Source organism: Amycolatopsis sp. NBC_00438, assembly GCF_036026695.1.
In the GTDB taxonomy this organism is placed as follows: domain Bacteria; phylum Actinomycetota; class Actinomycetes; order Mycobacteriales; family Pseudonocardiaceae; genus Amycolatopsis.
Map to the genome: position 1 here is coordinate 8489410 of NZ_CP107923.1, position 55087 is coordinate 8544496.

The window sequence follows — 55087 nt, forward strand, 5'->3', positions numbered from 1 at the left end:
GTTCCGCGCAGGTCGACGCCGAGCTGCGGGTCGGCGAGCTGGTCATCGACGAGGCGACCTACACCGCGCGTCTCAAGCGGCGCACGCTGGAGCTCACCTACAAGGAGTTCGAGCTGCTCAAGTACCTCGCGCAGCACGCCGGCCGGGTGTTCACCCGCGCCCAGCTGCTGCAGGAGGTCTGGGGCTACGACTTCTTCGGCGGCACCCGCACGGTCGACGTCCACGTCCGGCGGCTGCGCGCCAAGCTCGGCCCGGAGCACGAGCAGATGATCGGAACCGTGCGCAACGTCGGGTACAAGTTCGAGCGGCCTGCCAAGGGGGCGCCGCGGGGGAGCGTGCCGGCGCAGGCGCCCGCCGAAGCCCCGGCCGACACCCCCGAACTCGCGCACTAGGTCCCCCACGCTTTCCAGGACGTTCCGCACAACCGTCGCGTTGCTCCGGTCCCGGGTACGGTCACGGGGTGAGCGGAGACGGCGGGGAATGGCGTCAGGACCTGGACGAGCAGCAGCTCGGGCACGTGCGGCAGCTGCTGCTGGCCGTGCGCGAGGCGGACGGGCGGCCCGAGGTCGAACCCGCAGGCGCGCTGCCGGGCGAGTTCGACGGCGGTGAGCACTTGGTCGCCTGCGTCGAAGACGACGTCGTCGGCTACGCGCACCTCGACACCACGGGCGACTCCTTCGGCCACCAGGTCGCCGAACTGTTCGTGCACCCCGCCCACCGCAACCGCGGGTACGGCGCGAAGCTGCTTCAGGCGCTCGACGAGCGCGCCGCCGTCGGGTTCCGCGTCTGGGCCCACGGCGACCACCCCGCGGCTCGTCAGCTCGCCCTGAGGACCGGGCTGGAGCGCAAGCGCGAACTGCTGATCCTGCACACGGCCGTCGACGGCGCGGACTGGCCGGAGCCGGTGCTGCGCGAAGGCGTCTCGCTGCGCGCTTTTGTGCCGGGACAGGACGAGGACGCCGTCGTCCAGGTCAACGCGCGCGCCTTCGACTGGCACCCCGAGCAGGGCGCCCTGACCGCCGACGACATCCGTGCCGACGAACGGCGACCGTGGTTCGACGCCGCCGGCTTCTTCCTCGCCGAGGAAAACGGTGAGGTGATCGGCTTCCACTGGACGAAGGTGCACGAGGCCACGCCGGGCCGGTTCGGCGGCGAGCGCGTCGGCGAGGTGTACGTCGTCGGCGTCGACCCGGCCGCGCAGGGCGGCGGCCTCGGCCGGGCGCTGACGCTCGCCGGGCTGCGGTACCTCGCGGACCAGGGGCTGCGGCAGGTGATCCTGTACGTCGAGGGGGACAACGCCCCGGCGCTGGCGGTCTACACCAAGCTCGGGTTCACGCGTCACGAGACCGACGTCCAGTACGGTCGGTGACCACGGTGGACGCCGTGCGAGCAGCTCGTCACTGTGGGCATACGCCCAGGTCACGGCCAGGACACGGCATCCTTTCGGAGTAGTCGCACTGCTCACATCCGGGGCCTTGTTCACTTTGCGTTCATTTGTTCACGGCTGACCGTCCACCAGGGCTGCCTAATGTCCGGATCCGGCGCGGCGAAACACGCCGCTGCCGAACCCGTGATGCTCCTGATGGAGGAAATGCAGTGAAGATCATGCGGCCCCTGAGCGCGGTCGGCATCGTGGCGAGCGCCGCGCTCGTGCTCGCCGCCTGTGGTTCCGACCCCGCGGCGACGAACAGCAGCAGCTCGAACTCGGCTGCCGCCCCGGCCGCCACCGGCACGGCCGACGTGGCGTGCGGCGGCAAGAGCCCGCTCTCCGCCGAAGGCTCGTCGGCACAGAAGAACGCGATCGACATCTTCACGCAGCAGTACAGCAAGAAGTGCTCGGGCCAGCAGGTCAACTACAACCCCAGTGGCTCGGGTGCCGGCGTCAAGCAGTTCAACGCCAACCAGATCGACTTCGGCGGCTCGGACTCGCCGGCCACCGGCGCGGACCTCGAAGCGGCCACCAAGCGCTGCGCGAGCCCCGCCTGGAACATCCCGATGGTCGTCGGCCCGGTGGCCGTCGCCTACAAGCTCTCCGGTGTGGACAAGCTGACGCTGACCCCCTCGGTCATCGCCAAGATCTTCAGCGGTGGCATCACCAAGTGGAACGACCCGGCCATCAAGGCGGTCAAGGGCAACGAGAGCGCGAACCTGCCGGACAAGGCCATCCAGGTCGTCTCCCGCGCCGACGAGTCGGGCACCACCGACAACTTCCAGAAGTACCTGGGCGCGGCGGCGAAGGCCGACTGGACCAAGGGTGCGGGCAAGAAGTTCAACGGTGGCGTCGGCAACGGTGCGCAGGGCTCCAACGGTGTCGCGACCGCGGTGAAGGCCGGCGACGGCGCCATCACCTACGTCGAAGGCGCGTTCGCCAAGGACGGCCTGACCCCGGCCCTGATCGACAGCGGCTCCGGCGGCGTCGAGCTGACCTCGGAGAACGTGGCGAAGTCGCTCGACTCGGCCAAGTTCCTCAAGGACGGCACGAACGACCTCGCGCTCGACCTCAACGGCATCTACGCCAGCAACACCCCGGGTGCCTACCCGCTGCTGCTGACGACCTACGAGATCGTCTGCTCGAAGTACGCGAACGCCGACGTCTCGAAGGCCGTCAAGGCGTTCCTGACGGTGGCCGCCACCGACGGTCAGCAGCCGCTGTCCGCCAAGGGTTACGTCCCGATCCCGCAGTCGCTGCAGACCAAGGTCCTCGCCGCGGTCAAGGCGATCTCCTGACGCGGTCTTGCGACTGCTCCCCGAGTTGATACAGGCTGGTCAGAAGTAGCTGATGAGCGAGTCATCCTCGACGCGAACGCCCACCGGCGACCCCGGTGGGCGTTCGTCGTCCGCCACGACGCCCCCGGAGGATCCGATTTCGGAGCAACCCACCTCGACGGCGGTGCCCGAGCCGCCCGCGAGCGAGAAGCCGAAGAAGGTGCGGCCCGGTGACCGCATCTTCCAGAACCTGACCACCGGGGCCGGGATCTTCGTCGTCGCCTTGATCGGCCTGATCGGGGTCTTCCTGCTCATCCAGGCGATCCCGGCGCTGCAGGCCGACAAGGCCAACTTCCTGTTCAACCACGGCTGGTCGACCAACGACCCCGCCAACATGTCGTTCGGCATCCTCGACCTCCTCGAGGTCACGGTGGCGACGTCGCTGGTGGCGCTGATCATCGCGATGCCGGTGTCGCTGGGCATCGCCTTGTTCCTGACCCACTACGCGCCGAAGCGGCTGGCGCGGCCGTTCGCCTACGTCATCGACCTGCTCGCCGCGGTGCCGTCGATCATCTTCGGCCTCTGGGGCATCCTGGTCTTCGCCCCGGCGATCGAGCCGTTCTCGCAGTGGATCAACGACACCTTCTCGTGGTTCCCGCTGCTGGCGCCGGGCAACGTCGCGCCGAGCGTGCGCGGCACGATCTTCACCGCCGGCATCGTGCTGGCCGTGATGATCCTGCCGATCATCACCTCGCTCTCGCGCGAGGTGTTCGAGCGCACGCCGACCCCGCACCTCGAAGGCGCGCTGGCGCTCGGCGCCACGCGCTGGGAAGTCATCCGCACCACCGTGCTGCCGTTCGGCAAGGCCGGCTACATCGGCGCGTCGATGCTCGGCCTCGGCCGCGCGCTCGGCGAGACGATCGCGCTGGCCGTCATCCTGCTCATCCCGCAGGGCCGCAACTTCGACTGGAGCCTCTTCGACGGCGGTTCGACGTTCGCCTCGAAGATCGCCGCCAACTACAGCGAGTTCAACAACGAGATCTCGGCGGGCGCGTACATCGCGGCCGGCCTCGTGCTGTTCGTGCTCACCTTCCTCGTCAACTTCGCGGCGCGGTCCGTCATCGGCAAGAAGGGAGAGTGAGCATGACCAGCACGCTCGAAGCCCCTGCCACGACACCGGCGTTCCAGCAGGTCAGCCTGGCCCGCAAGGTCAAGAACGGCCTGGCGACCACGCTGGTCTGGCTGTCGTTCCTGATCGCCGTCGTCCCGCTGGTGTGGGTGCTGTACACGGTCGTCGCGAACGGCATCAAGCGCATCCCGTACACCAACTGGTGGTCGCAGGACCTGGGCAACTACCTGTCCGACGAGGTCGGCGGCGGCGTGCTGCACGCCATCATCGGCAGCCTGCTGCAAGGCCTCGTCTGCGCGATCATCGCGGTGCCGATCGGCATGCTCGTCGCGATCTACCTGGTCGAGTACGGCCGGGGCAAGCTCATGAAGGCCACCACCTTCATGGTCGACATCCTTTCCGGTGTCCCGTCGATTGTCGCCGCGCTGTTCATCTACGCGCTCTGGATCACCACGTTCGGCTTGCCGCGCAGCGGTTTCGCCGTGTCGCTGGCCCTGGTGCTGCTGATGATCCCGGTCGTCGTCCGCTCGTCGGAGGAGATGCTGCGGATCGTCCCGGACGACCTGCGCGAGGCGTCGTACGCGCTGGGCGTGCCGAAGTGGAAGACGATCGTGAAGATCGTGCTGCCGACGGCGTTGTCCGGCATCATCGGCGGCATCATGATGGCGCTCGCCCGGGTGATGGGCGAGACCGCGCCGCTGCTGGTCCTGGTCGGCTACTCCGCCTACACGAACTGGGACATCTTCAGTGGCGAGCAGGCGGCGCTCCCGCTGCTGATGAACAACGAGCGCGTCACCAACTCGATGGACCCCGGCTCGGTCGGTTTCGACCGGATCTGGGGCGCGGCGCTGACGCTGGTGCTCATCATCGCGATCATCAACCTCCTCGCCACCGTGTTCGCGCGCCTTGTCGCCCCGAAGAAGAAGTGAGCTGTAGCCATGGCAAAGCGAATCGACGTCAAGGACGTGGACATCTACTACGGCAAGTTCCACGCCGTCGACAATGTCTCCCTGTCCGTGCCGCCCCGTAACGTCACCGCGTTCATCGGCCCGTCGGGCTGTGGCAAGTCGACGGTGCTGCGCACGCTGAACCGCATGCACGAGGTCATCCCCGGCGCGCGCGTCGAGGGCGACGTCCTGCTGGACGGCGAGAACATCTACGCCTCCGCCGTCGACCCGGTCCAGGTGCGCCGCACGATCGGCATGGTCTTCCAGCGCCCCAACCCGTTCCCGACGATGTCCATCCGGGACAACGTCGTCGCCGGGCTGAAGCTGGGCGGCACCAAGAACCGCAAGACCCTCGACGAGATCGGCGAGCGCGCCCTGCGCGGCGCCAACCTCTGGAACGAGGTCAAGGACCGCCTCAACAAACCGGGCGGCGGCCTGTCCGGCGGTCAGCAGCAGCGTCTCTGCATCGCCCGCGCGATCGCGGTGCAGCCGGACGTCCTCCTGATGGACGAGCCGTGCTCGGCCCTGGACCCGATCTCCACACTGGCGATCGAGGACCTGATCGGGGAGCTGAAGAAGGACTACACGATCGTCATCGTCACGCACAACATGCAGCAGGCGGCGCGGGTTTCCGACCAGACGGCGTTCTTCAACCTCGCCGGCGTCGGGCAGCCGGGCCGGCTGGTCGAGCTCAACGACACGGAGAAGATCTTCTCCAACCCGGACGAGAAGGCCACGGAAGATTACATTTCCGGCCGCTTCGGCTGAGTAGTCGTTGTTGTCGAAGGCCTTTCTCGCCGGCGCTCGGGGCCGGCGAGAAAGGCCTTCTTCTTTTCTCGGCACAGTGTCCGAAGTGGATGTTCGAGACTCGTTGTCCGGTAATGGAAAAGGCCCCCGACCGGAGTCGGGGGCCTTTCTTCTCGCTCAGGCTCAGATGTCGTCGTCGGAACCGTAGCCCGGCATCTTGCCGGTGACCACGAAGATCATCCGCTTCGCGACCGACACCGCGTGGTCGGCGTAGCGCTCGTAGAAGCGGCCCAGCAGGGTGACGTCGACCGCCGCGGCCACACCGTGGGGCCACTCGCGGTCCATCAGGACCGTGAACAGGTGGCGGTGGATGTCGTCCACCTGGTCGTCGTCGGACTCGAGCGTCTTCGCCGCCTCGACGTCCTTCGTCTTGATGACCACTTCGGTCTGCCGGGCCAGCTTGACCGCGACCTCGCCCATCTCGGCGAAGTACGGCTTCACGGCCTCGGGCAGCACCGGTTCGGGGTGCCGCCGGCGCGCGGCCTTCGCCACGTGCAGGGCCAGGTCGCCCATCCGCTCCAGGCTTTCCGCGGCGTGGATCGCCGCGAGCACGGTCCGCAGGTCGGTCGCCACCGGCGCCTGCAGCGCGAGCAGGGCGTAGGCCTGCTCCTCGCACTCGGCGCGGGCGTCGTCGACCTTCGCGTCGTCGCTGATCACCTGCTCGGCGAGACTGAGGTCGACCTCCAGGAGCGACCGCGTCGCGCGCTCCATGGCGTCGGCGACCTGGAGCGACATGGCCGCCAGGTTGTCGGCGAGCTGTTCGAGTTCGACATGGTAAGCCTCACGCATGGCCCAACCCTACGGGCATCCGTGGCCCAATACCGCATCGCCGGGTGAACCGTACGTGAACCCGGACTAACGATCGTCGCGACTCAGCCGGTGGTGCTGGTCTTCTTGCTCGACGAGGTCTTGGAGGTCGTCTTCGACGAGGACGACGACTTCGACGAGGACGACGACTTCGACGAGCCGGTGGGCGGCGGCTGCTCGCTCTGCGGGATCGGCGCGTTCGGGTCGGGCAGCGCGGTGTTGTTGCGCAGCGCGTCGAACAGCGTCTTCGCCTTGCTGCGGACGAGGACCTCGTTGCCGCGGGTGTTGGGCAGACCGACCGTCGGCACCGTGAGGAACGAGATCTTCGACTGGTCGAGGCCCTTCATCGACTGCGCCAGCGTCATCATCTGCTTGACGCCGAGGTTGTCGCCGAAGGTGGCCTTCGCGAACGCCGTGATGAAGTCGCTGAGCTTGCCGGGGTCGAGGACGACGTCGGACGACATGACCTTCTTCAGCAGCGCGCCGATGAACGCCTGCTGCCGCTTGATCCGGCCGTAGTCGGACGTCGGGTCGCCCTTGACGTGCCGCGCGCGGACGAAGTTCAGCGCCTGGTCGCCGGAGATCGTCACGTCGCCGGTCTCCAGCAGCACCTTGCCGAGGATGGTGTCGTCGATCGGGATCTCGTTGTGGACGGTGACGCCGTGGACCGCGTCGACCATCTCCTTGAAGCCGTTGAAGTCGATCCCGACGAAGTGGTTGATCCGCAGCCCGGTGATCTGCTGGATCACCTTCGTGATGCAGGGCGGCCCGCCGACCGCGTACGCGGTGTTGAGCTTCGCGATCTTCTGGCCGGGGACCTTCTCGTCGGTGTCCTTGTTCTGCGCCGGGTCCCAGCGCTGGCAGTCGGGCCGGTCGATCTCGAGGTCACGCGGGAACGACGTGACGACGACCCGCTGCCGGTCGGCCGGGATGTGCGCCACCATCACGGTGTCCGAGCGCGCGCCCGGCGTGCTGTCCGCGGTGCCGACGCCTTCTTCGGCCCCCGCGCCGTCGCGGGTGTCCGACCCGACCATCAGGAAGTTCTCGTCGTTGGCCTGCGCCGCGGCGTCCTGGATGTCGGACGAGTTCTCGTCGAGCGCCGAGATCTGCGTGAACTTCGCGTCGAAGTAGGTCTGGGCACCCCACGCGCCGCCGACGCCGAGGAACACGAGCCCCGCGACGACCGCGGCGGCGATCCGCCCGAACCGGCTCGCCCGCTCGTTCTTGCGCAGCTTCTTCTCCTGCAGCCGGGTCTGCGCGGCCAGTTCGGCGGCGTCGACCTCGGGCTCGTCGGCCGCCACCGGGGTGACGACGCGCTGAAGCGCCGTACGCGTGCTTTCGATCAGGGAAGCCGGGGAGAGCCGCTCACGGCGTTCGCGCCGCTTCGCCTCTTCGGCGTTCCCCTCGTCGTGCGCGGCCGAGAACCGGGCGAGGGTGTGGTCGATCTTGCGGCGGTACTGCGTGGCCTCGTCGATCGCTTCCATCTCGTCGGTCATGGTCAGCGGGTCGAGCTCGGCGCGCGACGGCACCGCGCCCACGGCGGGCGCGTCGGCCTGCGGGTGCCGGAGAGCGGTGGTGTCGGACGCCGCGGCCGCGGGGCGCTGCGCCGGTGCGTCGGCCTGCGGGCGTCGCGGCGCGGTGGTGTCGCCGGTGGGCCGGGCGCGTCCCGGTGCCGAAGATTCCTTGGCCGCAGCGCGCTTGGCGGCCGGCGAGTCGGCCGGCGGGCGCCGCACGGGCGGGGTTTCCCCAGCGGGGCGGACACGTCCCGGCGCCGACGACTCGTTCGCGGCTGCGCGCTTGGCCGCCGGGCCGTCAGCGGGCTTCGGCGGGGCAGTTGGTGGCCGCTTCACCGGAAACGCGTCGGGCCCCGGGGGGCGCTGGAGTGCCGGCGCGTCCGGCCGCGGCGGCACGGCGCCGTCCGGAGCGGGCGCCGGGCGGCGGAGCCGGCGGGGCGGCTGTGGCGCGGCCGACGTCTGCTGCTGACCGGGGTTCGTGGCCGGTGGGCGGCGCTGGAGCGGGGCCTCGGGCTGCGGGGCGGCGGCGGTCGAGCGGCGGGGCTGCCGCGGCCGCGGGGGGCCCGGTTGCCGCGTGGCGTCCGCGGGTGCCGGGTTGTCCGAGGCGGGCTGCACCGGTCGCGGCGCACGCGCCCGGGGCGACTGCGCGGCCCGGGGCGGGGCGGCCGGCTCGGCTCCGTGCGCGCGGTGTCCTGGCTGGTCAGTGCGGTCCTGCTGGTCACGCTGCGGGACGGGCCGGACGCCGGTGGTCTTGGCGACGACGTCCGAAACGCTGATCCCGCCCTGGTCCTCCATGGACCGGCGTCTGCCGCTTCGGGGTCGCGCTGGACCATCGACGTGGCGACCGGTTCCCGGGCTGTCGTGCTCGTCCGGCACTCGGTCTCCTTTCGCGCGGTCGCAGGGCGGCTCTTCGACTAGGCCGTCTTCCCCCGCCAGAGGTGATCGTTCCCCCGGAGGTTTTCGTTATCGTACGGATACCCCCCGTTCGTGACGACACCCTCCCGGAATTTTCTTCACCTTGAGTCGACGAACGGCCGCCTGGCGTCGACAAACGGGTGAAGGCGGCATTACGCAATCCGGGGTAATCCGGAGTTTACGTTACTCTGAGTGGGTTATTAACCGAGTCGTTTGTTCGTCGTGATAGGCGACTTTGTTCCGCCCGGCACGTTTCGCGGCGTAAAGCAAGGTGTCCGCGCACCGAAGCTGACGCTCCGGGCTGGGCTCCGCGTCCGGTTCGGTCGCGCAGTCGTGGGCAAGCCCGGCACTGATCGTCACGCGCAGTCCCGGCTGAAGTTCTGACCAGGGGTGACGGGCGACGCGCACCCGGGCGGCGTCGACGATGCGAACGGCGGCCCCGACGTCGACGCCGGGCAGCCACAGCACGAACTCCTCGCCGCCGTACCGGGCGCAGAAGCCGTCTTCGGGCAGCTCCTCCTGGAGGAGGTCGGCCACCCGGCGGAGGACGCGGTCGCCGACGAGGTGACCGTACGTGTCGTTGACGCGTTTGAAGCGATCGAGATCGATCAACGCGATCCCCAGCGGCGGCCGCGGCCGGGCGGTCTGGCGGCCGGTGAGCGGTCCGTACAGGCGCTCGTCGAGGTACCGGCGGTTGTAGCTCGACGTCAGCGCGTCGCGCAGGCTGCCGTCGCGGGCGATGTCCAGCGCGGAGCGCAGGTGCTGGTAGGCGCGGCGCCAGTCGCCCTGGGTCGCGAGCAGGCTCGCGACGGTCTCGTGGAGGCGGAGCAGGTCCGGCGGTCGCGGCCCGCCGGCCCGGCGCAGCGCGCCTTCGTCCTCGGCGACCATGCCCACCTCCACCACGCATTGGTTGTCGTCGTAGAGGTGGCCGCGCTTGAGGTGTGGGTACGGACGAAAGTGAATTTCGCTCAAACGGGAGGCCGATGGTGACTCAACGGAGTCGGGTCGTCAGAGGTCCGAGAACGGCGCGATGCCCTTGAGCTGCGCGTACTGGTCTTTGGCCCAGTAACTCACATTAGCCGTCTTGTCGTTCAGCAACTCCGTGTAGTCGCGCCACGGGATCCAGCGCCACCCGCCGACCTCGGCCGGGTTCGGTTCGGGGTCGGTGTCGGCCCAGGCGGCGAACACCGGGCAGAACTCGTTTTCGACGATTCCCTCGAATGGCGGCGTCCGGTACCGGTACTTGGGCAGCACGCAGTGGAGGTCGGCCAGCGACGGCAGCCCGATCTCGTAGGCGGCGCGGCGGCGGACGGCGTCTTCGAGGGACTCGCCGGGCGCGGGGTGCCCGCAGACGCTGTTGGTCCAGACCCCCGGCCAGACCTTCTTGTCGTGGGCGCGCTGGGTGATCAGCAGGGCCTGGTCGCTGCGGCGCAGGACGTAGCAGGAGAACGCCAGGTGCAGCCGGGTGTGCTCGTGGTGGCTGGCCAGCTTGGGCCCGGTCTCGCCGGTGGGCACCCCGTCCTCGGTGACGAAGACGACGCGCTCGGTCTCGGTTTCGGTCGCGGTATCCACGCGTCCCAGTGAACACGACCGCCACCGGACGGCCGTACCGCAAGGCGGGTGGCTGCGACGCTCACGGCAGGGTGATCGGCTGTTACCGCGCGTTGAGGTGCTCGACGAGCAGCGTCGTCACGGCTTCGGGTGCCTCCTCGGGTGCCCAGTGCGTGACGTCCTCGAGCATCTCGAAGCGGTAGGGCCCGGTGACCCAGTTGCCGGTGTCGAGCGCGGCGGTCGAGCCGAACGAGACGTCCTCGGTGCTCCAGACGTACAGCGTCGGCAGGTCGATCTTCCCGATCTTCCCGCCGGGCCGGCCCGCGCGGTACCAGTTGAGCGCGGCGGTGAGCGCCCCCGGCTCGGACAGCCGCTGGATGTACTCGTCGACCTTGCCGGGCGAGATCCGCCGCTCGAACATGTCCCGCAGCGCCCGCCCGTTGTTCTCCAGCATCCGGCGCTCGGTGACGCGCGTCTGCCGCCACTCGGTCATGTACTGCGTCCGCAGGTACTGGTCCTCGTCGTTTTTCATCGCGGCGGAGAGAGCGGCGGGATGCGGCGTCGAGACGACGGCAAGACTGCGCAGCCGTTCGGGGTGCGCGTCGGCGGTCCACCAGGCGACGGCCCCACCCCAGTCGTGCCCGACGAGGTCGAACTGCCCCCACCCGAGCTTGTCGGCGATGGCGACGACGTCCCCGACAAGGTGATCGATCCGATAGTCGGCGGCCGGTTCGGGCCGCACCCCGGGCGAGTACCCCCGCTGATCCGGCGCGACGGCCCGGAAGCCGAGCACCCCGAGCGTGGCGACCTGGTGCTCCCACTCGACCGCGGCTTCGGGAAAACCGTGCAACAGCATCACGGGCCGCCCATCTTCGGGCCCGGCGGCAATGGCATCGAAAGAACCGGCTTCGGTGGTGACGCTGATGTGGTCGATCACAGGCCCGAATCTACTGGCCGCTGGGGAACGCCAGGTCAACGGTCTGACTGGTGGCGAACCGCAAGCCGACGGTTTGGATCTGTCACTCGTTCGACGGTGCTATCAGCGCCCAGCCGATCGGCGCCCACTAGTTGGACCAGGTTGCCCAGTCGAACGTGGAGCCCGGATCGTCCAGCGAGTGGACGCAAATCCAGCTCGCATCTACCGGTCACTGTCAGGACTTCAAGGTCTTTCAGCTCGGCGAGGGGCGTCATGTCTGGTGCAGCGCATAGTTCGCGCAACCGTAGATCCTTCAGCCGCCGCAGTCCGGAGAGGAGTGACAGATCGGACAGCGCGGTCGCTGTAAGTTCCAGGCGGCGGAGCTGGGTCAGGTCCGCGACCGGCGCCAAATCGACAGCCGGACACCCGGTTAGCCGAAGACGCTGAAGTCCACTTGCCCAACGGCTCAGCAGTGTCACATCCTCAAGGACTGTGCATCCTTTGAAACTCAGGGAATCCGGGGCGGTCAAGAACGCCAGAGGTGAGAGATCGGTGAGCTGGACGACGTTGTTCAGCGACAGTGAACGCAAACTGGTCAATGACGAGAGATTGGCCAGGTGGGCTGGATCTCCGATCTGGCTCAGCTGAAGATATTTCAGGCGGGGAAGGTCGGCTAGTGCTTCCCAGCCGTGAGTCGTAATTTTGGCGACGATCGATGTCAACCCAGGTACGCCTGCGAGTGGAGTGAGATCGACTGACTGGGGCATTGGCGGTCCGCACAGTGCCAGTCGGGTCAGTTCTGTGCCAGCTAGGGATGGCAGGTCGTAGCCGGCGGCGTCGGCGACCTCGAGCGTCTCGAATCCTTGCAGGTCACGGATGAAGTGCAGCTTCCCGTAGCCGTTGTCGAACTGGCATCGGAGAGAGGTGAGATGTCGCAGATACTTCAGGCTCACGAGCATCGCCGGGTCGTGCACGCTGATGAAACCGTCCAGCAGGGGGGACTCGGCGAGTACTCGTTCCGCGTATTCCGCGTAGTCGAACCTGGCCCACGCCCTGATCAGTTCTCCTGCGACGGCCAAATCCTGACTGGCGGCGTATCGCGCCAGCAGGTCGAGGGCCTCCGAGTTGCCGATCAGTGCGGCCGCACGAATCACGAAGGGCAGTCGTGAAGGTTCCGGTTTGCAGTCAGCCAGCAGGTCGAGACCGAATTCTCCGGCTGTGGCAAGCGCCTCGGCCTCTATATAGCTGGATGGCGGGATCAATGTGCTCGCCCGGCTTTCGATTTCACCCCGTAGTCGCTGGCTCAACTCGGGCGATGTCTCCAGACAGGCCAGTGCCACCAGATCGAGCTTCAGCCGCCGTGGTTGAGCTACCCTTCTCTGGAGAATGCCATCCAGCAGGCGCTCCCGTTGAGCTAGGTAGCCGTGACCGGCGGCCATCACTACTACTTCCCGCCATCCGTCCCGATGGGCATTGGCTGCGAGGACGCCGATATCGTCCGCCTCGACAGCAGCTTGCGCTGCTAAGTACTCCTGAAATGTCCGGTGTACGAAGTCGACCCGATCGGGCAGTGGTTCGCGCAGCACGCCACCGCGGACGAGGAGGTGGCGGAACACGCGGCGTGGACTCGCGTTGATCTGGCTCATCACGGACAACTTCGCCGCCAGTTGACTTTCGGCGTCCGCCACTGGAATGTCTGTGTGGCCGTTGCGGACCAACCAGTATGCGAGATGCCGCAGTAGCACTAGTTTCTCAGTCAGGGAAAGCCGCACGGGCGAGTCGATCCGCCGCTCAACGTCGCGGCTGTCGAGCAGCATACGCAGCGCGACTTCGTACAGTTCTATGCGGTTGTCGGGTAGTCGTCCGTTGCCCTCGTGGTGAAGGGCGCAGAGCAATGCGCACAGCAAGGGGTTCTCGGCGAGACGTCGCAACGTGCGGCGTGCGCCAATAGCCTCTATCAATGTGTCCCGTTGGCTGTCCAGGGCCTCCCCCGGAAACGCGGCGTGCCAGCGCGTGACGAACGTTCGGACGTCGAGTGGTGTCATGGGCTGGAGCGCCACTCCGATGAAGCCCTCGCCGCGCAGCCAGTCGGGAGCCACGGCGGCCGGGCGGGTGGTGATGACGTACCTTGCCCGTGGGAACGTCGCGACGAGTTCGCGGAGCCAGTCGCGTACTTCGCGACGTCGATCATCCGGTAGTTCATCGAGGCCGTCAACGAGCAGGACTGCTCGCCCTCGACGTAGACGCTGCTGAACCCAGCCGTCCGGCATCTCGTCAGCTATGTGCCTGCCGACTTCGCCGAGGAACTGTTCTGGCGTCGGTAGCTGAGATCGGCTGAACCGTCGGAGCCGCAGCAGGAACGGCTCAAGGTCCGCCCACCCCTCGACGTCTTGCAATCGCCGGCTCGCGCACTGGACAGCGAGCCATTGCAGAAGCGTTGTCTTCCCTGAACCTGCCTCACCGCGAAGTAGAATTCGGCGGGTTCGTGGCAGGACCTGCTCGATCCGGTCGGCCGCCATACCGTCGCGATCAGCAGTGACGTTCAGACTGAGGTACGCGACCGATAGTGGATACAGCCGGGTCGCATCGGCTAGGCCCGCGCCGAACAGCGCCATTCGGTCAAGCGCTGTCACCACTTGGCGGCGGAAGTCTGCGGCGAAGTCGTCCTGGCTTCTGCGTTCGGGTAGGGCGGCGAGTACTTTCCGAACAGTTTCGAGAATCTCCGTTTCTCGTTGGAGAATCTCGATGAGCGCGCCCTCCTGGAATCGAGGCAGTGTGCTCGTGACTTGTACCAGATACGCGCAGGACTCTCGGAGGACGTGCTCGTAGAGCTCGATAGCGTCGGACGACAAGGCGAACTCGTGCGGGACGCCCGGGACGGTTCGAAGGAGATATCGGTACAGGAACGCCGCGTCGAGGTCGGTCGCGAACAGGTCTTCGTCGGTCAGAGCTGCACGATCGAATGTTTCGCGGGCCGCCTCCACGGCCGCAGTCCGCTCGTTATCCGCCAGCGCGCGATACTCGATGTCGAGGAACGGCAGGAGGCGGTCAGCAACCCTCGACTCGAGATTGGTGAACAAAAGTCTGAGCTTGCGGCGGTCATTGAGGCCAGTGACCTGCTTCTCAAGCAGGTCGAAGACCTTCGCAGAGGCATCTGCGGCTATGGTCCGATCTCCAAGCCATACTTTCGCAGCCGCTTTGACGACAGCCGTGGTCAGCGCGATCGCCGACACTTCCAGTCCACTCACCGAGGTGAGCCTAGCCGACCACCTCCTCCGACGTGGCCACCTTCACCAGCGGGCCGTACAGGCGCAGGATGTCCAGCGTCTTCGCGTGGCTCTCGTCGTCCACTCCCGCGCACGCGTCCGAGACGACGGTGACCGCCACGCCCGCGTCCGCTGCCGCCAAGGCTGTCGACAGTACGCAGCAGTCTGTCGATACTCCGGCCAGCACCAGGCGTGCGCCGCCCACTCGGGTTGCCAGGCGTGGGGTCCACTTGCCGAATGTGGTCGCGTCCACTGTGGATGTCGGCTGGAACTCGGGGATTACTTGGTACAACGGCGACTCCGGTGGTTGCAATGCGAACGGCCACCGCGCGTAGTACTGATTCCACGCGCCTTCGGGGCGATCAGGCGCGATGAACCGGGTGAACACGACGTCATTGCCGAACGCCTTCACCAGGCGGTGGATCCGGGGTACCACCTCGGCGAAGCGCGGCGTGAACCACTCGCTTGCCGGGTCGGCGAAGATGTTCTGCAGGTCGATGACCGCCAGGATCGACCTCACGCTGCCTCCTGGGCGCGGATCCGGCGCTTTGTCGCCAGCGTGACGGCGAACCCGAGCACCAGCGCCACCAGGACGCCGAGGTTGGCGAACGCCCACGAGCCGTCGCGGCCGCCGAGGCCGAACGGTTCCAGCAGGTAACCCTGCCAGTTCAGCCAGCCCGCGGACGTGTTCGTCACCAAGCCCCAGCCGACTGCCGTCGCCACCAGGATCAGCGCGATCGGCCCGACCCGGACGTCGCCGTAGCGGCCCGCTCGGTCGAACAGGTCCTGCTCGGCGTAGTCGCGGCGGCGCAGCAGGACGTCCGCCAGCATCACCCCGCACCACGCGGCCACCGGGACGCCCAGCGTGACCAGGAAACCCTGGAACTGCCCCAGGAATCCGTCGCTGAAGAAGACGATGTAGATCGTGCCGAGCACCATCAGCACGCCGTCGATGAGCGCCGCGATCGGGCGGGGGATCCGCAGGCCCGCCGAGAGCAGTGCCAGCCCGGACGAGTAGATGTCCAGTACCGCGCCGCCGACCAGGCCCAGCACCGCGACGATCGCGAACGGCACCAGGAACCACAGCGGCAGCAACGTCGTCAGCGCGCCGATCGGGTCGAGGCCGATCGCTTTGCTGAGCTCGGGCGACGAGCCGGCCAGCAGCAACCCGAACACCAGCAGCACCAGCGGCGCCACCGACGCGCCGAACGTCGTCCAGCCGATCACGCCCCGCCCGGACGACGACCGTGGCAGGTAGCGCGAGTAGTCCGCGGCCGCGTTGACCCAGCCGAGGCCGAAGCCGGTCATCAGGAACACGAGCGCGCCGATCCACTGCTGCGCCGAGCCCGACGGCAGCGCGCTGACCGCCGCCCAGTGGACGTCACCCGCCACGAGGATCACGTAGACGATCGTGAGCACGCCGGTGATCCAGGTGATCCACGTCTGCAGTTTCATGATCGCGTCGAAGCCGAGCACGCCGGCGCCGACGATCAGTACCGCCACCACGATCAGCGCGATCACGCTCGCCGCCGTGCCGTCACCCCAGCCGAGCCGCTTGACGACGGTTCCCGTGGCCAGTGTCGCCAGTGCTGTCAGCACGGTTTCCCAGCCCACGGTGAGGATCCACGAAATCGCCGATGGCAGCCGGTTGCCGCGGACGCCGAAGGCCGCACGCGAAAGCAGCATCGTCGGCGCGGATCCGCGTTTGCCCGCGATCGCGACGAAACCGCACAGCAGGAACGAAAAGACGATCCCGACGACCCCGGCGACCAGCGCCTGCCAGAACGAGATGCCGAACGCGAGCGTGAACGAGCCGTAACTCAGCCCGAGCACCGAGACGTTCGCGCCGAACCACGGCCAGAACAGCCCGCGCGGGCTGCCGCGGCGCTCGGCGTCGTCGATCACGTCGAGGCCGTTGGTCTCCACTTTGAGCTTGCGTTCGGTCGTGGTCATGGCTTTTCCCTGGTCAGTAGGCGGTTGATCGCCGCGCGGTCCGGCGCGGTCGCCGGGCCCGGGCGGGTCACCGAAAGCGCGGCCGCCGCGTTGGCGCGCACGGCGGCGTCGAGGAGGGTACTGCCGCGCAGCAGTTCCGCGGCCAGTACGCCGCAATGCGTGTCACCGGCGCCGTTCGTGTCGACGGCGTCCACGGAGAAGCCCGGGATGTCGGTCGTCCGGCCGTTTTTGTGGACGCGGCAGCCCTTCGCGCCGTCGCGGACGACGGCGACCGGGGGCAGTTCGCCGAGCACCTCGGCTTCGCGCGCGGTGCAGCTGAGAATGTCTACTATGGACAGAAGTTCACGGAGGTCTCCAAGATCAACTTCGGCGATGAGTGGGCCGGGATCGAACAGAATCCTCGAGCCGGGCAGATGAGGCAGCCAAGCGAGGAGCGCGGTTCGATTGATCTCGTGCAACAGACTGTACCCGGTGACGTAGACGACGTCGTCACTCTTTGGGTGGACATGGTCGAGGAGTGCGGGACGCAGCCGTCCTTCCGCGCCGGTGCCGGTCGCGAAGGTGCGCTCGCCCGTCGCTTCGACCAGCACCACGACGACTCCGGTGTCCAGGTCCGGCGTCGGTTCGTGCGCCACTTCGATGCCTTCGCTGGACAAGGCGGACCGGGCGAGATCACCGAAGGCACCGGTGCCGTGGCTGCCGGCGTACAGCACGCGGGCGCCGGACCGGGCGGCCGCGGACATGACGTTGAAACCGCCGCCTGGCAACAGATCCGTGGACGAAGCCAGGACATCTCCGCCGCGAAGGGGCAGCGTCGGCACCGCCATGACCAGGTCGAGCACGACCTGTCCGGTGTGCACCAGCCGCCCGGTCACCGCGCGCGCCGTCTCAGGGTGAGCAGCTCGTCCACGAGCGGCCCGAAGTCGAGGTGGTTCACGGCGAGGACGGTCTCGGCGAGGTCCGCCGGGATGGCGCCGACACCGTGCGCGGCGCCGAGCATGGCGCCGCAGATCGCGGCGACGGTGTCCGTGTCGCCGCCGAGCCCCGCGGCCAGGCGCAGCGCCGCGGCCGGGTCGTCACCCATGGCCTCGGCCAGCGCGAACGCGGCCACGACGGACTCCTGCGACGCGACCGAAGTCCCGATCACCTGGCCGACCGCGTCGGCGACGGCGTCGTGCGTCATGCCCCGCACCCAGCCGCGTGCCCAGCGGATCCGGGCGGCGATCTCCCCGCCGGCCGCCCAGTGCCCGCGTTCCCCGCCGACGACGGCCGCGCGCTCGCCGGCGTCGAGCGCTTCGGGCAGGCTCGCGCCGTCGACCCCGGCGGAGACGGCGGCCGCGACCGCCGCGGCGGCGGCGATGCCGAGGCTGGTGTTGTGGGTGACGCGCGCAGTCGCGACGACCGCGTCGACCAGGGTGTGCAGGTTGCCCGACGGCGTGGCGATGCCGACCGGCGTGACGCGCATGGCGGCGCCGTTGGTGGTCCCGCCGCGACCGGCCTCTTCGGCCGGGACGCCGTCCTGGAGACGGGAAAGCGCGCGTTTCGTCGACGGGCCGAGCAGGTCCGCGGAGCCGCGGCGGACCATGTCCGCCTCCCAGATCAGCAGGGCGTCGGCGAAGACGTGCGGTTCGACGGTGCCGCGGCCGTCGATGAGCAGCCGGGCCAGCAGAATGGCCTGCTCGGTGTCGTCGGTGATCGAGCCGGCGGGCATCGACGGCGCGACCGGCTGCTCGGCGACGGCGGTGAGCAGCCCGGTGACCGGCCCGTAGGCGGCGGCGATGGCGGCGCGGGACATGGACTGCGTCGGCATCCCGAGCGCGTCGCCGACGGCGAGCCCGGTGAACGCGCCGAGCGCCCGGTCCCGCGCGTTCACCGGTGTCCGAAGGTGAGGTGGAACTGGAACCGATCGGGGTCCAGGAGGCTGACGACCCGTTCGACGAGCCGGCCCTCGACGTCGACCGAGGTGCGCTCGGCGCGGAGGAAGAGCTCGCCGATGGCGCGGCCGAGGAGGTCGGCCGCGCAGGCGTCGAGCCGCTCGGTGCTGATCCACTGGTCGCCGCCGGTGGAAATCCGCCCGGCGGCTTCGAGCGTCTTGGTCAGGGAGCCGTCCCGGAGGCCGGTTTCCGGGAGCTCGGCCAGCGGCCCGACCGCGGGCACCGTCGCCGTCTCGAGGGAGATCCCGCGGCTGTGTTCCCGGCGCAGGCGTCGTACCGCGATGTAGTTGTGTTCGCCGAATTCCTCGGCGAGGGCCCGGTCTTCGACGGCTTCGATGCCGAGCAGCTCGGTGGTGACGGGCGCCCCGGCGTCGGCGAGCGCGCGGGCCCAGCCGAGCCGCTGGTCGAGCTGGACCCCGTCGAAGGTGACGAACGAGCCGACGCCGGCCTGGGTGGAGATGAGCTCGAGCTGCTGCAGTTCGGAGAGCGCGCTGCGCACGGTGCCGCGGCTGACCTGGTACTGCAGCGCGAGCTGGTTCTCGCCGGGCAGCCGATCGCCATGGGCCAGCCGCCCGGACCGGATGAGGTCGGAGAGGTCGCCGACCAGCTGCTCCCGCTTGGTGTACATGTACACACCTGTACACCCGTGGTTTCCGCAGGTCAAGCGGCGACGAGCGCACGGTCGTCCGTCTTGGCCTCGTTCGCGACCATCTCGCCGGCCTCGGCGCTCATCGCCCCGGCCACGACCATGATCACGGCGAAGGAACCGATGAACAGGACGGTGCTCAGCCACACCATGGTCTCGACGGGCAGTGTGAAGGCGCCGACAACACGAGCCGCGCTCTCCAGCACGAAGCCGATACCCCAGACGAAGCTGGCGCGACGCAGGACGGTCTCGAACCGGCGGTTACCGGTGAGGCGCTCCCAGGCGCCCTCGTGGTCGGCCTTGCCGTGGGTGAGGAACGGGCGCAGTGCCTTGGTCATGATCGGCTGCGCGGTGAACGCGGAGATCAGGATGACGAGCCCGGTGATCCCGCTGCCGATCGAGTCCTTGGCGATCATCATCCGCGCGTCCCCGGCGACGAAGGTCAGCAGCATCCCGACGACGTTGGTCACGAGCACGACCAGCGCGAGGCCGTTGAGGGTCCGGTGCTTGGCGAACTGGAAGAGCGTCCGGGCCAGCGGGACGACCCCGCTCAGCGCGAGCGAGAGGAAGACGCTGAAGCCGAGCGAGTGGAGGCCGTAGTAGACCCCGGTCGGCACCGCGATCTCGACGGCGAGCGTCTGGAGGAGCGAGGCGGGAGCGCTGTTCTTCGTCATGGGAAGAGCTTGGCGCGGCAGGAAGACCGGTGAGGATGCCGTCCGCCACGACTTCGGGCTGACAGATGTCATGGGCGCGCCCGGACGAAGTTCGCGAGGTCGGTGCCGTGGGCTCAGAGCTGCGCACCGGCCGGAGAAGGATCTGGCGCAGCATGAAGAAGAGGCGGCGAACGTCGCCGCGGGGAGGCCGTCAGCCGCCGGAGTGCATGTCTTCGGTCTCGGGGACGCAGTCGTCGTCCGGATCGTCGAGCCAGCCGTGCGGCAGCGTGACCTTGCCCGGGGAACCCTGGCGCCCACGCGGGCCGTCGGCGTTGTCGGGGAACGGGGCGTCGTGGTCGAGGCGGCCGATGAGGTCGTCGAGTTCGGGGAGGCCGGACACCATCGCGAAGCCGCGGCGGAGTTCGGCGCCGACCGGGAAGTTCATGAAGTACCAGGCCATGTGCTTGCGCAGGTCGCGCAGGGCCTTGGTCTCGCCGTCGTGCTGGATGAGCAGCTCGGCGTGGCGGCGCAGCACGCCGGCGACCTCGCCCAGGTTCGGCGGCGTCGGCAGCGGGCGTCCGGCGAACGCGGCTTCGAGCTCGCCGAACAGCCACGGCCGGCCCAGGCAGCCGCGGCCGACGACCACGCCGTCGCAGCCGGTCTCGGCGACCATGCGCAGGGCGTCGGCGGCGGAGAAGATGTCGCCGTTGCCGAGCACCGGGATGCTCGTGACGGCTTCCTTGAGAGCGGCGATCTTCGTCCAGTCGGCCTGGCCGGAGTAGCGCTGCGCGGCGGTGCGCGCGTGCAGGCTGACGGCGGCCGCGCCCTCGGCCTCGGCGATGCGGCCGGCGTCGAGGTAGGTCAGGTGGTCGTCGTCGATGCCGACGCGGAACTTCACCGTGAACGGCACGTCCCCGGCGGCCTTCGCGGACTCGCGCACGATGTCGCCGAACAGCTTCCGCTTGAACGGCAGCGCCGCGCCGCCGCCCTTGCGCGTCACCTTCGCGACCGGGCAGCCGAAGTTGGAGTCGACGTGGTCGGCGAGCCCCTCGCCGACGATGATCCGGACGGCTTCGGCCATGGTCTTCGGGTCGACGCCGTAGAGCTGCATGGACCTGGGCTTTTCATCCGCCCCGAAGGTCATCATGTGCATGGTCCCGGGGTGCCGTTCGACGACGGCCCGCGCGGTGATCATCTCGCAGACATAGATGCCGGCGCCGTACTCGGCGCACAGCTGCCGGAAGGCGACGTTGGTGATCCCGGCCATGGGCGCGAGCACGACCGGCGGATCGACCTCGTACGGGCCGATCTTCAGCGCGGGCTTGCTCAGCAGGGCGGTCACGTCCTCCATTGTCACCTGTGCTGTCGATCACGTCGACCAGGGGCCGGAGTCGGATCCCCGTGAACGGTTCTCGTGGACGCCACGTGTTCGGGGGGTGGAGGCGAGACGCAGGGAGACGGCCGGTCCGAACGCGCCGGTCGGGGTGGATCCGAGCCGGGCCAGCGTCGCGCGGATGTACGACTTCGTGCTCGGCGGGAAGGACCATTACCAGGTCGACCGGGACGAGCTGGGGCGGCTGCAGCGGGTGCTGCCCGAGGTCGCGGACCTGGCCCTCGAGAACCGCCGGTACCTGATCCGCGTCTGCCGGTTCCTCGCCGAACGCGCCGGCGTCGACCAGTACCTCGACTGCGGGTCGGGCCTGCCGACGACGGAGAACGTGCACCAGGTCGTCCAGCGCGTCGAAAAGCTGTCCAAGGTCGTCTACGTCGACAACGACCCGGTCGTCGTCGCGCACGGGCGGGCGTTGCTCGAAGAGAACGACCGGACCCGGTTCATCAACGGCGACATCTTCGCGCCCCGGACGATCCTGGGTCACGATCTCGTGCGCGAGCACTTCGACTGGTCGCGGCCGCTCGCGCTGATGTTCGTGGCCGCGCTGCACCACCACAAGGGCGATCGGCACCGCCCCGCCGAGATCATGCGCGAGTACGTCGACGCGCTGCCCGCGGGTTCGTACGTCGCCATCTCGCACCTGTTCGACCCCGGCGAGGGCGACGACCACGACGCGGTGGCGGCCTTCCAGCAGGCCGTCGCCAGTGGCTCTCTCGGCGGCGCGACCGCGCGCACCGAGCGGGAGATCGAGGAGCTGGTGGCCGGCCTCGAGATCGTCGACCCGGGGATCGTGCTGCTCGCGAACTGGTGGCCGGACGGGCCGAGCCTCAAGCCGCTCAACTCCGCCCAGCGGCTCATCGCCGGCGTCGTCGCGCGCAAGCCCTGACGCGCTATTCCTCGGCGAGCACCTGCGCCGCGCGGAGGAACGCCGCCCGGTCGGCGGGCGGCAGCCGGGCCAGCAGCCGCTCTTCCTTCGCCTGGATCCGGTCCTGCGCGGCCCGCCGCCGTTCCCGGCCCGTGGGCGTGATCTCCAGCAGGCGGACGCGGCGGTCGGCGGGGTCCGGCTCGCGGCTGATCAGGCCGTCGTCCTGCAGCTCGTCGAGCGTGCCGATGATCCGCGTCTTGTCCGCGCCGATCGCCTGGGCGAGCGCGGCCTGGGTGCGCACCGGGGCGTCGTCGAGCGCGCTCAGCACGACGTAGCCCCACATGCTCAGCCCGTGCTCCTCGAGCACCGGCGTCTCCAGCGCGACCAGGCTGCGCACCAGCCCGCCGAGCATCGCCGCGAGATCCGGTCGCTTCGCCATGCGCCGACCTTAACGGCTTGACAGATAATAAGCGTGCGTAGACGATAGGCGTATGCGTATCAATGAACTCGACGCCGTCGCCACCCGGACCAGCCTCGATCTTGTCGCCCGCAGCACGCCGGCCGACTTCGCGAGGCCGACGCCGTGCGCGGCGTGGACCCTCTACGGCCTCGTGGCCCACATGACCACCCAGAACCTCGGCTTCGCCGCCGCCGCGGGCGGGGACGGCGACCTCGCCCATTGGAAGCTCGTCTCCCTCGGCGACGACCCGATCGCCACCTACCGCGACTCCGTCACGCAGGTCCTGGACGCCTTCACCGCCATCGACCGCGAGGAAATCCCGCTGCCCGAGTTCAGCACCGAGGTCACCTTCCGGCCGGAGCAGGCGCTCGGCTTCCACTTCGTCGACTACGTCGTGCACTCCTGGGACGTCGCGCGCACCCTCGGCCTGCCGGTCCACTTCGACCAGGACGTCCTCGACGAAGCCCTGCGGATCACCGAATCCGTCCCGGGTGGACAGTCGCGGCTCGTCCCCGGCGCACCCTTCGGGCCGGCGGCCGACGCCGGCGAGCTGTCCGGTTTGGACCGCGTCGTCGCGCTTCTCGGCCGTTCGCCGAACTGGCCGGAGGATCTAGAGTCGGCGGCATGACGACCACACCCCTGCGCTGGGGAATCATGGGCACCGGCGGGATCGCCGGCGCTTTCGCGGAAGACCTGAAGCTGACCGACTCGGGCGTCGCCGCCGCTGTCGGATCGCGCACCGCCGGGAGCGCGGACGCCTTCGCCGACCGGCTCGGCATCAAGACCCGGCACAGCAGCTACGAAGCCTTGGCCGACGATCCCGACATCGATGTCGTCTACGTCGCGACGCCGCACCCGATGCACCACGGCAACGCGCGGCTCGCGCTCGAAGCCGGCAAGCACGTGCTCGTCGAGAAGCCGTTCACGATGAACGCCGAGGAGGCGCGTGACCTCGTCGCGCTGGCCCGGGAGCGCGGCCTCTTCCTGATGGAGGCGATGTGGACGCGCTTCCTGCCGCACATCAAGCACGTCCGGGAACTCCTGCCCCGGCTCGGCGACGTCGTCACGGTCACCGCCGACCACGGGCAGTGGTTCGCCGAGGACCCGGCCTTCCGGCTGTTCGCGCCGGAACTGGGCGGCGGCGCCCTGCTCGACCTGGGGATCTACCCGGTTTCGTTCGCGTCGATGGTGCTCGGCACGCCCGACCGCGTGCTCAGCATGGCGGCACCCGCGTTCACCGGCGTCGACGCGCAGACGTCGATGCTGTTCGGCTACGCCGGCGGCGCGCAGGCGGTGCTGAGCTGCACGTTGCGCGCGGTCTCCCCGACCACGGCGACGATCGTCGGCACGGACGCGCGGATCGAGATCGAAGGCCCGTTCTACGCGCCCGCGTCGTTCACGCTCATCCCGCGCGAAGGTGACCGGAGCCGCTTCGAGTACGTCGACGAGGGCCGCGGCCTGCGGCACCAGGCCGACGAGGTGGCGCTGCGGCTGGCCGCCGGCGAGGTCGAGAGCCCGCACATGCCGCTCGACGAGACGGTCTCGATCATGACCACGATGGACCAGGTGGTGGCCGCGACCAGGACGTGACCGGGGTTTGAGTAGTGCTACGGATCCGCAGGTGGGGGCCGGTGCGTGACGCTGTGCGGTATGACCACCGACGCGAATGTGCTCCTCCGGCTCGCCGGCGAGATCGACGACCTGGGGCGTCGGCTCGCACTGGTGGGTTCCGAACTGCGGACCGCCCAGGGCGAGCCGGCGCCGCCGAAGCAAGCTGAAACGCCGAAGCAGGCTGAAACGCCGAAACCGGCCGACGCGCAGCCGCGACCGCGGGCGCCCCGGCCGGAGGAGACGATGCCGCCTCCGCAGCCCCAGCCCTACCCGATGCCCCCGCCTCCGCCGCCCTGGCCGCCGCAGTACCAGTGGCAGCCGCCCCAGCCCCCGCCGCAGCAGCGGTACTTCACGCCCCAGCCGCCGCACCGGCCCGTTCCGCGGCCGACGCTGGGCGAGAAGCTCGGCAAGGAAGGCGCGGGCAGCCGGGTCCTGGCGTGGGTCGGCGGTGGCGTGACGCTGCTCGGCGTCGTCCTGCTGCTGGTCCTGGCCGTGCAGCGGGGCTGGCTCGGGCCGCTGCCGCGGGTGCTCGTCGGCGCCGCGTTCGGGCTGGCGCTGACCGGCGCCGGCGTGTGGCTGCACCGCAAGCCCGCCGGCCGCACCGGCGCGTTCGCGCTGGCCGCCACCGGCATCGCGACGCTCTACCTGGACGCCGTCGCGGCGACGTCGCTCTACGAGTACCTGCCGGTGCTCGCCGGGCTCGCGATCGGGCTGGCGATCACCGTCGGCGGGCTGCTCGTGGCCGTGCGCTGGGCCTCGCCGCTGCTGGCGTCGGCCGTGGTCGTCGGGTGTGTCGTGTGCGCGCCGATGATCACCGGCGGGTTCACCGCGGAACTGGTCACCTTCCTGCTGATGGTCCAGCTCGCGACGACGCCCGTGCAGCTGCGCCGCGACTGGTCGTCGCTGGCGCTGGCCGCCGGGATCCCGCCGCTGCTCGCGTCCGTGATCGCCACCGTGGTCGAGGGCGCCGGCGGCAGCTGGGCCACCACGGCCGCGGCGGCCGGGACGTCGGCCGCCGGGATCGCGCTCGCGCTGATCGTGCTGCGGCGCCGGGAAAACGACCCGGCCGCCCTGTCGCTGCTGGCGACGGCGGTCGTGCCGACGCTCGTCGCCGCGCTGCTGCTGCCGAAGATCCAGGCCGTGCCGGTCGCGGCCGGCGCGGGTGTCGTGCTGCTCGCGGTGTGGGCCACGCGCAAGGTCTGGAGCGGCCTCGCCGGGCAGCTGGCCGGGCTCGCCGGGCTGCTGGCGATCCTGCAGGCGACGGTCACGCAGTTCGACGGCCCGGCCCGCGCCGGGGTGCTGCTGGGCGAGGCGCTGCTGCTCGTCGTGGCCGCGCTGGGCGGGCGCAACCGCCTCGCGCTCGGCGCCGCACTCGGCTTCGCGACCCTCGGCGGCCTGATCGGCGTCTTCTTCGACGTCACGCCGGCGCTGCTGATCCTCCCGCGGCCCCGCACGACCGCCGACCTGACCGGCGCGCTCGCGGTGTCGCTGCTGATCCTCGCCGTGTCCGTCGCGCTGCCGTGGGCGGCGGCAAGGCTGGAGATCTTCAAGGGCCCGTCCGACGACCTGCCCGTGTGGCTGCTGGCCGGCGTCGCGGCGCTGTACGGCGCCGGCGGGGTCGTGCTGAGCGGGTCCCTGCTGGCGCTGCCCGGCCGCACCGGGTTCCTGCTGGGCCACGCGCTGATCACGGTGTCCTGGACGGTCGCCGCGCTCGTCCTGCTGCTGCGCGGCATCGACCTCGTGGCGCTGCGGGTGATCGGGCTGGTCCTGGTCGGCGCCGCGGTGCTGAAGCTGGTGCTGTTCGACCTTTCCGCGCTGGACGGCCTGGCACGGGTCGGCGCGTTCCTCGGCGCCGGGCTGGTGCTGCTGGCGGCCGGCTCGCGGTACGCCCGGCGCGTCGCCTCGCGGTAGAGCGGGAAGAAAATGTCGGTGCCGCGTGGTTACCTGGATCACAAGTCCGACCGATCAGGGGAGCACGAAGCCATGGCAGCACCGAAACTCGCCGACCGCGCCGGGGAACCGATCGGCTGGCTGACCACCGTGACGCCGAAGGGGCGGCCGGCGCCGCGGCCGGTGTGGTTCGTGCTCGACGGTGACGACATTCTGGTGTTCAGCCGGCCCGACACCGCGAAGCTGCGGCACATCGAGGCGAACCCCGAGGTCACGCTGAACCTCAACAGCGACGACCACGGCGGTTCGATCCTGGTGGTGAACGGGACGGCGCGGATCGAGGAGGGCAAGGCCTCGGAAGCGCCCGGTTATCTCGACAAGTACGGCCCCCGTTACAGCGCCATCGGCTTCGAGACACCGGATGCGTTCGACGCGGCGTACTCCGTGCGCATCCGCGTGGTGCCGGACCGTTCCTGGGGCTTCTAGAAGGCGACGTCCAGGCAGGCGAGGCGGGCGCCGGCGGTGCCCGCGTGGCCGGGCTCGGTGTGCGTGTGGGTTTCGTGCAGCACCACGGAGCCCGCGCGCCGCGCGTCGAACTTCCAGTCCACAGTGGACCGGGCGAAGCCGGTGCCCAGCCGGTCGGTGGTGAAGTCGAGCCAGATCTCGTTGCGGGGGTTCGCGTACGCGGGGTCGACCGACGGCTTCACGGGGTCCGGCACGTGCTGGAAGTGCGGCCCGGCGGCGTCACCGGTGGCGCCGCACGGCCGCGCGTGCGCGTGGGCGCCGTAGGAGTGGCCCGGCGGCAGGCCGGTGACGACGAGGGAGGTCGTCGTGCCCGCGTGGGCGCCCGAGAGGCTGAACACGTGGGCCCGGGCGCCGGCCGGGACGAGGTCGGGGCGGTACGTCACCGCGTGCGCGCCGGGGGCGTACGCGGTGAACGTGCCGCCCGCGGTCGTGGTGTGCACGGATGACGCCGCGGCGACACCGGGAACCAGGACAGCGAGAGCGGCGGCCACGACGACGGAGGGGAGAAGGCGCATGGTGCTTCTCTAGCGGGCGCGCGCCGGGCCCCGCCATGATCGTCACGCCAACGAGTGACGCCCTTCTCAGAAGGTGGGCGCTCCCGGGTCCGCGTATCGTTTTGCCGTGCCCGAACACACCGGCGAAACCCGCAACCAGCAGCTGACGCGCAACGTCGGCGAGCTGCTCCAGGAGCTGCGGGTGGCGCAGGCCGGCGTGCAGATCCTCTTCGGCTTCCTGCTGTCGGTCGTGTTCACCGACCGGTTCCACAACGCCAGCGGTTTCGAGAAGTCGCTGCACCTGACCGCGGTGATGCTCTCGGTGGCGGCGACGGCGTTGCTGACCGCGCCCGCGGCGTGGCACCGGCTGCTGTTCCGCACCGGCAGCCGCGAGCGGATCCTGACCGTCGGCAACCGGTTCGTGCTGGTCGGGCTCGTCTGCCTGGCCCTGGCGATCACTTCGACCGTCGCGCTCATCGCGAAGGTGGTCTACGGCGTACCCGCGATGATCGTCGTCGCGGCGCTCACGCTGCTGATCTTCGGCGTGCTGTGGTTCGTCATCCCGTTCCGGCTGCGCCCGCTGACCGGCGACCCACTGGACGGTGACCCGCTGGAGGACGCTCAGCCGACGGGCCCGCCCAAGTAGAGCGTGTCCTCCTGGACGAAGCAGAGCGGGTTGCCGAACGGGTCGTCGGCGTAGAAGGAACGTTCGCCCCAGAACTGCGTCGCGATGGAGTCGTCGAGCCACCGCGGCCCGGCGGCCCGCACCCGCTCGAAGACCTCGTCGACGTCGTCGACCGCGAGGTAGACGATCCGCGGATCCTTGGTGGGCCGCGCTTCCCGGTGTTCGAGCGGCGCTTCGACGCAGGCGAGGACCACACCGCCGCAGGTGAAGTAGTGCCGGTTGAGTGCGATCCGCTCACCGGGGTCGCCGATGACCCGCGCGTAGAACGCGACCGCCGTTTCGATGTCGTCGACGGGCTGGATCATCCGGAACACCCGTGGACCGCTCATGCCCGGAGACAATACCGGTGATCACCGGCTGTCCGGCGGTCGGTGCGAAGCTCTTGACAGCGGGTGGACAATAAAAAATCGACGTGCTCTCCGAAATAAATAGGAGAACCCGCCGAATGTGTTGTCAGTCTAACCGCTGTGAGGGGAACTTGTCAAATCAGGGGTACGACGAGGAATTGCGGGCCGAACGCGCGTACACAGCCGGGCTGTACGCGCGTCTCGACCGCGAACGCGCGCAGGCCGCGGCCCGTTTCCGGGCCGCACTCGGGGAAACCGGGATCGCGCTGGTCGAGCGCGACGCCGACGTGCGCGTGCGGGGGCGCGAGACGGCACGGCTGAACGTCGTCGACAACGGGCTCTGCTTCGGCAGGCTGGACGCCGTTTCGGGAGAACGGAGTTACATCGGCCGGATCGGCCTCTTCGACGCCGAAAACGACTACGAACCGCTGTTGCTCGATTGGCGGGCGCCGGCGTCGCGCGCGTTCTACGTCGCCACCGCGGCGTCGCCGGAAGACCTGCGGCGACGCCGGCAGTTCCACACGATGGGCCGCCGGGTCGTCGACTTCACCGACGAGGTGTTCGGCCGTCCTGGTCACGGTCGGCCTGGGGGGTCGTCCCCCCGGGAGTACCACGACGAACGCGGCGACGCGGCCCTGCTGGCGGCCGTCAACGCGCCGCGCGGTGAGGGGATGCGCGACATCGTCGCGACCATCCAGGCCGAGCAGGACGAGATCATCCGGCTCGGCCACGCGGGCGTGCTGGTGGTCGAAGGCGGGCCGGGCACCGGCAAGACGGCGGTCGCGCTGCACCGGGTGGCCTACCTGCTCTACACCCAGCGTGAGCGGATGTCGCGTAGCGGTGTGCTGGTGGTCGGGCCGAGCCCGGTGTTCCTGGACCACATCGGCCGCGTGCTGCCCTCGCTCGGCGAGTCGGACGTCGTGTTCCTGACCACCGGCGGCCTCGTGCCGGGCCTGCGCGTCACCGCCGAGGACCGGCCGGATGTGGCGAAGCTCAAAGGCTCGCTGAAGATCCTCGACGTCCTCGCGGCGGCGGTCGCCGACCGGCAGAAGGTGCCCGACGAGCCGGTTCCGGTCGAGCTGGCCGACGTCACGGTCGAGCTCGACGAAGACGTCGCCGACGAGGCGAGGACCGAGGCGCGGCGGTCGGGGCTGCCGCACAACGAAGCCCGTGCGGTGTTCCGCGGGGCCGTCGCGCAGATCCTCACCGAGCGGGCGGTGGCGGTGATCGGCGAGGGCTGGCTGAGCCGGGAGGACCGCGGCGCGTGGGCGAACCTGTGCGCCGACGTCCGCGAAGAACTGGCGGAGCACGAGGAACTCGGCGCCGCGCTCGACGCGTTGTGGCCGTCGCTGACGCCGGAGACGCTGCTGGCGCCGCTGTACCTGTCCCCGCGCCGGCTGCGGGCCGCCGGGGCCGACCCTTCGCTGGCCCGCGCGGACGGCGCGGCCTGGACGGTTTCGGACGTGCCACTGCTCGACGAGCTGGCCGACCTGCTCGGCCGGGACGAAGCCGCCGAACGCGCCGCCGCGAAGCAGCGGGCGGAGGAGGACGCCGACTACGCCGCCGGCGTCATGGACCTCCTGAAGCTGGACCGTGAGGAGCTGGACGAGGACGTCCAGCTGGTCGCCACGGACCTGCTCTACGCCGAAGACCTCGCCGGCCGGTTCACTGAGCGCGACACCCGTGACGTCGCCGAACGCGCGGTCGAGGACCGCGACTGGACGTACGGGCACGTCGTCGTCGACGAGGCGCAGGAACTGTCCGAAATGGACTGGCGGGTGCTGATGCGGCGGTGCCCGAGCCGGTCGTTCACGATCGTCGGCGACCTCGCGCAGCGGCGGTCGGCGGCCGGGGCGACGGCGTGGGCGCCGGTGCTCGCGCCGTACGTCGCCGATCGCTGGCAGTACCGGGAACTGACGGTGAACTACCGGACGCCGGCGGAGATCATGACCGTCGCGGGCAAGCTGCTCGCGGAGTTCGCACCGGACGCCCGGCTGCCGGAATCCGTGCGCGCGAGCGGGGTCCGGCCGTGGTCCAGACAAGTTGCGGACGGCGACTTGCAAGCCGCCATCGACGAATTCGACAGCGTCGAAGGCGGCCGCGAAGGAACGAGTGTCGTGATCGGCCCGGCGGGGGTGCCGGGCACGGTCCCGCCGTCGGCGACCAAGGGCCTGGAGTTCGACGCCGTTCTCGTCGTCGAGCCCGGGCGGATCCTGGCCGAGGGGCCGCGTGGCGCGGCCGAGCTGTACGTCGCGCTCACCCGCGCCACGCAGCGCCTCGGTGTCCTGTACCGGGACGCCCTGCCGTCGTCGCTGGCCGGGCTCGCGGAAGCCGGGGTACCGGTTTCCGCCGGCTATCGGCGGTTCCTCTAGCGGGCCGGGGGTGGCGGGCGGGGTCTCGGCTCGTCATCCCCGGCTGCTACGCAGTGAGCCGGCCCCAGGCGTAGTTCTGCTTGGCCAGCTTCAAGTACACGAACAACTCGGTGCCGGAGACGCCCGGGATCTGCCGGATCTCCTCACCGAGCACTTCGAGCATGTGGTCGTCGTCCCGGCAGACCAGTTCCGCGAGCAGGTCGTAGCGCCCGGCGCACAGCACGACGTAGTGGACGTGCGGCAGTTCGGACAGCTTGTCCGCCACCGCACGGGGATCCGCGCCGTCGACGCTGATCCCGACCATCGCCTGCCGCGTCAGATCGACGTTGGCCGGGTCCGTCACCGCAACGATCTGCATCAGGTCGTCGCGCAGCAGCCGCTGCACCCGCTGGCGGACGGCACCCTCCGAAAGTCCGACCGCTTTGGCGAGCGCGGTGAACGAGGCCCGGCCGTCCTGCTGAAGCAGAGCGATCAGCGATCTGTCCGTATTGTCCAGTCCTCGCGCACGTGATTCTTCACCCATGCCGTCCCTCCCTGTGTTTCGGCATGTGATTTGTCAAGTGCGCAGCGTATCGAGACCTGACCAGAAAGCGAGAGTCCCAGGCCAGCTTCACGTGATCCGGCGTGCACGCCGCGATCAGCCGAGGAATCGGTGGCCTGCGGCGAGGAACACGAGTCAATCCGAGGCGCGTCCGGGCGCCCGCGCACGGCGCGGGGTGCCCGCGGGCCGCCGTCGGCCACTGTCCGGCCGCACGTCGTCACCGAACCGGAACTCCAGGAGGACCAACGCATGCCGCGCGGCGGCGGCGGCCTTACCCGAGATCCCGCCGGCTGAGGTCTTCCTCGGTCTCACGGCGCACCAGGAGCGTCGCGACGCCGTCCTTCACGCCGACCAGCGGCGGGCGGCCGACCTGGTTGTAGTTCGACGCCAGCGAGTGGTGGTAGGCGCCGGTGCACGGCACGGCCAGCAGGTCACCGGCGCGCAGGTCGCCGGGCAGCAGGATGCCGTCGGCGAGGACGTCCCCGGATTCGCAGTGCCGGCCGACGACCGTCATCGGCGTCCGCTTTTCCCGCGACCGCCGGCCGACCAGGCGCGTCGTGTAGCGCGCGCCGTAGAGGGACGGCCGCGCGTTGTCGCTCATCCCGCCGTCGACCGCGACGAACGTGCGGCTGCCGCGCTTGACCGCGCACACGCGGTACACCGTGATCCCGGCCGGCCCGACGATCGCCCGGCCCGGCTCGATCGTCAAGCGGGGCAACGGAAAGCCGTGCGCCGTGCATTCGTAGCCGAGCGCCACGCGCAGGCGTCGCGAGTAACCGCCGAGGTCGAACGCGGGATCGCCGCCGGCGTACGGGACCGCGTGCCCGCCGCCGAGGTCCAGTTCCCGCAGCGTGACGCCGTGGACGTCACGGATCCGGACGAGCACCTCGGCCATCCGCCGCGCGGCGGCCTCGTACCGGTCGACGCGGGAGACCTGCGAGCCGATGTGGCAGTGCAGGCCGACGAGCCGCAGCCCGGGCTGGGCGAGGACGGCTTTCACGGCCGCGTCGACGTTGTCCGGGACGCCGTCGAGCAGCGAGAAGCCGAACTTCTGGCCCTCGGTGCCGGTGCTGATCGCCGCGTGCGCGCCGGCCGCGACACCCGGCGTCACGCGGATCATCACCTGCTGCGCGCCGTGGGCGAGGGCGCCGAGCTGCTCGATCTCGTCGAGCGAGTCGACGACGATCCGGCGGACGCCGTACTCCAGCGCGGCCTTCAGGTCTTCGGGTGTCTTCGCGTTGCCGTGCAGCAACATGCGTTGTGCCGGGAAGCCGACAGAGCGCGCGACGGCGATCTCGCCCGCGGAGCACGTGTCGAGCGACAACCCCTCTTCGGCGACCCAGCGCAGCACGGACCGCGTACACAGCGCCTTGCTCGCGTACGCGACTTCGACGTCCGGCAAGGCGCGCCGGTATTCCCGCGCGGTGTCGCGGATCTGCTGCTCGTCGATGAGGTAGGACGGCGTCCCGAAGCGGGCGGCGAGGTGGCTGACCTTCGCACCGGCGAGGAGCAGCTCGCCGTCTTCGCCGAGTCGGGTGCTTCGCGGCCAGAGTCCTGGCTCGAGGTGATCGGCGGCTTCGCAGCCGAGGCTGGGAAGAAGCTCGCTGAGCGTCACGGTGTGCCTCCGGGCATCACGGCGGATCGGACTCCGTCAGGACACCTCTGCTTCGTGGTTCGCGGAGTACCTCCGAATGCCGCCCTGACGGGTTTCCGATGCCCGCTGACGTGTTTTTAACGCACGAGTAACTTCGGCCACACCCATGCTGACCTGCGAAGAGCTGACTTCCGGTGGCGGCGGGCGTCACATGGGGCATGGTGACTGTCGAGATGAACGAAACCGAGTTCGCGGACCTGACCGAGCTACACCGGAGTGAGCTTCGGGTGCACTGCTACCGGCTGCTGGGGTCGGTCGACGAGGCCGAAGACCTGGTCCAGGAGACGTTCTTGCGGGGGTGGCGCGCCCGTGACCAGTACGCGGGGCGGGCGAGCCTGCGCGCGTGGCTGTACAAGATCGCCACGAACGCGTGCCTCGACTTCCTCGGTCGCACGTCGCACGTTGTGCCCTTCGTCGATCTGCCGCCGGCTTCGAGTTCACATCTGGCGCCCCGGCCCGCGGCGGCGGTCCCGTGGCTCCAGCCCTGCCCGGATGACCTTCTCGACGCGGTTGTCGCGCGCGAGACGGTCGAGCTGGCGTTCCTCGCGGCCGTCCAGCACCTCTCGCCGCGGCAACGCGCGGTGCTGATCCTTCGCGACGTCGCCGGTTGGACGGCGAAGGAGACCGCGACGACGTTGGAGACAACCCCGGCTTCGGTGAACAGTTCGCTTCAGCGGGCGCGCGCCGAGCTGAAAGAGCAACTGCCTTCGCGGCGCACGGAGTGGCGCGTCGAGTCGAGCGGTGACGAACGCGCGGTCGTCTCGCGGTACATCGCGGCGATCACGGCCGGGGACGACCAGGCCATCGCGGCGGTCCTGCGTGACGACGTCCGCTGCAGCCACCAGCCGGGCGCCGGCGGCCACGTCGGCACCACACCGACGTGGTACGGCGGGCTCGCGACGGTCCTCGAAGGCTGGGCTCCGGTGCTGCGCGGGCCGGACTCGATGGAGCTGCGGATGCGGTTCGTGCGGGCCAACGGTGGCCCCGCCGTGGCGACGTACCTCCGCCACGACGGCGCGTTTCACGCGTTCGGCCTGAACACGCTCCTCATCGTGGACGGTGCGGTCGCCGAAGTGACCACGTTCGTCCCGAGCGTGTTCGAGGCGTTCGGCCTCCCGGCCGTGCTGCCGGACTGAGCGTCAGCGGACGGGCTCGGGCACCGTGTCGAGCTCGTGCACCATCCGCACGGCCAGCGCCAGTGCCTTGGTGTCGTTGAGCTTCGTGTCTTCCATGACGATGTTCTTGACGCGCTCGACGCGCAGGTCGTAGCGGCTGTGGTAGGAGGTCGACGCGGTCATCGTGATCCTTGTCCGGTGCTCTGTTTTTTCTGGTGGTCCTGTGCGGTACCGCAGACGCAGCCGCGGTCGACCCCCTGGCCGGCCTCGGTGGCCGCGCAGTAGCGGCGCGCGATGGCGTCGTGCGCGTCGAGGGAGTGCGGGCAGTTGGGGCACTGCGGACCTGTGGCGGACACTTCGAGAGCGTCCGGGGCGGGGGCTGTCACGCCATCACCTTCTTCGCTCGTAGCGGTTCGCCCGCCTCGTGGAGGTGCTGCAACACGTAGCCGTACGACCGGGCCCAGCCGCACTGCGCGTAGGAAATCCCGTGCCGGTCGCAGAACTCCCGGACGATGACCTGCGCGTGCTTGAGGTTCGGCCGGGGCATGCTCGGGAACAGGTGGTGCTCGATCTGGTAGTTCAGGCCGCCGAGAGCGAAGTCGACCACGGGGCCGCCGCGGACGTTGCGCGAAGTGAGCACCTGCTTGCGCAGGAAGTCCAGCTTGTGGCCGGCGCTCAGCATCTCCATGCCCTTGTGGTTGGGCGCGAACGAGCAGCCCATGTACAGCCCCCACAGGAACTGGTGCACCAGGATGAAGATGATCCCGGTGAGCGGCGAGAGCACGATGAACACGGCCGCGAGGTAGGCGATGAGGTGCGCGATCAGCAGTGCCGACTCCAGCTTGCGCTTGCGGATGTCCTTGCGCAGTACCGCTTTCACGCTGGAGACGTGCAGGTTGAGGCCTTCGAGCAGCAGCAGCGGGAAGAACAGGAACGCCTGGTACTTCGCCATCCAGCGCAGGAAACCGCGTTTGCGCGCGCTCTGCGCCTTGCTGAAGGCGAGCGCGGCGATGTCGACGTCCGGGTCCTCGTCCTCGTGGTTCGGGTTGGCGTGGTGGCGGGTGTGGGTGCCCATCCACCAGCCGTAGCTCAACCCGGTGAGTCCACCGTGGACGAATCCGGTCGCGTCATTCGCTTTGCGGGTACGGAAGATCTGCTTGTGGCCGGCGTCGTGCCCGATGAACGAAAGCTGCGCGAACATCATCGCGAAGAACGCGGCGAGGAACAGCTGCCACCAGGAGTCGCCGAGGTAGACGAACGCGACCCAGCCACCACCGAAGGCGGCGAGGTTGAGCCCGATCCGCATCGCGTAGTAGCGTCGGCGCCGCTCGAGGAGGCCGGCGGCCTTGACGAGCCGGGCGAGTTCGGCGAAGTCGCTGCCGGTGGTCACAGGGGTATCCGGAACTTGGGTGGCACTCATCGGCACAACCGCTCTGGGTAAGTCGTAAAGGCTTGACCAGCAACGGTTTCCGGCCCCGACAGGGTCCGGGCCGGTCCGGGAAAAGGGCACTGGGGCCTGGTCGCGGTGGTACCGCGTCCTTAGGTAAGCCTCTCACTCCGCCGCCGTATTGGCAATTCCCCGCAAGTTGCCGCCGAGGTGTACAGTCGGCCACATCGGGATGACGGTGATGTACCGCACACCCGGGATCTTCCGGTCGTGAAGTTCGTCGGCCGGGGACAGGAGCCGTGCCGGGCACGAGCCCACGTGTAACGCAACCATGCCAGCCGTTCGGCTGGCGAGCAGCCGCCCGCAGTCGCGTGGAGCGACGCCCGAGGCGCCCAGTTGGGTTGCTACAGCGAGGATCGCGTCCGGCAGACCCTGTCACAGGTGGTTCGCCGGCGAGTCGGAGTTCTGTGTCACCGCACTTCGAGCCCGTCGGCGTGCTGCCTGTGCTTCACGAAAGACCCCAGGACGAGAGCAGGCCGAAGAGCCGTTCCCGTTCGCCCGCCGTCAGCAGCCGGCTGGGCGGCCGCACGTCCGGCCGGCACAACCCGAGCTGAGCGAGCGCGTCCTTGACGACGCTGACGTTGTTGGCGTTCCCGTTGGCCGCACGGAGTTCTTCGAACGGCCGGATGCGTTCCCAGACGGCCATCGCCGCCGGATAGTCCCCTGTGGACAGTGCCTGGAACATGTCCAGGGAGATCGCCGGGTCGACGTTCACCAGTCCCGACGTGAACCCGGTGGCGCCCACCGCGAAGTAGCCGGGGGCGGAGAGCTCGGCCAGCCCGGCGATCCACACGAACCGTTCGAAGCCGGCGTCCCGGGCGACCGAGCCGAAGCGCACCGGGTCGGGCACCGCGTACTTCACGCCGATGACGTTCGGTGCCGCGACCCCCAGCGCGTGCAGCTGCTCACCGCTGATCGCGGGGTTGCGCACGTAGAGCACCACGCCGAGTTCGGGCACCGCGCCGGCGATCGAGGCGTGGTAGTCGACCCAGCCGTCACCGGAGACGTACGGGTGCACCGGCTGGTGGATCATGATCATGTCGGCGCCGGAGTCCCGCGCGTGCTTGGCGGCCCGCGTCGCCGACGAGACGTCGTGCCCGATCCCGGCGAGCACACTGGCCCGCCCGGCCACGGCCTCGACGGTGACCTCGAGGCAAAGCCGGGCCTCGTCCGCGTCGAGTGCGTAGAACTCACCGGTGTTCCCGTTGGGCGTCACGACCTCGATGCCGCCGGTGACCAGCCGGTCCACGAGCTTCGCGTAGGTCTGGCCGTCGACAGCGCCTTCGGCGTCGAACGGCGTGACCGGGATGGCCACCACTCCGGAAAGCCGTCGCCTCTGCTGCTCGAACGTCATCGGGCCCCTTCCGGATCACGGTCACCGCGGTCGTCCCGGACGGCCCGACAGGAAGCGAAAGTGCTCGCCAAGGACGTGTCCGATCTGATATATGATGCGACATACAACATTATCACGGGCAAGGAGCAGCCATGCAGGGTCGCAGCGGCTTCCGATTCCGACGAGTGCTGCTGGCGGCGAGCCTCGCCGCCGGCCTCACGGCGTGCGGCGCCCCGGGAGGCGACGGCGGCCAGGCGGCGGCTCCCCAGGCCGTGCCGGACAAGCCGAGCAAGCCGGTCGAGCTGAACATCCTCGACATCGCGGGCAACCTGCAGCTCACCAAGCAGATGATCGAGAACTTCAAGACCGCGCACCCCGAAGTGCTCGCCAAGGTCACCTACTCGACGGCCCCCGCCCCGAGCATGGCGGGCAAGCTCAAAGCCGAGCAGGACGGCGGCGTCTCCCAGACGCACCTGGTCCTCAGTGGCACCGACGGGCTGTCCGCGGGCATCGCGAACGGCACCCTCGCGAAGGTCCTCCCGGACTTCGCCGGCCGGTTCCCGAACCTGATGCAGAACTACCTCGAGCCCGCGGCCAAGATGCAGGACCTGGCCAACGGCTACGGCGTCGAGATCGTCTACTACCCATCGGGCCCGCTGCTGGAGTTCAACCCGGCCGCGGCCGCCACGCCACCGGCGTCACCGCAGGAGCTGCTCGACTGGGCGAAGGCGCACCCGGACAAGTTCCAGTACGCCCAGCCGTCGAACTCCGGCCCGGGCCGGACGTTCCTGATGGGCCTGCCGTACCTCCTCGGGGACAAGGATCCGAAGGATCCGGACAAGGGCTGGGACAAGACCTGGGCGTTCCTGCAGGAGCTGGGCAAGTACGTGAAGTACTACCCCTCCGGCACCACGGAGGCGATGAAGAACCTCGCCTCCGGCTCGGTCGACATGGTCATGTCGACCACCGGCTGGGACATCAACCCGCGCAAGCTCGGCACGGTGCCGAACACGGTCAAGACCGCGATCATGCAGCCGATGCACTGGGTCACCGACGCCCAGTACGCGCTCATTCCCAAGGGCCTCTCCGCCGACCAGGAGTCGGCGATCCTGCAGCTGATCGCGTGGATGCTCAAGCCCGACCAGCAGGCCATCGCCTACGACGACGGCTACTTCTACCCGGGCCCGGCCGTCAAGGACGTCACCCTCCAGATGGCGCCGCAGAAGAGCCAGGACACGATCAAGCAGTTCGGCCGCCCGGAGTACGAGCAGTGGATCGCCCAGTACCCCAAGGAGACGTCGCTGCCGGCCGAGCAGCAGGTCAAGGCGTTCGACAAGTGGAACCAGCTGGTCGGCGGCTCGAAGGTAGGCAAGAAGTGACGTTCGAGCAGCTGCGGCTGGACGGTGTCTCGCGCAGCTTCGGCACCGCGAACGCCCTGCAGGGCCTGGACCTCGCCATCACCCGTGGCGAGTTCGTGGCCCTGCTGGGCCCGTCCGGCTGCGGCAAGTCGACGGCCCTCAACTGCCTCGCCGGCCTCCTGCCGCTGACCGGGGGCAGCATCTGGCTCGACGACACCCGCATCGACGGCCGGCCGCCGGAGCAACGCGGGTTCGGGATGGTCTTCCAGAACTACGCGCTCTTCCCGCACCTGTCCGTCCGCGCCAACGTCGGCTTTGGCCTCAGGATGCGCAAGGTCGCCCGCGCCGAAGCCCGCCGGCGCGTCGACGAGGCACTCAGGCTCGTCCAGCTCACCGACCACGCGGCGAAGTTTCCCGCCCAGCTTTCCGGCGGGCAGCAGCAACGCGTCGCCATCGCCCGCGCGGTCGTGCTGGAACCGGCGGTCGTCCTGATGGACGAGCCGCTGTCCAACCTGGACGCCAAGCTCCGCCTCGAGATGCGGATGGAGATCCGCCGCCTCCACCAGACGCTCGGCCTCACCACGGTCTACGTCACCCACGACCAGGAAGAGGCGCTTTCGCTGGCCGACCGTCTGGTCGTGCTGCGCGAGGGCGCGGTCCAGCAGATCGGCACCCCCGAGGAGGTCTACGCCCAGCCGGTGAACAGCTACGTCGCCTCCTTCATGGGCTACCGCAACCTCCTGGACCTGACGATCACCAGCGCCACCGGCCTGGGCACCACCAACACCGACCCCGGCACCGCCGGCGACGTCACCGCCACCAACAGCGCCACCGCTGCGATCGCGACCGGCGCCGCCAACACCGCCAACGCCACCGCCACCGCTGCGACCGCCACCGCTGCGACCGCCACCGCTGCGACCGCCACCGCTGCGACCGCCACCGCTGCGACCGCGACCGGTTCGTCGCCGAGTGGCTCGTCGGCGACCGGCTCGTCGCCCGCCGGCGCATCGGGCACCCGCTCGTCGCTTGCCGGCTCGTCGGTCACCGTCGAGGGCGACGGCGTCCGCCTGACCGGCACCAACCGCGACGACCTGTCGGCCGGCCCGGTGAAGGTCGCGATCCGACCCGAAGACTTCGTCGTGGGCGAAGGCACGGAGAACGCCCTCGACGTCACGGTCGAAATCGTCGAGTACCACGGCCGCGAGCTGTCGATCTCGGCCCGCCTGGCGAGCGGGCTGCCGGTGTACTTCCGCACCGACAAGCGCCTCGCGCCCGGCGACCCGGTGAAGATCGGCGTCCCGGCCGAGCGGGTCCTGGTGTTCGCGCCGTGACCGCCGTGACCGCCGTGACGACCGCGGCGCCGGCTCGTCCGGCGCTGCGTCACCGCCTGGCCGAACGGGGCATCGACCGCGTGCTGCTGCTCCTGGTGCCCGGGTTGCTGGTCACCGCGTGCCTGTTCCTGTATCCGTTCCTCTACGGCCTCCAGTTGTCGTTCGCCCCGCGCCAGGGCGGGGTCTTCGCCAATTACGCCAGGTTCTTCGGCGATCCGTACCTACGCGACACGATCTGGACGACGCTGGGCATCGCGCTGCCCGCGACGTTCATCAACGTCCTCGCCAGCATCCCGATCGCCTACGTGCTGCGCGGCCGCGTGCGCGGCAAGCGCCTCCTGACGACGATCCTGGTCGTCCCGATCACGCTCGGCACGGTGCTCACCGCACAGGGCCTGATCATGTACGGCGGGCAGTCGGGCTGGCTGAACAAGGTGCTCACGGTCCTCGGGATCACCGACGAGCCGCTGCCGCTGATCCACAACTACACGGGCGTGCTCCTGTCGCTGGTCATCACCGGCTTCCCCTTCTCGTTCCTGCTGACGCTGTCCTATCTCTCGGGCATCGACCCCTCCTTGGAGAAGGCGGCCGCGACACTCGGTGCCAACTGGACCCAGCGCTTCCGGCGGATCACGCTGCCCTTGCTCGCACCCGGCCTGGCGATCACCTTCTGCCTCTCGTTCGTGATGGCGTTCTCGGTGTTCCCGTCGGCACAACTCGTCGGCGACCCGGCGAACGAGACCCGCGTCATCTCGATCGCGGCCTACCACGCCGCGTTCGAGGAGTACGACTACTCGATGGGCTCGGCCGTCGCGATGATCATGGCGGTGCTCATGCTGATCGTGATCGGCCTGGTCATGGCGTGGCGCGGCACGCTGTACCGCGGAGCGACCGGAGGCAAGGGATGACCGGTTGGGTCGCGCGTCCCGGACGTTGGGTCGTCTGGGCTGTCGTCGCGTTCTTCTTCGTGAACCTCGCCGGCGTGGTCCTTTCGGTGGTCGTCGATTCGTTCGGTGTGCAGTGGTTCGGCACCTGGCTCCCAGACGGCTTCACCACCCACTGGTACGCCGACGCCTGGCGCGAGTTCGGCCTCTCGGACGTCCTCCTCACGACGGCGATCGTCGCGCTGGTGGTGATCGCCGTGTCGGTGGCGGTCGGTGTCCCGGCCGCGTACGCGCTGGCCCGCCGGAAGTTCCCCGGCAAGCGCCTGGTGATGCTGCTGTTCGTGCTGCCGATCCTGATCCCGCCGATCACCTACGGCATCCCGCTGGCGACGGTGCTCTACAAGTTCCACCTGGCCGGCTCGATGACCGGGGTCATCCTGGCCAACCTCGTGCCGTCGGTGCCGTTCGTGGTGCTCACGATGACGCCGTTCATCGAGCAGATCGACCCGAAGATCGAAGCCGCCGCGCGCATGTCGGGCGCGCGGACGCTGTCGGTGTTCACCCGGATCCTCGGACCGCTGCTGCTGCCGGGCATCCTGGCCGCGTCGATCCTGGTGCTGGTGCGCACGGTCGGCATGTTCGAGCTGACGTTCCTGACGGCCGGCCCGGACTCGACGACCCTCGTGGTGGCCCTCTACAACTCCGTGTTCGCCGCGGGCATCCGCGCCAACCAGTCGGTCGACGCGATGGCGACGATCTACACCGGTTCCATGGTGTTGCTCCTTGTCGTGGCGTTGCGGTTCGTGAATCCGACTCAGCTGGTGACCCGGATCCGCGAAGAAACCTGACTTGTCCCCTGGCGGCTCGCGAGCAACCATGAACCGTGGGCAGGTCAGTGGTCTGGGAAGGTTTTTTCAACACCCGGGACCTGGGTGGGCTACCGGCCAGGTCCGGCGAGACCGCCTACGGCGCCTTCTTCCGGGCCGCGGACCTTCGCTTTGTCTCTGACGCGGGTTGGGCCCAAGCGCGCGATGCAGGCGTTCGTACCGTTGTCGACCTCCGCAATGAGGATGAGATCCGGCCCCGGACGGAACCGCGGACCGCACAGGCGGTTCGGCGCAGTTCGCCGTATCCGCCGCGGGCCCGGCGACACCGGCCGACATCGATCGGCTCGAAGTGCCGCTCGACGACATCGGTGACGTCGAGTTCTGGCGGCAGGTCAACCGCGAACACCTCAACGGCACCCCGCTTTACTACCCCCTTTTCCTCCAGCGGAAGGCCGGCCGCTGCGCTGCCGTCATCAAGGCGATCGCCCACGCCGCCCCTGGCGGTGTCCTGTTCCACTGCGGTGCCGGCCGAGACCGCACCGGCCTGATCGCGCTCCTGCTGCTCGCGCTGGCCGACGTCGAACCCCGGGCGATCGCCGCGGATTACGACATGTCGGCCGAGGCCCTCAAAGCGCTGTTCGCCGCAATGGGCACCGACGACCAAGGTCCGATCATCGAGGCCATTCTCGCTAATCGAGGCACCACGACCGGAGAAGCCGTCTTGGCGACCCTCGACGGTTTCGACGCCGAGCAGTATCTGGTTGATGCCGGTGTCACCTGCGGCGAGCTCCGCAGCATTCGCCGCCGGCTTTCGGGATCGCAATCCGACTGACGTACGCGGGCAAGCTGCCGCACATCGGATACTTCCGCGAAGCGATCCACGATGACGCTGGATCAGACCTCTCCGAATGCGGGAGAATCGGGCGTATGGCCGGCCGAACAGGCCGCCGCCCACGACGAGTGGAGGCGCACCTCATGCCCATCGACGAGCGAACCGAAATGGCCTGGCGCAAGAGCAGTTACAGCAATGCCAATGGCTGTCTGGAAGTCTCCCTGTCCGTCTCGTCGGTGGTGGTCCGCGATGCGAAAGCGCCCTCGTCAGGCAATCTCGCTCTCGGCTCGCAGGCTTGGCGGGCTTTTCTGATCACTGTCGCTTCCACGTGATCGACTTTACCGCCGATCGTCGAACATGTGATCGACACAATGGGGTGAAGTCGGGCTTGCGCCTCCTCTGGGGGGAGGTGCCACGCTGACCGGCATGCGGTACTCGATCGGCGACCTGGCCCGGCGGACGGGACTCACGGTCAAGGCCGTGCGCTTCTACTCCGACCGCGGTCTCGTGCCGCCGTCCGAGCGTAATTCCGCAGGTCACCGCCTCTACGACGACGCCGCACTCGCGCGGCTCGACCTGATCCGCACCCTGCGCGAGCTGGGGCTGGACCTCGCGACGATCCGGCGGATCGTCGACGGCGAAGTCGCCGTCGCCGATGTCGCGGCGACGCACGTCGGAGCCCTGGACGTCCAGATCCGGGTGCTGCGGTTGCGTCGCGCTGTCCTGGCCGCTGTCGCGGAGCGTGGTTCGTCACCCGAGGAGACAAGTCTCATGAACCAGTTGGCCCAGCTGTCGGACACCGAGCGTCGCCGGTTGGTCGACGACTTCCTCAGCGACGCTCTCGGCGACCGTCCCGAACTCGCGGGCATCGCGCGCACGTTGACGCCAGAGTTGCCCGGCAACCCGGCTTCCGCGCAGGTCGAGGCCTGGATCGAGCTGGCCGGGCTGGCGCAGGATCCGGAATTCCGCGCGATCCTGCGCCAGCTCGCCGACCAGCACGAAGGCGGCCTGCGCCGTGACTTTGCCGCTGAAGTGCGCGACGCCGTCACGCCGGCGCTCCAGGCCGGGGTGACGCCGGATTCGCCCGCGGCCGCCGCGATCGTCGGCGGTCTCGGGCGCGAACCCGGCCAGCTGCGGGAATGGCTCGACGTCGTCAGCGATCCACGCCGTGAGCGCTACCTGGAACTGCTCGCCGTCATCAACGGCTGGGCGAGTCCGGAAAGCCTGACGCCGGTGCTGGATTGGCTCGCCGAAGCGGTTTCCTGATCTCTTCGGCCAGCGAAGCCAGCGCGTCCGCCGCCGGTCGCGCCGCGACCTGGCTTCCGTCGCGCAGCCGCAAGGAAAGCGAGCCCGACAAAACCTCCCGAGGCCCGATCACGGCCTGGTAGGGCGCCAGCCGTCCCTCACGAATGCGCGCGCCCAGGCTGCCGCGGGACGCGTCGACGACCTCGATGCGCAGATCGTCGTGCTGAATCCCTTGTGCATAAGGCAGTTCCGCGTCGGACAGGGGCAGCAAGCGCAGCTGTACCGGCGCCAGCCAGGCCGGGAACGCGCCGCCGTGGACCTCGATCAGCTGCGCCATCGCCCGCTCGATGCTGCCGATGATGCTGCGGTGGACCATCACTGGACGGTGTTTCGCGCCGTCCGCGCCGACGTACTCCAGGCCGAACTGCTCCGGCTGGTGGAAGTCCACCTGGACGGTCGACAGGGTCGCTTCGCGGCCGGCGCTGTCGACGACCTGGACGTCGATTTTCGGGCCGTAGAAGGCCGCTTCGCCTTCGACAACGTCGTATGCGAGTCCACTGCGGCCGAGGACCGAACGGAGGATTTGTGCCGCCCGCGACCACATTTCGCCGTTGCCGACGTACTTCCCGGAGTTGTCGGCGAGCGAGAGCCGGTACCGCGCCGGGCTGATACCGAGGGCTTCGTAGGCCCGCCTGATCAGGGCCAACGCGGCCGCGGCTTCGTCCTCGACCTGGTCGAGGGTGCAGAAGACGTGCGCGTCGTTGAGCTGGATCGCGCGCACGCGGTTCAGCCCGCCGAGGACCCCGGACAGCTCGGCGCGGTACATCCCGCCGAGCTCGGCCAGGCGCAGCGGCAGCTCACGGTAACTGCGGCCGCGCGACCGGTAGATCAGCGCGTGGTGCGGGCAGAGGCTCGGCCGCAGCACGACCTGCTCACCGCCGAGATCCATCGGCGGGAACATGTCGTCGCGGTAGTGCGACCAGTGCCCGGAGAGCTCGTACAGCTCGCGTTTGCCGAGCACGGGCGAATGGACGTGCCGGTACCCCGCGCGGCGCTCGACGTCGCGGACGTACTCCTCCAAGCTGTGGCGGACGAGCGCGCCGTCGGGCAGCCAGTACGGCAGGCCGGCGCCGAGCAGCGGGTCGGAGCCGAACAGCTCCAGTTCGCGGCCGAGCTTGCGGTGATCGTGCATTGTGGACTCCTCGGGACGGCGAGGCGGCTGACCACAAGACGAAGCCCCGGGGCAACCGCCCCGGGGCTGGAAAACGTCGTTCAGCGCGCCGGGACACTCTCCGGCGTCGTCGTCATGGCGCGCTTCATGCGTCCACGGTAGCCAGCGGAGCCGCCCTCCGCGACGGAATTACTCCGTCGCCAGCCGGAACGTGTCGTGGCGCGGCTTCCCGGCCGGGCGCAGCACCAGCACGTTCGCGCCCGACGAGGTCCGGCGCGTCTCGACGTGCTCGAACGACTTCGGCGCCACGCCCGCCGGGAACAGCTTGCGGCCCTTACCCAGGACCACCGGGTAGAGCCACAGCCGGTATTCGTCCACGAGGTCGTGGGCGATGAGCGTCTGCAGCAGCTCGCCGCTGCCGTGGACCTGGATCTCGCCGCCCGGCCGCGCCTTCAGCTCGCGGACGAACTCGACGACGTCGCCGTCGACGACGGACACGCCGGACCAGTCCGAACCCGGCAAGGTCCGGGACACGACGTACTTCGGCAGGTTGTTCATCGCGACCGCGATCGGGTCGTCCGGGTCGGTCGCCTTCGGCCAGTACTGCACGAAGATGTCGTAGGTCCGGCGGCCGATCAGGAGCGAGCCGGCCTGGCCGAGCCACTCGGCGGCGTAGGCGGCCATGTCGTCCTCGTAGAACGGCGTCACCCAGCCGCCCAGGTCGAAGCCGCCGGACGTGTCCTCCTCGACGCCGCCGGGGCCCTGGTAGACGCCGTCCAGGGACAGGAACGTCGTGACGATCAGTTCGGCCATCGTGCCTCCTCGAATCGGGGATCTCGAAGACGCGTCGTCCGAGGCCGGCGCCGGATCGACAAACCCGTCCGGGGAACTTTCAGGAGGCCAGGAACAGCTCCAGCTGCTCGACGACGAACGCGTGGTCGTCGGCCTGGGGGAGGCCGGACACGCCGACCGTGCCGACCGGTCCGACGCCGCGGACCAGCACCGGGAAGACGCCGCCGTGGGCCGCGTAGACGTCCGGGTCGAGGCGGGAGTCCTTTTCGAACGTGCCGCCCTTCGCGCGGAACTGGGTGCCGATCAGGAACGAGCTGTGGCCGTAGCGGTCGACGACGCGGCTCTTGCGCTCGATCCAGGCGTCGTTGTCGGCTGACGTCCCGGGCAGCGCGGCGTGGAAGAGGCGCTGGCCGTTCCGGCGGACGGAGATCGTCACGGCCAGCCCGCGCTCCCGCGCGGCGGCCAGCAGCTGGGCGCCGAGGGCGAGCGCGGTCTCGTTGTCGAACTTCGTGAACTGGAGGCGTTCCTCCTGGTCAGCGAGCTGGGCGAGGCGTTCGGCTTCGGTCATCCCCCCATTAAATCAACAGTGTTGTTTAATGGCCAGTGAACTCGGTCAGAGAGAGCACGTTGCCGTCAGGATCGCGGAACCAGGCGATCCGGCCGCCGGGCGTGGTCCAGATTTTGTCGGTGTCCTGTGGCAAGTTGTCGAAGGTCAGGAACTCGACGCCCCGGGCGCGCAGTTCGGCGACGGACGTGTGGATGTCGGCCACCGCCCAGCCGAGCACGGTGAACGGGCGCGGCGTGAACTCCTGCACGGCGGTGACACGCAGCATGGTGCCACCGCTGCGGAACGCGCAGGCGAAGGGAGACTGCTCGATGAACTCGAGCCCGGCGACATCCGTGTAGAAGGCACGTGAGCGCTCCAGGTCGGTCGACGGTGCGAAGGCGACCAGATCCGCTGAGTCGAGCATGGCTCCACCTCTTTCTCGGCTCTCCCCGCGGTGAAGGTACTCCTTGTCCGCGCCGCTGACGTGCGGAAAGCTCGCGCCGAGGAGGTGGGCATGGGCCGGATCCGGCGGCGGACGGTGCTCGGCGGCGCGGCCGCGGTGACGGTGGCCGGCGCGCTGCCCGCGGCGTGCGCGGTGCCGGCGTCGCGCACGGGCACGATCGACGACGTCCGCCACGTCGTGGTGCTGATGCAGGAGAACCGGTCGTTCGACCACTACTACGGGTCGATGGCCGGGGTGCGCGGGTTCGGTGACCGCGCGGCCCTGCGTGACGTCTTCCGCCAGCGTGGTGCCGGCGATCCGGTGCTGCCGTTCCGGATCGACACGTCCGTGGTGGACGGCCAGGATCTCGGCGAGCTGCCGCACGACTGGAACAGCACGCACCGCGCGTGGAACGGCGGTGCGTACGACGGCTGGATCGCCGCGAAGAGCCCGATGACGATGGGGCACTTCGCGCGTGAAGACATCCCGTTCCAGCGGGCGCTGGCGAGCGCGTTCACCCTGTGCGACCACTACTTCTGCTCGATCCAAGGGCCGACACAGCCGAACCGGCTGTTCCACTGGACCGGCACGATCGACCCGGACGGGGTCGCGGGCGGTCCGGTCACCCACAACTTCCCGGACTACGAGCCGTCGTTCCGGTGGACGACGTACCCGGAGCGCCTGGAAGCCGCGGGGGTTTCGTGGCGGATCTACGCCAACGACGAGGAGCGCGGCGTCCCGGAGCACTTCGTCGGGGACTACGGCGACAACCCGTTGTGGCTGTTCCAGAACTACCACGACGCGTTGTACTCGATGGACCCCGTGAAGCAACGGCTTGCCGAGCGCGCGAACCTGCGCACGAAGCTCAAGCCGGACTCCGGCCGGGGCCAGGATCTCGACCACGTGCTGGCCGAGTTCCTCGCGGACTGCGCGGCCGGGACGCTGCCCGCGGTGTCGTGGGTCGTGGCGCCGTACGGCTACTGCGAGCACCCCGCGGCCCGGCCGGTCGACGGTGCCGCGTACGTCCAGCGGATGCTGAAAGCGTTGTGGGACAAGCCGGATCTGTGGGAATCCACCGTCGTGTTCATCAACTACGACGAAAACGACGGGTTCTTCGACCACGTCCTCCCGCCGACCCCGCCACCCGGGACACCGGGCGAGTTCCTGCCGGGGAACCGGCCGGCGAGAGGCGCGCCGTCCGGGCCGCCGGCGCCGATCGGGCTGGGGCCGCGGGTGCCGATGACCGTGATCTCACCGTGGAGCCGTGGTGGCTGGGTGAACTCGCAGGTCTTCGACCACACGTCGGTGCTGCGGTTCCTCGAGACGTGGACGGGGGTGAAGGAGCCGAACATCTCGGCGTGGCGCCGCGCGATCTGCGGCGACCTGACCAGCTGTTTCGACTTCCGGACGCACGACACGACGATCCCGCTGCTGCCGGACGTCGCCGCGCTGCGCGCCGAAGTGGACCGGACGCAGGCACGGCTGCCGAAGCCGGGGGTGCGGCCCGGCGCGTTGACGCAGGAGTCCGGCACGGCGAAGGCGCGTCCGCTGCCGTACCAGCCGGTCGCGTGGGCCACAGTGGAGCCGGGCGGGCTCAAGCTGCACCTGGCGAACCACGGCACCCAGGCGCTGCAGCTCTCCGCGCACGCCTACCACGCGGGCGGGTCGGTGCAGCGCTTCGACGTCGCGCCGAGCGGCGTCGTGACCGGCGACGTCGCGTACGGCGCGTCCTACGACGTCGCGATCCACGGCCCGAACGGCTTCCTGGTGGAAGCCTCGGGCAGTGGGCCGGGCCTCGACGCCGCCGTCGTTTTCGAGGCGACGCCGGCACTGCGCGTGACGGTGACCAACGCCGGAGTGGCACCCGTCGCGCTGAACGGCGTCACGCTCCCGCCGGGCGGCGAGCACGACTTCCCGGTGGTGACGGCGAACGGCTGGTACGACGTCACGTTCGAGGTGCCGGGGTGGCGCCGGCGCTTCGCCGGGCACCTGGAGGACGGCCGCCCGTCGCGCACCGGGCCCTAGCGAAGGGCGTCCAGGGCGAAGGCCGCCAGCATCGCGACCCCATTCGGCATCGCGTCTTCGTCGAAGATCACGCGGTTCGAGTGGTTCGCGGCGGCCTCCGCCGGATCGACGCCGGGCGGGCACGCGCCGAGGAACGCGTACGCGCCCTGAACGCGTTGCAGGACGTAGGAAAAGTCCTCGGCGCCCATCAGCGGGTCGGCCATCAGCTCGACGTTGTCCGGGCCCAGCACGGCTTCACCGATGGTCAGGACTTCGGCGGCGACGCGGTCGTCGTTGACGGTCACCGGGTAGCCCGGCTCGACGTCGGCGACGACGCGGCAGCCGTAGGCCGCGCCGACCTGCTCGCACACCTTCGGCAGCTCGGTGCGGACCAGCGAGCGCGTGTGCTCGGACAGGGTGCGGATCGTGCCCTCGAGCTCGGCGGTCTCTGGGATGATGTTCGACGTCGTGCCGGCCTGGATCCGCGTGACCGAAAGCACGGCCGGGTCGAACACGCTCACCCGGCGCGTGATCATCGTGTGCAGTGCGCCGACCATCGCCGCGGCCGCGGGCACCGGGTCGATCGTGTGCTGCGGCGCCGAACCGTGGCCACCCTTGCCGGTGACGCGCACGTGGAACGAGTCCGCCGACGCCATCTGCGGGCCCGGGCGGACCGACAGCAGGCCGCTGCGCAGGTTGGCGAGGATGTGGACGCCGAACGCGCGCTCGACCCGCGTCCCGGCGGCGTCGAGCACGCCCTCGTGGATCATGAACCGGGCGCCGTGGTGACCCTCTTCGCCCGGCTGGAACATGAACACGACCGAGCCGGCCAGCCGGTCCTTCCGCTCGGCGAGCAGCCGGGCCGCGGAAGCGAGCATCGCGACGTGGGTGTCGTGCCCGCACGCGTGCATCGACTCCTCGTCCTCGGACGCGAAGTCCAAACCGGTCTCCTCGGTCAGCGGCAGCGCGTCCATGTCGCCGCGCAGCAGCACCGCCGGGCCGGGCCGCGAGCCGCGCAGGACGGCCGTGAGCGACGTCGTGGCCTTGCCCTCGGTGATCTCCAACGGCAGGTCAGCGAGTGCTTCCCGGATGGCCGCCTGGGTGATCGGGAGGTGGAGGCCCTGTTCCGGCCGGCGGTGCACGGCCCGCCGCAGCGCGACGGTGCGGCCCTGCAGCGCCCGCGCGTCGTCGAGGAGGCCGGCGAACGGGGTGCCGGGCAGGGTGGGCAGGTCAGTGGGTCCGGTCATGCTCCCGATAGTGGCCCATGAGGCGCTTCGGGCGCACCGTGCGTGCGCTCGGTCGAGCGGCGGAATACGGTGTGCGCATGGCGGTGGATGAGCCGGTCACGGGCTTCGCGGTAGCCGTGGTCCGGGAGGACGGTCGGTGGCGGTGCAGTGCGCTCGACCCGGGGGCGTTGACAGAGCTGGATGCGGCGATCACTGAACTGGGCAAACTACGTTCCACCGGCGCGGCCTTCGGGCTACTGGCGGTCGACGACGAGTTCTTCGTCCTCGTCCGGCCGAGCCCGAGGGGACCGGCGTTGCTGCTTTCGGACGCGGCGGCGGCACTCGACTACGACATCGCGGCGGACGTCCTCGACGTCCTGCGCGTCGATCCACCGGACGAGGACGACGACTCGGTCTGGCCCGAAGGTGATCTCGAGATCCTCGCGGACCTCGGGCTGCCGGCGCCGGAGCTGGAGGTGATCGTCGGCGAGGTCGACCTGTACCCGGACGAGCAGCTGCAGATGATCGCGCAGCGCGTCGGGTTCGGTGCCGAGTTCGCCAAGCTCCTGGACGAGCTCTGAGACGCCCGTCCGACACCGAGGCCGTGGAGGCGGCGCTGGAGGCCGCGCGCGCCCCCGGCGCGGACGTCCCGATCGGCGCGGTCGTGTTCGGCCCCGACGGCCGCCCCCTGGCCGCGGCGCGCAACGCGCGCACCGAGCTGGGCGACCCGACGGCACACGCGGAGGTCCTGGCGCTGCGCGCGGCCGCCCAGGTGGTGGGCGACGGCTGGCGTCTCGAGGGCTGCACGCTGGCGGTGACGCTGGAGCCGTGCACGATGTGCGCGGGCGCGCTGGTGCTGGCGCGCATCTCCCGGCTGGTGTTCGGCGCGTGGGAGCCCAAGACGGGCGCGGTGGGGTCCCTGTGGGACGTCGTGCGCGACCGCCGGCTGAACCACCGCCCGGAAGTCCACGGCGGAGTGCTCGTGGCGGAATGCGCGTCCCTGCTGGAGACGTACTTCGCGACGCGTCGCTGAGTCCTCCGGTGGGTACCCCCTTGGTGAGGTCCCCGTCGAAGGAGGAACGTCGTGACGATGAAGGACAAGGTCCAGCAGGCAGTCGGCGGCGCTCGCGAGAAGCTCGGAGACGTGACCGGCAACGATCGTCTCAGGGCATCGGGCCGAGCCCAGCGAAGGACGGCCCAGGTCCGCGAAGTGGCCCACGACCTGCGGGACAAAGCACGAGGCGTGATCCGCGACGTCCAGACGCGACGTCGTCCCGGCCGCCCTGCTGACCCCATGTGAGGCCGGGAAAGGCCCTCCGGTATATTTCTCGGCGGTGGCGTGTCCGAGCGGCCGAAGGAGCACGACTCGAAATCGTGTGACGGCTAATCCCCGTCCGTGGGTTCAAATCCCACCGCCACCGCTCTCAACAGGCGAAACGCCCGGCGACCCTCATGGGGTTGCCGGGCGTTTCGCTGTCCCGTCTCAGTTTCCGTCTCAGATGCCCCCTGATCAGGCGGGCACGAGTGCTCCCTCCGGGCCGTCGTCCTCCTCGTCTTCGTCGTCCGGATCGGCCCACATGTGGGCGCCCACCTGCTCCGCCACCGACGTCACGAGCTCGGTGTTGACGTGCATGTACCGCTTGGCCACGGCCGCGTTGGACCAGCCCATCAGCTCCATCACCGCGGGCAACGGCACCTTGAGCTCAAGCAGCACCGTGGCGGCCGTGTGCCGCGCGTCGTGGAGCCGCGCGTTGCGCACGCCTGCCAGGCGCAGCAACGCCTTCCACGCCCGGTTGTCCGGCGTCGGGTGCGTCGGCCGGCCGATCGGCGTGGCGAACACCCACTCCCCTTCCTCCCAGAGATCCGCCGCCGCTTCGCGCTCGTCTGCCTGCTGGACGCGGTGCGCCTCCAGGGCCTCGATCACGGGCCGGGGAAGGCCGATGACGCGGCGCCCGGCCCGCGACTTCACCTCACCGACGACCAGGCCGCCGCCGAACCGCTCCGGGCAGTAGGCGCCGTGCTCGTGCCCACACGGCTTGTCGGGCGTGCATCCGTGCTGCCAGTTCAGTTGCTGGATCGAGCGGCGGACGGTGAGCGTGCCGGAGCCGCGTCGCGTCGGGCACTCGACGGCGGTGAGCTTGCGGCGGCAGGCTTCGCCGCGCGCGCACCCGTGCTTCCACGTGATCGTGACGTCGGACCACTTCAGCCCGAGCGCTTCGCCGCGCCGGAGCCCGAGCGACAGCGCCAGGATGAACCGCGCGCCGTTCCGGATCTCCCCGGCGGCGGTGATCAAGCGTCGCGCTTCCTCGCGCGAGAATGGCACGATCTCCTCCTCTTCCACGCGCGGCGGCTTCGCGATGCGCGCGGGATTTTCGGTGATGTGCCGCCGCCGGACAGCTTCGTTGAGCGAGGCTCGGACGGTCCGGTGCGCGAGGTGAGCAGTCGACGGCTTGAGTCCTTTTCGGAGGATCTTCCGGTAAGCCAGCTCCAGGTGCTCAGGCTGCAATTTGTCGAGCCGGTGCGCGCCGATGCTCGGAATGAGGTGCTTGTACACCGACGCGCGGTATCCGACCATTGTCGTGAGGCGAACCGTTGGTGCCGCGATGTTCTCGACCCAGTGGGTAAGCCACTGCTCGACGGTCAGGCTCCGGCCCGCTTTCCGGACGCGGCCGGAGTCGCGCTGGCGTTCAAGCTCGCGGACAGCTTCGATGACTTCTGCTTCGGTCTTCCGCTCCACGTGCCGCCGGTCCGGCTTACCGTCCTCCCGGATTCCCATCGTGACGCGGCCGTGCCATTTCTCGTCCTTCCCAAGGTAGATCGAGCTTGCACCGTTTGGCGCGCGGGTGCCTTCAGGGCGCTTCTTGCGTGGCATGGGGTTCCTCTCAGGCGGCCGCCGCGGTGGCGGTGAGTCGGTCGACGTAGGCGGCGAGCGCTCCGGCGGGTACTCGCCGGAGGTGGCCGATTCGCACAGTCGCGATCTCGCCGGCCTTGATCAGGGCGTACATGGTGGTGCGGCCGATGCTCAGCTGTTCCGCGGCGGCCTCGACGGTCAGGAGAGTGCGCGAAGTGTCCAAAGTGGCGGTGTCCAAGGCGTGCTCCATGTGACTTGGCGGAAAAGGCGGCGAGCTTCGAACACGGGCGTTCTCCTGTCGTTCAGTCAGCGGACTATTGAGGTGTCACAGGTGCTGTCACATCTGTTGTGCTGGTCAGGGTGGGTTGAGTGACGGGGTGACAGGTGTGACACCGGTGGGGTGGTCGCTGGTGTCACACCTGCCGGGGACGTGACAACGGGCGGGTCAGGTGGCTACGGGAGTCCGCGGCGCTTCTGCTCGCCCCGGATTTCGTCGTAGGTCCGCGACGGGATCAGCGGGTCCCGCAGGGCTTGGGCGAGGTCGTCGGCGGTGGCGTTCCTGAGGCCGGCGGCCTGGACGCGGTCCTTGGCGCTGGTGTCGCGTGGGCGCTCGATCCGTACGAAGTGCTGGGCGTCGCCGCCAATCTCGATCGCCGCGGCGTGGTCTGTGTCGGTGAGGGCCTTGCGGTTGTCCTCTGGCACGAAGTGGACGTTGGGGTTGTTGCGGTTCATGTCGCGCAGGACCCGGGTCAGCTCGTCGTGGTCGACGTCTCCGAGAGCCTTGCGGAGCTCCACGAGACCGACCCATTCGCCTTCCTCCCGGGCCATCTTGGCCACGGCGTCGCGGACGCGATCCTCAGTCGGCGCGTTGCTCGGTTCCTGCTTGCTGGGCTTGGATTCCTCGGGCTTCGGCATGGACTTCTCCGGTGGGGTGGGCAGCTGGCCGGCGAACGTGCCGGCGTCGGGCGGCGGGGTGCCAGTGGCGGCGGTGTATCTGGCTTCGGCGGCGGTGACCGCGGCCGGGTCGCCGGCGGCGTGGGCGGCTTCCAGTCCGCGGCGGGCGCGGCAGCGGGCCTGGCGGGCGCGGGCGTCGGCGGCTCCGCAGCTACGGCCGTTGCACCGGCGGCCACCTTCGGCGGCTGAGCGGCACATCCGGGTCTCCTCTCGGTGCGGTGAGCTGGGCTGTGTCACGTCCCCGCCGGGTTCAGGCGGCGGCCGCGGCGGTGGCGGCGAGGTGGGCAAGGAGCTGGGTGCCGATGTGGCGGGCGTAGACCGGGGGGATGCATTCGCGGATGCCGTCGCGGTTCATCCACGGCACGCCCATGTCGGCGCGGACGTAGGGGACGCCGGAGAAGTTGCCGACCGCGTGGTACCAGTCCCCGGGCTGAAGCGGGCGGCCCATCTTGACCATCGGGTCGCCGTGCTCGGGATGGTCGGGGACGGTGAGCGGCCAGTTGGTCTCGAACAGCCGGTGCCGGTAGGTGTGCAGCCCGAACCCGGCCATGGCCCCGCACAGCAGGACCGCGTCGCGGAGTTCGGCGCGGGCTTCTTCGACGTTCTCGATCACGTAGGGCTTGCCGAGCCTGGCTACGACTTCGCGGAACTGGGCGATCAGGCGGGGGTGGTCGTTGCCGTGGATGCGGTGGGTCAGTGAGTAGCCCTGGCACGGCGGGCCGCCGGCGACGGCGGCGTATTCGTGGCCGTGCTCGCGGGCGTAGGCGATGGCGTCGCCCTGCACGAAGGTGAATGGGAACCGGAGCTGGGGGTTGATGTCGACGCCGGTGATGTCGAACCCGGCCTGCCAGTAGCCCATCGCTTCGCCGCCCTGGCAGCAGAACCCGATCAGGATGCGGGGCCGCGGGCCGGGGCCGGGCCACGGGAGCCGGGCCGGGAGGGTGAACGTGTCCATTGTGGTCCTTCCTCGGGGCGCTGAGCTGGGCGTTGTCACGTCCCCATGCGGTGGGGCGGAGCTGTGGTGACGGCGGGTGGGACAGGCGGTCGGCGGTGTCCCACCTGCTGTCACACCCGTTTGTCCTGGTCAGGTGCCGTCGAGGGACAGCGGGGACAGGCGTGACACTTCGGGGGTGTCCCCGTTGTCGCTGGTACCGGGGGCGCTGTAGGTGCCGTCCGGGGTCTTGTGCAGCTGTCCCGCGTCGGCCATGCGCGCGCAGGTCTTGCGGACGGTGTTCGGGACGGTGTCGAGCGCTTCAGCGATCCGGGCGGGCTTGAGCGGACCGTGCTCGCGCAACAGGCGCAGGATGTCGGCGCGGGTGTCGGCGACCAGGTGATCGGCGGCGGGGCCGTCGAGCTTGGTCCAGGCACCGGCGGTGGCGTCGAAGGTCATCGCGTAGTCGGTCTCTTCGACGTCGCGGCCGGTCACGTGCAGCACGCCATCGGCTTGCCCGCGGGCGCGTTCGAGCACGAGGGTGGCGTCCATCGCGCCGGTGAGCCCGGCGGTGCCGGACACCATGTTCTGCCAGTCGTCAGCTTCCTGCTTGCGGACGTGGTGGATCAGCAGGAACGGCACGCCGTAGTGGTCGGCGATCTCCTTGAACCGGGCGCCCGCGGCGTAGTCGGAGGCGTAGGCGGACGCGCCGGGCAGGACCGGGCCCCGGATCTTCTGCAGCGTGTCGATGATGACCAGCCGCGCCGTCGGGTTCTCCTCCAGCCACTCCCGGAGCACCTCGTCCCCACCGGCGTTCATGGTGGGGCACGAGGTCTCCAGGGTCAGCAGCGGCGAGGGGCGCCCGCCGGCGGCGATCTGCTGCCGCCGCCGGCGCTGCAACCGGCGGCCGGTGTCCTCCAGCGCGCAGTAGAGCACCGGGCCGCGTTCCACTTCGATCGAGCCGAGCGCGGGTTCCCCGTTCGCGATGGACGCGGCGAGCCCGAGGGACATCCATGACTTCCCCAGCTTCGGCGCGCCGGCCAGCAGGTTGACCCCTTCGGCGAACAGGCCGGGGACGGCCCACTTGACCGGCGGGAACTCCTCTCGCATCAGCTCGGCATCCGTCCACCGGGTGCGGCGGGCGGGCGGTGTCGGCACGGCGGCCAGCGGCCGGGGCGTGGTCATGGTTCGGACCTCCAGGGACGTGACAACGTGC

The 55087-nt window shown here is 69.7% G+C and carries 57 protein-coding genes, 1 tRNA gene and 1 pseudogene (1 of these 59 cut by a window edge); 27 read left to right on the plus strand and 32 right to left on the minus strand.

The genetic code is table 11. The features are described from left to right. The 6 genes from OG494_RS38845 to pstB form a co-directional block, all read left to right on the plus strand. Window positions 1-392, plus strand: partial view of a winged helix-turn-helix transcriptional regulator gene (locus tag OG494_RS38845; protein WP_328447334.1) — the 3' portion only. Its footprint begins 361 nt before the window's first position; only the last 392 of its 753 coding nucleotides appear in the window; its start codon lies off the left edge, out of view; it ends in the stop codon at window positions 390-392. A 68-nt stretch (window positions 393-460) separates the two neighbouring features. Continuing rightward, window positions 461-1369 (plus strand): mycothiol synthase, encoded by a 909-nt coding sequence (gene mshD / locus OG494_RS38850; protein ID WP_328447336.1) that lies wholly within the window; start codon window positions 461-463, stop codon window positions 1367-1369. A 227-nt stretch (window positions 1370-1596) separates the two neighbouring features. Continuing rightward, window positions 1597-2727 (plus strand): phosphate ABC transporter substrate-binding protein PstS, encoded by a 1131-nt coding sequence (pstS, locus tag OG494_RS38855; protein WP_328447338.1) that lies wholly within the window; start codon window positions 1597-1599, stop codon window positions 2725-2727. Between the two features lie 199 nt (window positions 2728-2926). Continuing rightward, complete coding sequence (gene pstC / locus OG494_RS38860) at window positions 2927-3847, plus strand: phosphate ABC transporter permease subunit PstC (protein WP_328459158.1); 921 nt, start codon at window positions 2927-2929, stop codon at window positions 3845-3847. A gap of 2 nt (window positions 3848-3849) precedes the next feature. Then, the gene (gene pstA / locus OG494_RS38865) at window positions 3850-4764 is read left to right on the plus strand and encodes a phosphate ABC transporter permease PstA (RefSeq protein WP_328447340.1); all 915 of its coding nucleotides are present in this window, start codon (window positions 3850-3852) and stop codon (window positions 4762-4764) included. A gap of 9 nt (window positions 4765-4773) precedes the next feature. Beyond that, window positions 4774-5550, plus strand: a complete 777-nt coding sequence (pstB, locus tag OG494_RS38870) for a phosphate ABC transporter ATP-binding protein PstB (protein ID WP_328447342.1) — start codon at window positions 4774-4776, stop codon at window positions 5548-5550. Between the two features lie 162 nt (window positions 5551-5712). On the opposite strand, the gene phoU is transcribed toward pstB, so the two are convergent. The 13 genes from phoU to dusB form a co-directional block, all read right to left on the minus strand. Further along, window positions 5713-6378, minus strand: a complete 666-nt coding sequence (gene phoU / locus OG494_RS38875; protein ID WP_328447344.1) for a phosphate signaling complex protein PhoU — start codon at window positions 6376-6378, stop codon at window positions 5713-5715. 83 nt (window positions 6379-6461) lie between these two features. Continuing rightward, on the minus strand, window positions 6462-7925 hold the full coding sequence (locus tag OG494_RS38880; protein WP_328459159.1) for an LCP family protein: 1464 nt from the start codon (window positions 7923-7925) through the stop codon (window positions 6462-6464). Window positions 7926-9008: 1083 nt separating this feature from the next. Continuing rightward, window positions 9009-9713, minus strand: a complete 705-nt coding sequence (locus tag OG494_RS38885) for a GGDEF domain-containing protein (protein ID WP_328447346.1) — start codon at window positions 9711-9713, stop codon at window positions 9009-9011. 120 nt (window positions 9714-9833) lie between these two features. Further along, window positions 9834-10397: an isopentenyl-diphosphate Delta-isomerase gene (gene idi, locus OG494_RS38890; protein WP_328447348.1), complete on the minus strand. Its 564-nt coding sequence runs from the start codon at window positions 10395-10397 to the stop codon at window positions 9834-9836. An 82-nt stretch (window positions 10398-10479) separates the two neighbouring features. Then, a complete protein-coding gene (locus OG494_RS38895) occupies window positions 10480-11313 on the minus strand; it encodes an alpha/beta fold hydrolase (RefSeq protein ID WP_328447350.1) in 834 nt (277 codons plus the stop codon). Between the two features lie 35 nt (window positions 11314-11348). Further along, on the minus strand, window positions 11349-14540 hold the full coding sequence (locus OG494_RS38900) for an NACHT domain-containing protein (protein WP_328447352.1): 3192 nt from the start codon (window positions 14538-14540) through the stop codon (window positions 11349-11351). A 10-nt stretch (window positions 14541-14550) separates the two neighbouring features. Further along, complete coding sequence (locus tag OG494_RS38905) at window positions 14551-15078, minus strand: cysteine hydrolase family protein (RefSeq protein WP_328447354.1); 528 nt, start codon at window positions 15076-15078, stop codon at window positions 14551-14553. Next, window positions 15075-16511, minus strand: coding sequence for a purine-cytosine permease family protein (locus OG494_RS38910; protein WP_328447356.1), 1437 nt, complete (start codon window positions 16509-16511; stop codon window positions 15075-15077). The genes OG494_RS38905 and OG494_RS38910 overlap by 4 nt, the downstream gene beginning before the upstream one ends. Then, a complete protein-coding gene (locus tag OG494_RS38915; RefSeq protein ID WP_328447357.1) occupies window positions 16508-17386 on the minus strand; it encodes a PfkB family carbohydrate kinase in 879 nt (292 codons plus the stop codon). The genes OG494_RS38910 and OG494_RS38915 overlap by 4 nt, the downstream gene beginning before the upstream one ends. After that, the gene (locus OG494_RS38920; RefSeq protein ID WP_328447358.1) at window positions 17383-18384 is read right to left on the minus strand and encodes an ADP-ribosylglycohydrolase family protein; all 1002 of its coding nucleotides are present in this window, start codon (window positions 18382-18384) and stop codon (window positions 17383-17385) included. The genes OG494_RS38915 and OG494_RS38920 overlap by 4 nt, the downstream gene beginning before the upstream one ends. Beyond that, window positions 18381-19073, minus strand: a complete 693-nt coding sequence (locus tag OG494_RS38925) for a GntR family transcriptional regulator (protein WP_328447360.1) — start codon at window positions 19071-19073, stop codon at window positions 18381-18383. Before OG494_RS38925 ends, OG494_RS38920 begins: the two co-directional genes overlap by 4 nt. Window positions 19074-19105: 32 nt before the next feature. Further along, the gene (locus OG494_RS38930) at window positions 19106-19765 is read right to left on the minus strand and encodes a VC0807 family protein (RefSeq protein WP_328447362.1); all 660 of its coding nucleotides are present in this window, start codon (window positions 19763-19765) and stop codon (window positions 19106-19108) included. 190 nt (window positions 19766-19955) lie between these two features. Continuing rightward, window positions 19956-21095 carry a tRNA dihydrouridine synthase DusB gene (gene dusB / locus OG494_RS38935; protein ID WP_328447364.1) on the minus strand — a complete coding sequence of 380 codons (1140 nt, stop codon included), beginning with the start codon at window positions 21093-21095 and terminating at the stop codon, window positions 19956-19958. Between the two features lie 85 nt (window positions 21096-21180). Between dusB and OG494_RS38940 the strand changes: the two genes are divergently transcribed. Then, window positions 21181-22023 (plus strand): SAM-dependent methyltransferase, encoded by an 843-nt coding sequence (locus OG494_RS38940; protein WP_328447366.1) that lies wholly within the window; start codon window positions 21181-21183, stop codon window positions 22021-22023. Between the two features lie 4 nt (window positions 22024-22027). Here the strand turns inward: OG494_RS38940 and OG494_RS38945 are convergent, their stop codons facing one another. After that, entirely contained in the window at window positions 22028-22441 is a 414-nt protein-coding gene (locus tag OG494_RS38945) for a MarR family winged helix-turn-helix transcriptional regulator (protein WP_328447367.1), read from the minus strand. A gap of 52 nt (window positions 22442-22493) precedes the next feature. Between OG494_RS38945 and OG494_RS38950 the strand changes: the two genes are divergently transcribed. The 4 genes from OG494_RS38950 to OG494_RS38965 all read left to right on the plus strand — a co-directional run bounded on the left by OG494_RS38950 (window position 22494) and on the right by OG494_RS38965 (window position 26449). Next, window positions 22494-23090 carry a TIGR03086 family metal-binding protein gene (locus tag OG494_RS38950; RefSeq protein ID WP_328447369.1) on the plus strand — a complete coding sequence of 199 codons (597 nt, stop codon included), beginning with the start codon at window positions 22494-22496 and terminating at the stop codon, window positions 23088-23090. Further along, window positions 23087-24052: a Gfo/Idh/MocA family protein gene (locus OG494_RS38955; protein WP_328447371.1), complete on the plus strand. Its 966-nt coding sequence runs from the start codon at window positions 23087-23089 to the stop codon at window positions 24050-24052. The genes OG494_RS38950 and OG494_RS38955 overlap by 4 nt, the downstream gene beginning before the upstream one ends. A 60-nt stretch (window positions 24053-24112) precedes the next feature. Beyond that, window positions 24113-25984 carry a DUF2339 domain-containing protein gene (locus OG494_RS38960; RefSeq protein WP_328447373.1) on the plus strand — a complete coding sequence of 624 codons (1872 nt, stop codon included), beginning with the start codon at window positions 24113-24115 and terminating at the stop codon, window positions 25982-25984. Between the two features lie 72 nt (window positions 25985-26056). Then, entirely contained in the window at window positions 26057-26449 is a 393-nt protein-coding gene (locus tag OG494_RS38965) for a TIGR03667 family PPOX class F420-dependent oxidoreductase (protein WP_328447375.1), read from the plus strand. On the opposite strand, the gene OG494_RS38970 is transcribed toward OG494_RS38965, so the two are convergent. Beyond that, window positions 26446-27003, minus strand: coding sequence for a superoxide dismutase (locus OG494_RS38970; RefSeq protein WP_328447377.1), 558 nt, complete (start codon window positions 27001-27003; stop codon window positions 26446-26448). The genes OG494_RS38965 and OG494_RS38970 overlap by 4 nt on opposite strands. Window positions 27004-27109: 106 nt before the next feature. On the opposite strand from OG494_RS38970, the gene OG494_RS38975 reads away from it, so the two are divergent. Then, the gene (locus OG494_RS38975) at window positions 27110-27628 is read left to right on the plus strand and encodes a DUF6328 family protein (RefSeq protein WP_328447379.1); all 519 of its coding nucleotides are present in this window, start codon (window positions 27110-27112) and stop codon (window positions 27626-27628) included. Here the strand turns inward: OG494_RS38975 and OG494_RS38980 are convergent. Continuing rightward, window positions 27604-27996 carry a VOC family protein gene (locus OG494_RS38980; protein ID WP_328447380.1) on the minus strand — a complete coding sequence of 131 codons (393 nt, stop codon included), beginning with the start codon at window positions 27994-27996 and terminating at the stop codon, window positions 27604-27606. The genes OG494_RS38975 and OG494_RS38980 overlap by 25 nt on opposite strands. 149 nt (window positions 27997-28145) lie before the next feature. Between OG494_RS38980 and helR the strand changes: the two genes are divergently transcribed. After that, window positions 28146-30386: an RNA polymerase recycling motor ATPase HelR gene (gene helR / locus OG494_RS38985; protein ID WP_328447382.1), complete on the plus strand. Its 2241-nt coding sequence runs from the start codon at window positions 28146-28148 to the stop codon at window positions 30384-30386. Window positions 30387-30432: 46 nt separating this feature from the next. On the opposite strand, the gene OG494_RS38990 is transcribed toward helR, so the two are convergent. Beyond that, window positions 30433-30909 (minus strand): Lrp/AsnC family transcriptional regulator, encoded by a 477-nt coding sequence (locus tag OG494_RS38990; RefSeq protein WP_328447384.1) that lies wholly within the window; start codon window positions 30907-30909, stop codon window positions 30433-30435. A 289-nt stretch (window positions 30910-31198) separates the two neighbouring features. Further along, the gene (lysA, locus tag OG494_RS38995) at window positions 31199-32542 is read right to left on the minus strand and encodes a diaminopimelate decarboxylase (protein WP_328447386.1); all 1344 of its coding nucleotides are present in this window, start codon (window positions 32540-32542) and stop codon (window positions 31199-31201) included. A gap of 212 nt (window positions 32543-32754) precedes the next feature. On the opposite strand from lysA, the gene OG494_RS39000 reads away from it, so the two are divergent. Continuing rightward, window positions 32755-33717: an RNA polymerase subunit sigma-70 gene (locus OG494_RS39000; protein WP_328447388.1), complete on the plus strand. Its 963-nt coding sequence runs from the start codon at window positions 32755-32757 to the stop codon at window positions 33715-33717. 3 nt (window positions 33718-33720) lie between these two features. On the opposite strand, the gene OG494_RS39005 is transcribed toward OG494_RS39000, so the two are convergent. From OG494_RS39005 to OG494_RS39020, 4 genes are all read right to left on the minus strand, one after another. Beyond that, window positions 33721-33879, minus strand: coding sequence for a DUF6307 family protein (locus OG494_RS39005; RefSeq protein WP_247059049.1), 159 nt, complete (start codon window positions 33877-33879; stop codon window positions 33721-33723). Further along, window positions 33876-34082 (minus strand): RGCVC family protein, encoded by a 207-nt coding sequence (locus OG494_RS39010; protein ID WP_328447391.1) that lies wholly within the window; start codon window positions 34080-34082, stop codon window positions 33876-33878. Before OG494_RS39010 ends, OG494_RS39005 begins: the two co-directional genes overlap by 4 nt. After that, a complete protein-coding gene (locus tag OG494_RS39015) occupies window positions 34079-35116 on the minus strand; it encodes a fatty acid desaturase family protein (RefSeq protein ID WP_328447393.1) in 1038 nt (345 codons plus the stop codon). The genes OG494_RS39010 and OG494_RS39015 overlap by 4 nt, the downstream gene beginning before the upstream one ends. A 475-nt stretch (window positions 35117-35591) precedes the next feature. Then, window positions 35592-36497, minus strand: a complete 906-nt coding sequence (locus OG494_RS39020) for a dihydrodipicolinate synthase family protein (protein WP_328447395.1) — start codon at window positions 36495-36497, stop codon at window positions 35592-35594. Between the two features lie 131 nt (window positions 36498-36628). Here OG494_RS39020 and OG494_RS39025 point away from each other — a divergent pair, with 131 nt between their 5' ends. The 8 genes and pseudogenes from OG494_RS39025 (at window position 36629) to OG494_RS39060 (ending at window position 42974) form a co-directional block, all read left to right on the plus strand. Beyond that, window positions 36629-37855 (plus strand): extracellular solute-binding protein, encoded by a 1227-nt coding sequence (locus tag OG494_RS39025; RefSeq protein ID WP_328447396.1) that lies wholly within the window; start codon window positions 36629-36631, stop codon window positions 37853-37855. Beyond that, window positions 37852-39165, plus strand: coding sequence for an ABC transporter ATP-binding protein (locus OG494_RS39030; protein ID WP_328447398.1), 1314 nt, complete (start codon window positions 37852-37854; stop codon window positions 39163-39165). Before OG494_RS39025 ends, OG494_RS39030 begins: the two co-directional genes overlap by 4 nt. 14 nt (window positions 39166-39179) lie before the next feature. Next, complete coding sequence (locus tag OG494_RS39035; RefSeq protein ID WP_328459160.1) at window positions 39180-40073, plus strand: ABC transporter permease; 894 nt, start codon at window positions 39180-39182, stop codon at window positions 40071-40073. Continuing rightward, on the plus strand, window positions 40070-40897 hold the full coding sequence (locus OG494_RS39040) for an ABC transporter permease (protein ID WP_328447400.1): 828 nt from the start codon (window positions 40070-40072) through the stop codon (window positions 40895-40897). The genes OG494_RS39035 and OG494_RS39040 overlap by 4 nt, the downstream gene beginning before the upstream one ends. Before the next feature lie 47 nt (window positions 40898-40944). Further along, window positions 40945-41109: pseudogene (locus tag OG494_RS39045) on the plus strand (tyrosine-protein phosphatase); the annotation flags it as partial. A 116-nt stretch (window positions 41110-41225) separates the two neighbouring features. Beyond that, complete coding sequence (locus OG494_RS39050) at window positions 41226-41708, plus strand: tyrosine-protein phosphatase (RefSeq protein ID WP_328447402.1); 483 nt, start codon at window positions 41226-41228, stop codon at window positions 41706-41708. A gap of 143 nt (window positions 41709-41851) precedes the next feature. Then, window positions 41852-42040, plus strand: a complete 189-nt coding sequence (locus tag OG494_RS39055) for a DUF397 domain-containing protein (protein ID WP_328447404.1) — start codon at window positions 41852-41854, stop codon at window positions 42038-42040. A 94-nt stretch (window positions 42041-42134) separates the two neighbouring features. After that, on the plus strand, window positions 42135-42974 hold the full coding sequence (locus OG494_RS39060; protein ID WP_328447405.1) for a MerR family transcriptional regulator: 840 nt from the start codon (window positions 42135-42137) through the stop codon (window positions 42972-42974). Here the strand turns inward: OG494_RS39060 and thrS are convergent. From thrS to OG494_RS39080, 4 genes are all read right to left on the minus strand, one after another. Next, window positions 42907-44145: a threonine--tRNA ligase gene (thrS, locus tag OG494_RS39065; protein WP_442874337.1), complete on the minus strand. Its 1239-nt coding sequence runs from the start codon at window positions 44143-44145 to the stop codon at window positions 42907-42909. The two genes, OG494_RS39060 and thrS, sit on opposite strands and share 68 nt — an antisense overlap. A gap of 168 nt (window positions 44146-44313) precedes the next feature. Continuing rightward, window positions 44314-44937: a dihydrofolate reductase family protein gene (locus OG494_RS39070; RefSeq protein WP_328447407.1), complete on the minus strand. Its 624-nt coding sequence runs from the start codon at window positions 44935-44937 to the stop codon at window positions 44314-44316. 79 nt (window positions 44938-45016) lie between these two features. Further along, window positions 45017-45484 (minus strand): heme-degrading domain-containing protein, encoded by a 468-nt coding sequence (locus OG494_RS39075; protein ID WP_328447409.1) that lies wholly within the window; start codon window positions 45482-45484, stop codon window positions 45017-45019. Window positions 45485-45509: 25 nt separating this feature from the next. Beyond that, complete coding sequence (locus OG494_RS39080; RefSeq protein ID WP_328447411.1) at window positions 45510-45887, minus strand: VOC family protein; 378 nt, start codon at window positions 45885-45887, stop codon at window positions 45510-45512. A 90-nt stretch (window positions 45888-45977) separates the two neighbouring features. Here OG494_RS39080 and OG494_RS39085 point away from each other — a divergent pair, with 90 nt between their 5' ends. Next, window positions 45978-47930 carry a phosphocholine-specific phospholipase C gene (locus OG494_RS39085; protein WP_328447412.1) on the plus strand — a complete coding sequence of 651 codons (1953 nt, stop codon included), beginning with the start codon at window positions 45978-45980 and terminating at the stop codon, window positions 47928-47930. Here OG494_RS39085 and OG494_RS39090 read toward each other — a convergent pair. Beyond that, window positions 47927-49156 carry a M20 metallopeptidase family protein gene (locus tag OG494_RS39090; protein ID WP_328447414.1) on the minus strand — a complete coding sequence of 410 codons (1230 nt, stop codon included), beginning with the start codon at window positions 49154-49156 and terminating at the stop codon, window positions 47927-47929. The genes OG494_RS39085 and OG494_RS39090 overlap by 4 nt on opposite strands. 77 nt (window positions 49157-49233) lie before the next feature. Here OG494_RS39090 and OG494_RS39095 point away from each other — a divergent pair, with 77 nt between their 5' ends. The 4 genes from OG494_RS39095 (at window position 49234) to OG494_RS39110 (ending at window position 50556) form a co-directional block, all read left to right on the plus strand. Further along, window positions 49234-49716 (plus strand): tRNA adenosine deaminase-associated protein, encoded by a 483-nt coding sequence (locus OG494_RS39095; RefSeq protein ID WP_328447416.1) that lies wholly within the window; start codon window positions 49234-49236, stop codon window positions 49714-49716. A 23-nt stretch (window positions 49717-49739) separates the two neighbouring features. After that, window positions 49740-50168, plus strand: a complete 429-nt coding sequence (locus OG494_RS39100; RefSeq protein WP_328447418.1) for a nucleoside deaminase — start codon at window positions 49740-49742, stop codon at window positions 50166-50168. A gap of 57 nt (window positions 50169-50225) precedes the next feature. Further along, complete coding sequence (locus OG494_RS39105) at window positions 50226-50435, plus strand: CsbD family protein (RefSeq protein WP_328459162.1); 210 nt, start codon at window positions 50226-50228, stop codon at window positions 50433-50435. A gap of 33 nt (window positions 50436-50468) precedes the next feature. Further along, window positions 50469-50556: transfer RNA gene (locus OG494_RS39110), tRNA-Ser, on the plus strand. Window positions 50557-50645: 89 nt separating this feature from the next. Here OG494_RS39110 and OG494_RS39115 read toward each other — a convergent pair. The 5 genes from OG494_RS39115 to OG494_RS39135 all read right to left on the minus strand — a co-directional run bounded on the left by OG494_RS39115 (window position 50646) and on the right by OG494_RS39135 (window position 55056). Continuing rightward, window positions 50646-52007 (minus strand): tyrosine-type recombinase/integrase, encoded by a 1362-nt coding sequence (locus OG494_RS39115; RefSeq protein WP_328447419.1) that lies wholly within the window; start codon window positions 52005-52007, stop codon window positions 50646-50648. 10 nt (window positions 52008-52017) lie between these two features. Then, the gene (locus OG494_RS39120) at window positions 52018-52236 is read right to left on the minus strand and encodes a helix-turn-helix domain-containing protein (protein WP_328447421.1); all 219 of its coding nucleotides are present in this window, start codon (window positions 52234-52236) and stop codon (window positions 52018-52020) included. A gap of 203 nt (window positions 52237-52439) precedes the next feature. Then, complete coding sequence (locus OG494_RS39125; protein WP_328447422.1) at window positions 52440-53138, minus strand: hypothetical protein; 699 nt, start codon at window positions 53136-53138, stop codon at window positions 52440-52442. Between the two features lie 52 nt (window positions 53139-53190). Beyond that, window positions 53191-53895 (minus strand): DNA methylase, encoded by a 705-nt coding sequence (locus OG494_RS39130; RefSeq protein ID WP_328447424.1) that lies wholly within the window; start codon window positions 53893-53895, stop codon window positions 53191-53193. Between the two features lie 129 nt (window positions 53896-54024). Beyond that, window positions 54025-55056 (minus strand): AAA family ATPase, encoded by a 1032-nt coding sequence (locus OG494_RS39135; protein WP_328447425.1) that lies wholly within the window; start codon window positions 55054-55056, stop codon window positions 54025-54027. Between the last annotated feature and the right edge of the window lie 31 nt (window positions 55057-55087).

What these genes read in the sequence shown, in the direction of transcription:
- pstA (WP_328447340.1), top strand. Translation starts at nt 3,850, where the DNA reads ATGACCAGCACGCTCGAAGCCCCTGCCACGACACCGGCGTTCCAGCAG.
- pstB (WP_328447342.1), top strand. Translation starts at nt 4,774, where the DNA reads ATGGCAAAGCGAATCGACGTCAAGGACGTGGACATCTACTACGGCAAG.
- phoU (WP_328447344.1), bottom strand. Translation starts at nt 6,378, where the DNA reads ATGCGTGAGGCTTACCATGTCGAACTCGAACAGCTCGCCGACAACCTG.
- OG494_RS38885 (WP_328447346.1), bottom strand. Translation starts at nt 9,713, where the DNA reads ATGGTCGCCGAGGACGAAGGCGCGCTGCGCCGGGCCGGCGGGCCGCGA.
- OG494_RS38910 (WP_328447356.1), bottom strand. Translation starts at nt 16,511, where the DNA reads ATGACCACGACCGAACGCAAGCTCAAAGTGGAGACCAACGGCCTCGAC.
- OG494_RS38925 (WP_328447360.1), bottom strand. Translation starts at nt 19,073, where the DNA reads ATGTACACCAAGCGGGAGCAGCTGGTCGGCGACCTCTCCGACCTCATC.
- OG494_RS38930 (WP_328447362.1), bottom strand. Translation starts at nt 19,765, where the DNA reads ATGACGAAGAACAGCGCTCCCGCCTCGCTCCTCCAGACGCTCGCCGTC.
- dusB (WP_328447364.1), bottom strand. Translation starts at nt 21,095, where the DNA reads ATGGAGGACGTGACCGCCCTGCTGAGCAAGCCCGCGCTGAAGATCGGC.
- OG494_RS38945 (WP_328447367.1), bottom strand. Translation starts at nt 22,441, where the DNA reads ATGGCGAAGCGACCGGATCTCGCGGCGATGCTCGGCGGGCTGGTGCGC.
- OG494_RS38950 (WP_328447369.1), top strand. Translation starts at nt 22,494, where the DNA reads ATGCGTATCAATGAACTCGACGCCGTCGCCACCCGGACCAGCCTCGAT.
- OG494_RS38955 (WP_328447371.1), top strand. Translation starts at nt 23,087, where the DNA reads ATGACGACCACACCCCTGCGCTGGGGAATCATGGGCACCGGCGGGATC.
- OG494_RS38960 (WP_328447373.1), top strand. Translation starts at nt 24,113, where the DNA reads ATGACCACCGACGCGAATGTGCTCCTCCGGCTCGCCGGCGAGATCGAC.
- OG494_RS38965 (WP_328447375.1), top strand. Translation starts at nt 26,057, where the DNA reads ATGGCAGCACCGAAACTCGCCGACCGCGCCGGGGAACCGATCGGCTGG.
- OG494_RS38970 (WP_328447377.1), bottom strand. Translation starts at nt 27,003, where the DNA reads ATGCGCCTTCTCCCCTCCGTCGTCGTGGCCGCCGCTCTCGCTGTCCTG.
- OG494_RS38980 (WP_328447380.1), bottom strand. Translation starts at nt 27,996, where the DNA reads ATGAGCGGTCCACGGGTGTTCCGGATGATCCAGCCCGTCGACGACATC.
- OG494_RS38990 (WP_328447384.1), bottom strand. Translation starts at nt 30,909, where the DNA reads ATGGGTGAAGAATCACGTGCGCGAGGACTGGACAATACGGACAGATCG.
- OG494_RS39000 (WP_328447388.1), top strand. Translation starts at nt 32,755, where the DNA reads ATGAACGAAACCGAGTTCGCGGACCTGACCGAGCTACACCGGAGTGAG.
- OG494_RS39005 (WP_247059049.1), bottom strand. Translation starts at nt 33,879, where the DNA reads ATGACCGCGTCGACCTCCTACCACAGCCGCTACGACCTGCGCGTCGAG.
- OG494_RS39015 (WP_328447393.1), bottom strand. Translation starts at nt 35,116, where the DNA reads ATGAGTGCCACCCAAGTTCCGGATACCCCTGTGACCACCGGCAGCGAC.
- OG494_RS39020 (WP_328447395.1), bottom strand. Translation starts at nt 36,497, where the DNA reads ATGACGTTCGAGCAGCAGAGGCGACGGCTTTCCGGAGTGGTGGCCATC.
- OG494_RS39025 (WP_328447396.1), top strand. Translation starts at nt 36,629, where the DNA reads ATGCAGGGTCGCAGCGGCTTCCGATTCCGACGAGTGCTGCTGGCGGCG.
- OG494_RS39040 (WP_328447400.1), top strand. Translation starts at nt 40,070, where the DNA reads ATGACCGGTTGGGTCGCGCGTCCCGGACGTTGGGTCGTCTGGGCTGTC.
- OG494_RS39055 (WP_328447404.1), top strand. Translation starts at nt 41,852, where the DNA reads ATGCCCATCGACGAGCGAACCGAAATGGCCTGGCGCAAGAGCAGTTAC.
- OG494_RS39060 (WP_328447405.1), top strand. Translation starts at nt 42,135, where the DNA reads ATGCGGTACTCGATCGGCGACCTGGCCCGGCGGACGGGACTCACGGTC.
- thrS (WP_442874337.1), bottom strand. Translation starts at nt 44,145, where the DNA reads ATGCACGATCACCGCAAGCTCGGCCGCGAACTGGAGCTGTTCGGCTCC.
- OG494_RS39070 (WP_328447407.1), bottom strand. Translation starts at nt 44,937, where the DNA reads ATGGCCGAACTGATCGTCACGACGTTCCTGTCCCTGGACGGCGTCTAC.
- OG494_RS39075 (WP_328447409.1), bottom strand. Translation starts at nt 45,484, where the DNA reads ATGACCGAAGCCGAACGCCTCGCCCAGCTCGCTGACCAGGAGGAACGC.
- OG494_RS39080 (WP_328447411.1), bottom strand. Translation starts at nt 45,887, where the DNA reads ATGCTCGACTCAGCGGATCTGGTCGCCTTCGCACCGTCGACCGACCTG.
- OG494_RS39085 (WP_328447412.1), top strand. Translation starts at nt 45,978, where the DNA reads ATGGGCCGGATCCGGCGGCGGACGGTGCTCGGCGGCGCGGCCGCGGTG.
- OG494_RS39090 (WP_328447414.1), bottom strand. Translation starts at nt 49,156, where the DNA reads ATGACCGGACCCACTGACCTGCCCACCCTGCCCGGCACCCCGTTCGCC.
- OG494_RS39095 (WP_328447416.1), top strand. Translation starts at nt 49,234, where the DNA reads ATGGCGGTGGATGAGCCGGTCACGGGCTTCGCGGTAGCCGTGGTCCGG.
- OG494_RS39105 (WP_328459162.1), top strand. Translation starts at nt 50,226, where the DNA reads ATGAAGGACAAGGTCCAGCAGGCAGTCGGCGGCGCTCGCGAGAAGCTC.
- OG494_RS39115 (WP_328447419.1), bottom strand. Translation starts at nt 52,007, where the DNA reads ATGCCACGCAAGAAGCGCCCTGAAGGCACCCGCGCGCCAAACGGTGCA.
- OG494_RS39120 (WP_328447421.1), bottom strand. Translation starts at nt 52,236, where the DNA reads ATGGAGCACGCCTTGGACACCGCCACTTTGGACACTTCGCGCACTCTC.
- OG494_RS39125 (WP_328447422.1), bottom strand. Translation starts at nt 53,138, where the DNA reads ATGTGCCGCTCAGCCGCCGAAGGTGGCCGCCGGTGCAACGGCCGTAGC.
- OG494_RS39130 (WP_328447424.1), bottom strand. Translation starts at nt 53,895, where the DNA reads ATGGACACGTTCACCCTCCCGGCCCGGCTCCCGTGGCCCGGCCCCGGC.
- OG494_RS39135 (WP_328447425.1), bottom strand. Translation starts at nt 55,056, where the DNA reads ATGACCACGCCCCGGCCGCTGGCCGCCGTGCCGACACCGCCCGCCCGC.